We start from the raw sequence: 57671 nt of genomic DNA on the forward strand, positions 1-57671 counted from the left end.
TTTTCGGGCCGAGATCGCCACGCTGCCCGGGAATTTCTTTGCATAAACCTCGACCAGCTCATCGTTCTCGAGCAGGTCGATTTTGTTAAAGACCATGAGCGTTTGTTTTCCGAAAGCGCCCAGCTCCTTGATCACGGTGTCCACCGCTTCGATATGCTCGTCGACGCGCGGGTGGCTGAGATCGACCACGTGGATCAGCAGGTCGGCCTCGCTCACTTCTTCGAGAGTCGCCTTGAAAGACTCGATCAGGGTGTGGGGCAGTTTGCGCAAAAAACCGACCGTATCGGTGAGCAGGAGGCGTTGCCGGTTCGGCAGCGTCAGGTTGCGGGTCGTGGGATCGAGCGTGGCAAACAGTTTGTCCTCGGCGACGACATCGGCGCCCGTGAGCAGGTTTAACAAAGTCGATTTTCCGGCGTTCGTATACCCGACCACGGCCGCGACGGGCCATTGATGGCGTTTCCGCCCCTGGCGCTGGACCAGGCGGACTCTGCGAACACCTTCCAGCTCGCGCTCCAAACGCGCGATCCGTTCCTGGACGCGGCGTCGATCAACTTCGAGCTGAGTCTCACCCGGCCCGCGGGTTCCGATCCCGCCCGTTTGCCGCGAAAGGTGCGTCCACATCCGCGTCAAGCGCGGCAGAAGATATTGCAATTGCGCCAGCTCGATCTGGAGGCGGCCTTCCCGGCTGCGGGCGCGTTGCGCGAAGATGTCGAGAATGAGCTGGGTGCGATCGAGCACTTTTCGCGACAGAAGATTCTCGAGGTTGCGCCCCTGGGCCGGTGAAAGCTCGTCGTCGAATATCACCGAGGTGACGGACTGGTCCTTGAACGACTCCTTGATCAGTTCTGCTTTGCCTTTGCCGATATAATAGGGTGCGGTCGGCTTTTGGAGTTTTTGCGTCACCGTGTCGACCACTTCCGCGCCGGCGGAATTCGCCAGCTCGGCGAGTTCTTCCATCGAATCGCGGAGATCCCATTTCGAGATCCCTTCCTGCTCGAGACCGATCAGGAGCGCGCGCTCCTGTTTCTTTTTCGGACTAACGTCAATCATCCAGAGGTGAGAACACGCGACACACTTTGCGAGATGAACTCGACGGCTTCAGCAGAATCGTGCGCGGAAAGGTTCAGCGACGGAAAATTAGTTTGCCCGCGAAACCAGGTCAACTGCCTTTTGGCGTAGCGGCGCGTGGCCTGCTGAATTTCCGCGATGCATTCCGCCTGCGAGATCTCGCCGGCAATAAGGGAACGGATCTCGCGCAGGCCCAGCGTTTGGGCGGCGGTCGGGCCGACATTTTTCACATCACGCACTTCTTCTAAAACACCGGCTGCGAACATTTGTTCCACTCGGCGATCTATGCGCGCGGATAACTCAGCCCGGTCGCGTTCGAGCCGAACGCCGTTCGCGGAAGCCGAGTCCTTCCATTCGCCTCGCTGCGCGGAAAAACGCCGGCCCGTCAGCAAGCAAACTTCCACGGCGCGAACCAGGCGCCGCCGATTATGCCGGTCGATCTTTTCGGCCGTCACCGGATCCAGGGCGACGAGGCTCCGCAATAATTCTTCGTTCGTGGCGCCTTCGAGCCTTTGGCGCAGTGGCTGATCGGCGGCTGGCAGCGAGGCCAGTCCGTGGGTGAGCGCTTTGATATAGAGACCCGTTCCACCAACGACGATCACCGGCTTGCCGCGTCCAATAATCTCACTCGCGGCGTCGCGAAACTTTTCCGCGTTCATTTCCTCGCTCAGCGGCACGGCGCCAATCAAGTGATGGGGCGCCTTCGCCAATGTCTCGCGGTCCGGTTTCGCCGTTAAGATGTCGAGCCCGCAATAAATCTGGAAGGCGTCGGCGCTGAGAACCTCGGCCCCAAGCCGATGCGCGACCTCGGCCGCGATTTCGGACTTTCCGACTGCAGTCGGGCCGACGATGTAGAAAACGCGTTTCATCGATCTACTTCGTAATCGTGCTCGTGCTCATGCTCGTGCTCGATCTGCTTCCCCCGAGCACGAGCACGATTGAGAAACAAAAAACCGGGAGACCGGTTTTCACCGTGTCTCCCGGTTTCGCAATTCAAGAGCTCGTCAGGCAGCGGAGTGATGCTCGCTCGATTTCGCCCCGCTCACGACCAGCTTCCGGCCCAGAAATTCCTTGTCGTGCAATTCCTCAACGGCGCGCTTGGCTTCGTCGACAGTTTGCATCTGGACAAAGGCGAACCCTTTCGAACGCTGATTATGTTTATAGGTCACGACTTCGGCGTTCTGGACTGCGCCGACCCCGTTGAAGAGCTCGAACAAGTCGCTCTCCGTCGCATCAAACGACAGGTTCCCGACGTAAAGCCGGGGCGTAGTCACTTCGACTGCTTCCGGCTTGCGCGAGGGGCGTGACGGTTCCGAACCGTTGCTGCGGGGTGACTGCATCGGCCGAGCCGCCGGTTTTCCGCCGCCGGTGAAAAAAGCCGTGATTTTCTGCCAGAACGATTTCTTCGCTGGTGTGCGCGAGGGCGCACTCTGGTAGCGCGGGCGATTGTCGCCCCTTCTGCGGGAGCCGCCGCGTGGTCGCCGGCCGTTCCTCCCTGATGAATGAGATGCCATATTGATCCTCAGATATTACCCAATTGTTATTTGGGCGGAGCGCATCAGTTGATGCACAGTCCGTGGCGCGCGAACCCGAAACGCTCCCAAAAAGGAGCCAGTAAGCAATCTGCAGCGCCGGTGGAAACTCCGCCTCGTGGAGCCGGGGGTTCGTTCGTAAAAAACGGCGGTCCGCACCAGTCAACCAACGAAACAGCCCCAAAGCGAAAGGACGCGTCTGGATTTGGCAAACACTGAGTCGTCGTGAAAAGCGAACGTCCGGGTTAACGAAGAACATTCCCGACATCTGCGGGAATTATGGCTTGTACAAGGCCGATTGCAAGGGCGGCCTGAACCGCCGCCGAGCTGGCAGGGGAAAACGTCCAACGTCCAACGTCCAACGCTCAACATCCAACGTCGAATTCCAGAGCAAGCAGCTTGCTCCCCTCTCCTATTTCGACGTTGGACGTTGGACGTTGGACGTTGGACGTTTGTTTTTCTCCTTTTGCTTTGCCCGGAACCAATCCACGAACTTCGGCAGCCCCGCGCTCAACGGCGTCGTCGGGTTGTACCCCAACAGCCTCCTCGCCTTCGAAATATCCGCGCAGGTCAGCGGGACGTCACCGGCCTGTTCCGGCAGCTGATTAATCGTCGCTTTCTTTCCGACCGTCTTTTCAATCGCGGCAATCAGGTCTTTCAACTGGATCGTCTCGCTCTCGCCCAGATTGAACAAATCGTAGAGCGGCCCGTTGTAATCGAACGCGGCCATCACTCCCTGGATGATGTCGTCGATGTAGGTGTAGTCGCGCCGCGTGGTTCCGTCACCGAATTGGTTGATCGGTTCGCCGGCCAGAATTTTCCGCGTGAACTGATGGATCGCCAGGTCGGGCCGTTGTCGCGCGCCATAGACGGTAAAAAACCGGAGCGCCACAATCCGCATTTGGTAAAGATGCGAGTAAGTGGAGCAGAGAAACTCTCCCGCGACTTTCGTGGCCGCATACGGACTGATTGTTTGGGTGAGACGGAACTCTTCCGAAAATGGAACTTCCTTGCAGATCCCGTAGACCGATGAGCTCGACGCGAAGATGAACCGGCCTACGCCCGTCTGCCGGGCGGCGTCCAGAAGATTCAGGGTCCCGCCAACGTTCGTCTCGTAATAAAGCTGCGGTTGCTGGATCGACGGCCGCACCCCGGCTCGCGCGGCCAGGTGCGCGACCGTGTCAAATTTCTCGTTCTGAAAAAGCTGCGTCACCGCCGCGCCGTCGCGCAAATCGAGCCGATGAATCGGGACCTCAGCGGCGAAGGCTTCAACGTTGGCCCGCTTGATCTGGGGATCGTAAAAGTCATTGAAATCGTCGATGATCGAGACTTCGTGTCCGGCGGCGAGTAATTTCTCGACGAGGTGCGAGCCGATAAACCCTGCCCCGCCCGTGACCAGAATGCGCATCGCGCGAGCGTAAAGATGAAGCTAATTACGAGCAAGGGAAGAACGCGGCCCTAATCAGCCATGAAACGATTGTTGCACTTTCCGCGAGACTTCCTCCGGAGCGTTCGACGCGCCGGGCGCCGGCATTTTTTTCCGGTACTGTCCAGTGGTGACGGAAGCCTTAAGCTGCCGCCGGCGCTCATGCTCGATTCCGTCTGGCGCGCGTCACCCGGCGGACGGATGAAGCTCTTTCGCCGGTTGCTTCCCTATCTTTCCGCAGGGGCTCCCGCTTCATCCAGCGAAGTGTGTGAGATCAATTCATTGGCCGAGTTTGAAACCGGTTACGCTCGCCTCGCCGCCATGCTGGGACGGGCGGGCAAGATTCCGCCGCCGGGCGAGGCCGAATTTCTTCGGACGATGGTAAATCAACCGATGCAGCATCCGGGAACCATTGAAGCGAGCGATTACTTTTTCCTGACCGCTTTCGTCAGCATTCTCGCCCCGCAACGGGTCATTGAAATTGGAACGCTGACCGGTTTTTCGGCGGCAATTATCGCCGCGGCGCTCCGTCGCCAGGCCGGGGAGGACCGATCGAGATGGGTCGACACGATCGACCACGCCCGAAACTGCTTCATCGATCAGACACGCCTGACGGGATTTGAGATCGCCGAAGCGTTTCCTGAACTGGCATCGATGATTCGCCTGCACGTTCCCCACGATTCGACACACGTCGGCAAGCTCGCCAAACCGGGTGAGCTTGAAATCGGCTTCATCGATGCAGATCACCAGCATCCCTTCCCGTTGCTGGATCTCCTGCGGCTTGCTCCCTACCTGAGACGCGGCGGATGGATCCTGTTGCACGACATTCAACTGGGTACAAAGGCCCGGAAGGCGAAAGGCGCCGATCCGACCTTGCGCTGGGGAGCGGCGGAAGGGGCGGAGTGGCTCTTTGAATCATGGCCGTTCCGAAAAATCAGCGGCGGGAATATCGGGGCCGTCCAGCTTCCGGACGAACGAAGCGCGCTCATTCCCTTTGCTTTGCGGCTGATGTCGCGGCCGTATGAAATCAAAGGGGGCAGCGCCCTCACCGCGGACCGCGCCCTGCGTCTAAGCTTCAACGCCTTGGTTTGATGGACCGCCCTGCCAGGCTAAAAGCGCCCGCGATGGGCAAGCAGATAAACCCAATTCACAACGATCAGCGCGACCACGCCGATGCGTACGGCGGTTTTTTCCCTGGCTGTCCAATCGACCAACCGCGCTCGCGGTAACCCACCGAGCAACACGATCGCCGCATAAAGATCGTACAAGGCCAGGCCGCAAAGCGTAACGAATGCCAGCGGATTCCATAGCCATGCGGCGCTAAAGCTACCGTGGAGAAGCGCCATCGAGCACCGCGTGGCGCCACAGGTCAGGCACGGATAACCCGTGATTGCGAGGAAGGGGCAATGCGGCATCGGCAACCCAAGCCTTAGCCAGATCGCACCACCAACCGCCGCCGCCACGGAGACCGCAAGCCAGACCAGCTCGTAATTGAATTCGCCGGGCGCGAGTTTTCGCCAGACCAAGCGCATCGATTCGAAGGCGCGGCGAAATCGCGCTCAGTGTTTGTTCAGAAGTTGGCTGAGCCCGCCGAACCCGCCCAGGATCACGCCGAGGAGAAGGCTGAGGCCGCAGCAAACAATCAGCGGCAGGAAAATCGCCATGAGCGCCTTGCCGGTGGTGGTCGGGTGCGCGCGGGAGAGGCCGATGCAGTTGAGGACGATCTGGTAAACAGCGGCGATGAGCCCGCCGCACATCGGAATCATGGAAAACAGGTTCGCGGCGCCGCCCGCGAAGCAAACTACGCGAAACGTCGTCTCGAACGAGCGATTCGCGCCGCCGACAAGCATTAGGCAGACATGCAAAATGGCGCCGCCGATAAACAGTCCCATCACCACCAGCAACGGGGAAATCACCGCGTAAATGATGATGAACGCCCAGTGGCCCAGTCCAAAAAAATGAGACAGATCATTGCCGCTGTTGAAGCCGGGGATCGACTGCATCAGGCCTTGGAACAAAATCGAGACAACCGAACCCGCGCATCCGCCGATTAAGCCAAACAGAAGTGGGTCCATCAATCCGCCCTCGGGTCGCATCATTGCGAACGCGTCGCCCGGCTTCGCGATCAGGAGACTCACCGTGTCGAGCCACGCCTTCACGAGCCCGATTTGCTCACGATTCTCCCAGGGCAAACCGGAGCCCGGCGCTGCCGCAGGCGCGACCGCCAGCGGGGCGGCGCCCGGCGCGGCAGCCGCTGTTGAAGCAACAAACTCGCTCAGCGGGCGCCAGTCACTCATACCGTTCTGCCAGCCGAGATCGGTGGGACGAAACTGGCCCGTGCTCAGTCCCTGCTGAATTTGTTCGAGGGTAAATTCGCCCAGCTTGGCGCCATCGCGCGCGACATGAATCATCGGCATGGGCCTGTTCTAACGAACAGCCATCGCCAAGTCAATTGCCGCGCATGCTCTTGAAGCTACAACTTCAGTCGAAGCGGCTTTTTGTCGGCGACGCGCCCGGAGCGTCGAGCGCGCGCCAGAAATACCACGCCGCGACCGACCGATAAGGCCGCCATTTCTCGCCGATTTTCGCGAACTGTTTCGGGGTCGGCAATTTTCTGCGGCCGAACGTCTTGGCGAAGCCTTTCTGGACTCCGTAATCGGCCAGGGGCCAGACATCGAGCCGGCCCAGCTCGAACAGGAGCAGCATCTCCACGGTCCATCGCCCGATCCCGAGCACTTTGGTCAGGCGCTCGATGATTTCCTCGTCGGTCATTCGCACAAGTTCGCGGCGACCTGGGACCGTGCCGTCCAGCGTTTTCGCGGCGAGATCCTTGAGCGCGGCGGTCTTGCTGCCGGAAAGGCCACAAGCGCGGAGAGTTTCGTCCGGCGTCTTCAGGACGGCCGCCGGATCGAGCCATTTGCGTTTGCCGTAAAGCGCGCGCACGCGTCCCCAGATCGTGGCGGCCGCCTTTCCGCTAAGCTGCTGATAGGCGATCGATTCCGCCAAGGCATCGAAAGGCCGCACCAGCTCGTTTGCCACCACGTCGAACCGGCGGGACCGCCCGATGAGGTCCGCGAAGCGGGGGTCCGACTGGGCGAGATGGTCGATGGCCTTCTTCACCCACCTTTTGAACAATAAATCGCGCCTCCAGACAAATCCGTTTTGTCCCGGGCCACGAATCAGCTACGATCCCGCCGATGAAGAAAGCCGCCTGCTGCCTTTTCCTGCTCTGCCTCGCCGCCACGCGGATGTGGGGATTGACGCTCCGTGGCGCGGTTGAATCGATCGGCGACGAGAAACCGGAGCCGGTCTCGCTCGACCTTATCGAGATCGAATCGAGCTATGTGACCGGAAGCGATCTGCATCGCAACGTCAGCTTTGGCGATCAGGACGCGATCCAGAACTCGTTTTCCTACGCGCATCGCATCCTCCTCCACGGCAATCTCTACCTCCGTCTCGGAATCGACTATGCCCGCTTCGATTTCAGCAGCACGTCCGCCCCAGTGCCGGATCATTTGCAAAGCGTGGCCGCGGTGGTGGGCGTCGACTACATGCACAACAACGACGTGGGCGCCTTCCTCCAGGTGAAGCCCGGTTTTTACACCGAGGATAACGTCGACAGCGCCTCGTTCGACGCCCCCATCACCCTGGGACGCATCTTTGTTTTGCAGACCGATCACCTCTATCTCTTCACAGGACTGAACGCGTCGTTCCTGCGGGGACGCTTCCCCGTGGTCCCGCTGGTCGGTCTGATCTGGATGCCGGACGACAAATGGAAAGTGCTCGGCCTGTTGCCGGAGCCGCGCGTCATCTATTCGCCTAACGACAAATGGGATTTCTGGCTGGGCGGCGAGCTGACCGGCGGCTCCTTCCGGACCGATCGGAAGGACACGATCTTCCCGTCGAAACTAAACGGCGCTGAAGTCGATTATACGGAATATCGCGCCGGCGGCGGATTCATTTACTCGCCCTGCAATAATGTTTCGATCGATCTCGGCGGCGGCTACGCGATCCGGCGCGAGTTTGATTTCCACCGGGCCGATATCCGCTACAAGGCCGACGGTGCGCCGTACCTGCGGGTCGAATTCAAAGCGAAGTTCTAACTCGGTTATTGCTCCACTCGCCGCAGCAAATAGATGGCGCCGAGAAAGGTGATCACCACGCCGGCGAACAGCATGACGAGGTCGAACGCGTAGAACCGCGGCGCCGCGCCGTAAAGGTTCACCAACCGGAAGGCGCGACAAAAATGGGTGAGCGGGAAGAGTTCCGAAATGTAACGAATGGCCTTGGGCAGTTGCTCCAACGGAGCGAACGCGCCGGAGAGGACGAACACCGGCAGGAGAAAGAAAACCGAGAACTGAATTGCCTGCGTCTGGGTGCGCGAGATGGCGGAGATGAGCAGGCCAAGCCCGAGCGAGCAGAGCAGGAATAGGAAACAAATCAGGGCGAGCGCGGCCGGGTTGTTGAACTGGACCTGAAAATGCCAGGCCGTCAGCAGAATGATTAAGACGATCAGGACGATCGAGATGGCCAGGTACGGGATCACCTTCCCAAGCACGATCTCGCGCCGCCGCAGAGCGGTGACCATCAGTTGAAACAGCGTGCCGGCTTCGCGCTCCCGCGCCAGCGTGCAGGCCATGAGCGTGACAGTGATGAGCTGCAGGATGAGCCCAATCACGCCTGGCACGACGTAGTCGATGAAGCGCGTCTTTGGGTTGTAGAGAATCTTATGCTCCGTCGTCCAGGGCTCCATCATGGAAGTGAATTGCTTTCGCACTTCGACCGGCAATTTCTTGGCGAGGTCGAACACGTCTTCCGGCAACGCATCGATCATCACCGTGCGCTCGCTCAGTTGAAAATCGGCCAGCGTTTTCTGGATGCTGCCTTCGAGCTGTTCGGCGGTGTTCGTGTCGCTGCCGTCGAGAAAAAGCTGCAACGGCGCCGGCGTGCCGGCCGCGATACTGTCGCTCCAGCCTTTCGGGACAATCAGGGCCGCCTGGACACCATGGCCGAGCAAATCCTCTTCGTTGGTGGCCGACGCGGCCGGGGTTTGCCACGCAAAAGTCTTATTTGCCCGGACAAGTTCCACGAACCTGTCCGCGCGCTCGCTTTGATCGCGGTTGATCAGGAGCGCGGGGACCTCCGTCATTTCGCCGGCTTCGAAGGCGTGCCCAAACACGAGTGTAAAAACGGGCGGCAAGATGAGGAGCAACAGCAGGACGCGCCGGTCGCGAAAGATGTGGAGGAACTCCTTGTAGGCGACGCTCAGGATGGCGCTGAAAGATCGGCGGTTCATGGCAGCAAATGGACCCGGCACGTCAGCAAATGGAGCCGGCACGTCAGCAAATGGAGCCGGCACGCCCTCGTGCCGGTGAGATTCAGCGTGACCCAGCTCCAACGGCCCGACGGCGGGCCGTCTCCAATGGCTCCGGCGTCGCCCATAGGGCGACGGCTACAGAAAGCGTCGACGAATAAGCGTGTCATGATCTCGGTTTCAAAAGAGCGTCGTAGCCCTGCGAGTAAGCCGTGAAGACGTCTTCCATGTCGGGTTCCACCCATCGGTGGCCGCGCCATTTCAGACCGTCGAACGGCCATTGCGTTTCCCATTCATGGATGAGCTTCTCGGGATCGGCGGCATAAAGGCGGAGCGCGCCGCTCCGGAGCGAAACGCCAAGAATGTCGGATTGTTCCCGCAGCCGGACTAGCGCCGGCATTACCGGCTCGACGTCGATTTCGAGCAGCTTCGTCCGGAAGCTTTCCTTGAGTTCGCGCGGCGGCGCTTTGGCCAGGAGCCGGCCTTCCTCGATGAAACCGACCTCCGTACAGCGTTCCGCCTCATCCATGTAATGGGTCGTGACGAAAATAGTGATCCCGTGGTTGCTCAGGTCGTAGAGCAAATCCCAGATCTGCTGGCGATGAACCGGGTCGAGGCCGGAAGTCGGTTCGTCCAAAAACAGGAGCGGCGGATCGTGGACCAGCGCGCAAGACATAGCCAGCATCTGGCGCATGCCGCCGGAAAGTTCGCCGGCCATGGCGCGCCGTTTCTTTTCCAGGTCGGTTAGTTTCAAAAGGCGCTCCAGCCGCTCGGGGATTTCGTGGCGCGGCACCCGGCTGGCGCCGGCAAAAAAGCGGATGTTCTCCTCGACGGTCAGATCGCGATAAAGACTGAACCGTTGCGCGACATAACCGAATCGGCTCCGCGCCAGGTGGCGTTCCTTCCAGACATCGATACCAGAGATGGCGGCCCTGCCACTGGTGGGATGAACCAGGCCGCAGAGCATGCGGATCGTGGTGGTTTTCCCTGCGCCATTCGCCCCGAGAAAGCCAAAAATGGTCCCGGGCAAAATCGACAACGAGAGATCCTGGACGGCCTTGGTGTCGCCGTAGGATTTGCTCAGGCGGTCGAGAAAAATGGCCGGTTCGCTCATGAAAGATTTTTAATGGAGCCGGCCCGCCCCCGGGCCGCTGGAGGTAGATCATCGCTGGTCCCTTCGGCGCGAGGGCGCGCCGGCTCCAACTGTTGCAACCGAACCACTATGGGATAGATGTGACTTCTTCAAAATGGAAAAGAAAACAGGTGAAGCAACGCGGTTCCGCCCCGTCCAAAAAATCATGCGAATTCTTTCTCTTCTTTGTCTCGTTGGCCTGGCTGTTTCCAGAGCCGGGGCGGCCGATCCGGTGGCGGAAATGGCGAGCTTCTCGGTTTTTGACAAGATCGACCTCAACGAGCTGGCTAAGGGCGAGCCGAAGGTGGCGCATGGCCCGCCGCTGGGAGGTCGCTACATTTCGGCCCAGAGCTGCTTTGTCGTAGCCGGTGTTCCGGCGCGGGTGAGCGAAGCGCTGCGGCAGTGGAATCCGACGCGGCATTCCGAGCTCAAGGTGATGATTCACTCCGATCTGCCTTCGTCTCCGAGCGCGGCAAATTTTTCCCGGCTCTCGAGCGCGCCTGATAACAGCGCCGTCCGTGCGCTGGTCAGCGCCACCCAAAAACTTTCACCCGATCTCCAGATCAGCAAAGAGGAAGAAAAGAAGTTCGCCGCGGTGGCCGGCGCCACGACAATGACGGGCCCTGTCGCTGCCGCCTGGGCCGATGTCTTGAGCGCGCGCGCCCGAGCCGGTCGATCGTCGCAGCCCTCCTACAGTCACACCGCCCAGAACGCGAAGCCATCCGAAGAGCTCAATGCTTTGCTTAGCGCAAATGACAAAGTTCGCGGCCGATTCTCCGGCGTCCTCGGAGGCGGCGGCGAGCAATTCTGGGAATTGCTGACGGCGGATGAGATTGCGGTGCTGACGTTGGGCGCCTCCTATCGCCGATCGGGAGGCAACGGCACCTACCAGGCCGCGGATGCTCTATACTATGCCAGCGGCGGTTATTACGCCGGGCTCACCCTTTACCAGTTGTGGCCGATCGAAGCCGGCGGGCGCCCCGCAACCCTCGTCTGGCGAGGCGATTTCATCTCCTCGGCCACCATTGCGGGCCTCCATGGAATCGAACGGGTCGCTTCCGAATCGGCCATGATGCGGGATATTTCGAAGGCCGTTTCATCATTTCGGCGTGACATCGGGCCGGTTCGGTAGGCAGTCTGGCCGAACACCCGATTCCGGACGCATGAAAATAGCCCTCAAGATTGCCGCATTTTGCCTTGTCCTCACCGCCGCGAGGGCCTTCGCGGTCAAGGTCGAAACCTTCAGCACTTCGTCCAAGAACGTGGCGCTGGTCGAGTCGCAATCTTCATTCCCATTCGAGTTCGACGTGGAAGGCGCTTACTTCGGCAACGGCGATGTGCAGCGCGGCGAAAACGGTCTGCGGCGGATTACGGATTTCGACGGGAGCCAGGCTCGGGTCCGCTTCGTCTGGACTCCGCTCACCAAGATCGGGATTTTGCGGTTAGGTCTGCAGACAGAACGTTATTCCTTCAGTTTTGGAGGGAACGCCGCGATTCCGGACAACCTTCACGCCACCGCCCTCATCATCGGCCTCGACACCGAACTGTCCGATTCTTTCCTCATCCGGCTCGAAGCGCAGCCGGGATTTTACGGAACCGATTTTGATGACTTCGGTCAGGACACCTTCAACGTGCCGGTGGTAATCGGCGGCACCTACATTTTCAATTCCGACTTTCAAATTGTGTTCGGTATCGGCATCGATGGCTTGCGCCAATATCCGGTCCTGCCGGGCGGCGGGGTTCGCTGGAAATTCGCGCCGCAGTGGACCCTCAACGCCGTCGCGCCAACCCCGCGCCTGGAATACGAGCCCACCAGCAACTTGCTGCTCTACACTGGCGTCGATCTCCGTTTGAACGCCTACCGGGTGGACAAACAATTTGGCACTCGCCAGGGCAACACCGCCCTGAACCACGCCGCGATCACTTACAATGAAGTCCGGGTGGGCGGCGGTTTGGATTGGAAGTTGACGACGGCGATCAAATTATCGCTGGAGGGCGGGTTCATCCCCTATCGCGCGTTCGATTTCCATCGGACGGACGTCCGCTATAAACAGGACGGCGCGGTCCCCTACGGCATGCTGGCGTTTCGGGCGGCGTTCTAATCAGGAACGCGCTTCTCCTTTGGCTCGTTTCTCGTAGAGCTCTTCACGTCGATCTTTAAACACCGGCATTCGATCCCGGACGGAACGGATCGTTTCCTCCGAGACCTCCGCCACCGCCAGCTCTTCGCGATCGGCCGAAGCGGCGGCGACAATCACGCCGTAAGGATCGATGATGGCAGAGCCTCCGCAGCTCGACCCGCCGTCATCTTTGCCGACGCGGTTCGAAAGAATCACGTAACTCTGGTTTTCGATCGCGCGCGCGAGGGCGAGAACGCGCAGGTGCTCGGCTCGCGGAAATGGCCAGGCCGACGAGATGATGAAGACGTCAGTCCGCTGCCCGCAGGCAAGAATGCGGTAGACTTCCGGGAACCGGAGATCGTAGCAGATCGTGAGTCCGAGGCGAAGCGGTCCCCAGGGGAGACTAACCAGCTCGTTCCCCGGCGAAAAACATTTGTGCTCCTCGACGGGCGCCGAACCGAAGAGATGGGTCTTCCGATATTTTCCAACGACCTGGCCGGTTGCGTCGATCGCGACCTGCGAGTTGTAAATCGTACCGCCTTCCCGTTCCGACACGCCGCTGATTATCCCAATCCCCAGCTTCTTTGCCGTCTCCTGAAGCTGGGGAACCGCTCCTTCTGCCCAAGTGGTCGCCCGTTCCTGAATGACCGCCATTGAATAACCGGTGTCCGCCATCTCCGGGAAGACAACCAGCCCGGCGCCGGCCGTTTTCGCGCGTTCCGCGAAGTCGCGCATCTTGGCCACATTGGCGTCGATGTCGCCCCGAGAGCAGGCAATTTGAGCAGCGGCGATTTTCATTTTGGCCCGCGAATAAACGCGAACTTACGCGAATGAATCCTGGAAGTCAGTAATTCGTGTCGATTGGCGTTCATTCGCGGGCCATCCATCAGCGGAGATTTTTGTCCAGCGCCCCGATCTTAAGAGTTTGGGGCCACTTCCAGCAAACGCCGAGCACCACCAGAATCGTCCCGAGCCCACCAGCCACAACCGATATCACCGGCCCGAACAGTGCCGCGGTCAATCCGGACTCCAGCGCGCCGAGCTCATTCGAAGTGCCAATGAAGATATTGTTCACCGCGGAAATTCGTCCTCGCATCGTGTCGGGTGTGACCAGTTGGAGCAACGTGTGGCGGACAACCACGCTCACGCTGTCGAAGACGCCCGTCATAAAAAGCATGGCGAGCGATAGCCAAAGATAACGCGACAACCCAAAAATAATCGTGGCCGCCCCAAACCCGGTGACGCACCAGAGAAGCGTTTTGCCCGCGTGTTTCATCGGCGGCAGATAAGCGATGAGCAGCGCCATGATGAAGGCGCCGATCCCGGGCGCAGCCCGCATCCAACCGAGACCGATCGGACCGCAATGCAGGATCTGGTCGGCAAAGATCGGCAGGAGCGCGGTCGCCCCGCCGAGAAAGACCGCAAACATATCGAGCGTGATCGTCGCAAGGACCACCTGTTTACTCAGGACAAACCGGATGCCTTCCTTGAGGCTGCGCCAGGCGTTGCGCTCGCTGCTGCTCCCCCGATCGCTGCTCCGAATCGGGAGAATCAGGAGGAAAAACGAAAACGCACAGAAAGCGTCGAGCGCATAAATGAACGGGAATCCGGCCCGCACTATGAGCAGACCTCCCAGCGCCGGACCGACCACCGACCCGATCTGAAAAACGCTGCTGTTCCAGGTGACGGCGTTTGCGAACACCTCGCGCGGAACAAGCTGAGGGAAATAGGAACTGCGCGCGGCCCAGCCAAAAGTGCGTCCCATCGCCGAGATCAGCAGGATCAAATAAATCAGCGGAATGGAAAGGTCGTCGAAATGGAAATAGGTGTGCCGTTCGAAAACCGTGGCGATGGAAAACAGAAAACGATTGCCCGCCCGGAGAAATCCCCAGTCAGGCATGTTGAGGTGGTTCCAGGAAACGAAGGCCAGGGCGAGCGAGCAGATGGCGCTCAGTGCCTGGGTCACCAGGACGATCCGTTTCCGCGGGAAGCGGTCGGCGATATGCCCGGCCGGCAGCGACAAGAACACGACCGGCAACGCGATCACCAATCCAACCAGACCGAGCGCCGTCGCCGAATGCGTCCGCGCGTACATCTCCCATTCGACGGCCACGATGAACATGAGCCGGCCGATGACGGAGATGAGGTTGCCGGAGGTGTAGAATGAAAATCCGGAATACCGGAAAGCGGCGTAGGGATCGTGCTTCGCGGGCCGGTCCAGGGTGCCTTCCGCCGTCGTCGCGCGTTCCGCCCGCGCAGCCTCGTAGGGCGGTGGCGTTTCGTGCGGCTTTGGGTCAGGCATCGGTGAACGCGTCTGCGTTCACATCCGCGCACGAGATTCTAGAAGCGTTCCTTCACGCCGCAACACCGCGAGATCTCATCGGAAGGCAAACAATGAATGACTTCCGTTCAAGATGCCCCGATAAACCGTCATGGTCATTTATCACGTTACGATCGCTCTTGAGGCGAGCATCGAGGCCGAATGGGTTGACTGGATGAAGCGGGTCCATGTTCCCGACGTGCTTCGAACCGGATGTTTCTCGGCCTGCCAAATCTGCAAGGTGATTGGGGCCGCGGGTGATGAGGTGACCTACGTTCTGCAATACGATTGCCGGTCGCTGGAGGAGTATCACCGTTACCGCGACAATTTTGCTCCGGCTCTTCAGAAGGAACACTCTGATCGGTTTGCCGGGCGCTTCCGCGGTTCCCGACAGATTCTCGAGGAGATCGCTGTAGTTAAGTTGGCCGAGTCCTAACGGCGGACCGCGATCCCTTGCGCTTCGAAATGTCCGCCGCGCAAGAGCGGGCCGGAGCCGATGAAAGCGCGGGCCGGAAAATCCTTCGTGAAATAAGTCCGATACACGTCGTTAAACTTTTCGTACAAGCTCAGGTCCGGACAAAAGATCTGGACGGAAACCAGGTCGTCCATCGTCATGTCAGCCGCGGCGAGAGTTGCCTTCACGCCATCGAGGAGAAACCGGATTTCCTTTTCGACTTCTTCCGGTGCCTTTCCGGTTTGCGGATCGACGCCGATCCGGCCCGCCAGGTAAAGGGTGTTACCCGACAGCACCGCGTCGCTGAAGGGCAATTGATCCTTGCGAGTGGGAAGGACGATATGCCGCAACGGCCCGATTACCGTCTTGGCTTCGGGGGAAGCCGCGTCGGCTTTTTCCCTCACGGCCAATCCGACCCCAACTGCTACCGCCATCGTGAGAACGGCCAGCGTTATCCGACCTCGTATCGTTGATTCAATCCATGTGCGCATAAACCGAGCATGCGAAACCAATAAGAACGAAGCAAGGTTCTCGTCGAATTCAGAGACCTTCTTGGAGCCGTCACCCTAATGGGTGAAGCCAAGTGGGGAGGGCCTTTGCGCGCCCCGAAAGGTCCCCATGGTCCGCTAGATTGGAATCCTAAGGACTGACCCGGCGTCCCAGCGTTCGACGTCCACTTCCGCCGCGCGATCACGGGTGCTGACGAACCGCGCGGCAACTTTCGTGCAGTCAGTCTCGGCGGCAGGCATCCAATCCCAAGCGATGCTATTTTGGGACGATCCATGAGCTTCCGCCAATACCGGTCAACAATTACGCAACGACACCGGGACCTCCTGGCGCTCTCCCAAGATCCCGCACGTTTCCGGGACTGCTTCAATCTTCAAAGAAACCTCCTCTCGCACATACTCAAGGTGGAGAGGCGAGCACGAAGGCACAGGGGCAGAGAGAAAGAGCTTCGACGATCTTTACACTCGCGGGGACATGTGTTAACGAGGCTAGGAGCAGACAGGTTACGGAAACAAATCGCAAGGTGCGTAAGCGAGCGGGGCGATTTTACGCATGTGTTGCACGCCCTTCGCGCCATTGGCGACGGCATCGCGTTTACCTACTTCGACCGTTTTGACCTCAAGCCGATGGCCCTAAAGCCTCCTGCAGGGTACCTGTCGGGAAAGGCTGGCCTCGCGCTTGAGCGCGCTGTCCTTCGGAAAGCATTCGACATGGGGGCCGTCGCCGTAATGAATGACCTGACGACGTGCCTTAGGCATGGCGACCTCACTTTCCTAACTCGATCAGGGCAGCCGGGGCTCATGGAACTCAAGTCCGGTACTTCGGCGAGAGCCAGAGATAGGCGGCAGGCTCAACGGCTCACTGAGCTATGTGACTATCTGACAAGCGATGTAACCAGGGTGATATTTGGTAACGACAGGGAAGTTCGCCGCGTTGCGGCCTGGGGAAAAGTCACAGACCACACCGAGGCGATCACCGGTCTCCTACAAAGGCGAACCAACGGCACGGTGCGGATCATTGCTGAGCCTGGGCTGGCCTATGTCGTTGCTCACACCGAGACTGATCCCGCTGAGGTATTTGGAGCAATGACCGATGGCCTGGCAGAAAAGCCACTGGTATTCTTTCTGAACGACATGAAGTGGGAGCCAGCGGGGTACTTTCCCTTTACGCTCACGATGCGTGATCCAGAAGGTCTGTTCGCGTTCTACTGCGGCGACATAGTCGTCTTCGTCATATTGGATCTAGGCGTCTTCAAGGCACGAATGGGCGAGGCCGGTTTGAGCGCCACCTTCGAAGACGAAGCCGAATACGTGGTAAGCCTGAAACGCGTGGGGGCCAACGTACCGACTGCGAAGCTGTCAAGGCATCTATTTACTCGGTTGGCCTCGGAATTCATAACATTGGATTGGCTGGTAAGAGAGTGTGCTTGGGCTTATCAGCGAGCTGAGGAGGCGTTCGTCTCCAAAGCGACACATCAACCTGCGCCTAAGGATTCTGGAGATTGAAAACGTCGAAGAGGCCGATGCCGCTCGCACCATTTCGATCTTGAATGATCGCAGTGTAAGGGCCCGAGGGGAGCGTGGTGATGATGGCGGATTCGAGATCGTTTAACGGCGCCAGATTCGATTCCTGGATCTCGACTGCGGGGCCTTCCCGCCAGTTGTCGTTCTCGGCGATCAGGAAGCCGTTGCCGTCGCGCAACTGAAGGACCGGATCGGGCATCGGGTTGGGTACTCCCGCCGCGGCCAGGGATGGCGCGACGCCCCGAACCAGGACCCGGGTGTTGCCGGTGGTTCCGTTGATAATGAAGCCGCCGATCAGGACGTCGCTCTGCGGACCGACCGAGCCGCGCGTGCTAATGTTGCCCAGGGTGGAATTGGAGGCGGGGCTGAGATCGTAGACTTCAACCAGAGCGGTCCCGGTGCCGCCATTTTTTCCGGCGATCACCGCGGTATAAGCGCCGGGCGCGAGGGTTCGGATCAGCGCCGCTTCCAATTCGTTGCCGGGGGCAAGGCCGGTGGATTCGATCTCGGCTTGTTGGGAGTCGCTCCAGTTATCGTTGGCCGCGACGAGCGCACCGGCGCCGTTCCGCAGTTCCAGAGTCGGATCCCCGAGCGCCAGGGGAACTCCAAAATCTCCCAGCGACGGACCCATCGCCCGGACAATCACTTTTTTCGGCGCGGTCCCGCTGATGATGAAGCCGCCTATGAGCCGATTGTCATCCGTCCCCGCGCTCACCCGGGTCGAGATGTTGGCCAGCGCTTCCGCCGGGACCACGAACAGAGGCGGGCCGATGTCGGGATCGGCGCCGTCCGGATCGCGTGGGAATTTGGCGTAGGGCAGACGCGCCCCCAGATAGGCGAATTGGTCGGCGCGAATGGGAAATGGCGCCAGGAAATCGTGCGTGCCGGAAGCGCCCACGATGTCATCCTGATCGACGCCATCGCCGCTGATCCCGATCGCGCCAATAAGCTGGCCATTGCGATAGAGCGGAAATCCACCGGGAAAAATCGTTATGCCGTTCGGAAAGCGGGGGTCCATCCCGGAGGAATCGAGAACGAAATTTGGAAGCGCGGCGCGGTTGAAGCCGGAGAATTGTTCCTGGAGCCCGTAGTACGGACCGGGATCCTGGACGTCGAGGCCGGGAGGATATTTTGTCTGGGCGAGGAACCCAACGGTGCGGGTCGAAAGCGCGAGCGAATTGCTTGAAAACCCGAGCGCGGTGCGTCCTTTCTGGACCGCGACATCCCAGCTGAACAGCGTTGCTTCCCCGGTGCGAAACGCGCCGAGCACAGTCGGATTCACGGCGGGATTGTTCGGGTTGTTCACGACCGTGATGAAGACCTGCATCTGGGTTCCGATGGGCAGCCGAATGCCGGCCCGCGTGGTCCGGGCCCGGTCGGCTGCGAAGTTAATGATGCTGGTGACCTCTGCCGCGGTGAGGCGCGCCTGGCCGTTGATAGGGGTCGAGATCGGGTCGCTGGTGATGGGCTGGCGGATTTCGCCCTGCACCCCGCCGAAAGTGGCGACCGGATACGGGAAGGGCGGTGGCGCGCCCATGACGGGGAATCCAGGCGCGGCGGCCCCCTGCAGCGTTTGGCCCGAAGTCGGCGACGGCGACAACACGTAGGGGAGCGCGATCCCGTTGATATAAACGTTGTTCGCCGTGATTGAGCTGGACGGGCGATAACCGGTCTGGCCCGCGAGCGCGACTTCCTCGTCCACATCGTAATCGGGAATGAACGTGAACGGATTCTGGGAACGAAAGACAACCGGGCCCGGGATCGTGTCGCCGGTAACGCCGATCCCGCCGACCAGGACGCCGTTCTGGTAAAGTGGAACGCCACCCGGCGATCCATCGAGCGAGGTGCCGAAGACCGGAACGATGGTCAGGCCCGGAGTGCTGCTGAAACTGATGACGCTGCCCGGCGCGCGGAATTTGTTGATGTCGGAGAAAAACAAATTCGAAAGGCCGACGCCGACGAGCGGGCCGGGCGGCGTGTTACGGACGCCAGGCGGAAAATGCTGTTGGATGATGAAACCGGCCGTGCGCGAGGTGAAGGCGTTCTGGTTGCTGCTGAGATAAGAGGCGGTGCCGGCCTTGGAAACGCAGCTGGAGATCTCCAACGCGGTCGGCGCGACCCCGCTGACGCTCCAAACCGCGAGGACGTTGCCTTCGCGATCGGTGACGGCGATGATGCTGTTCGGCGAAATCTGAAGGGCGCGGGTGGTTGCCTGGTTGATGATGGTCTGGACATCCACGGCGGTGAGCTGCGCCCGGGCGACGCTGGACCCGAGGAGAACGGCGGCGGCGAGCAGGGATGAAAGGCGGAATCTCACGGGGTTTGGTTTCATACTAAATTCGCGTGGGTTGGGGAATGAAATTCCCCGGAGCTTCGACGCGATGACCCTACGGCCTGTGGGCAGGCCGTCTCCAGCTCGCGCTGTCGTGCCTTGGAGCCGGCACGCCATCGTGCCGGAGAGAGCGACGCAAGATCAGGAGCAAGATTCTAGAGCGAAATCCACCTTTTTCCGCCCACCCCTTAAGCTTGCTTATGCGAGGGACTTTCCGGCATTCTTCGCACCCCTATGCCCTTGTCTCGCCCAATGGCCGGAGCACGAAGCAGACGCCTGCTTTTTGCGGTCATTCTATTGGCCGCGGCGGGGATCAATCGGCCGCTCGCCGGCGATGAAAGCCCGGCAGAAAATGATGAGGCACGGGTGGAAATAAATGGCGGACCGAGCAAGGCGGACCGTGTCGCGGCGGCTCCAGCGCGCAGGAAAACAGGGCGCGTCGACATCGACCTGGGCGACAGCAAGGATGTCGCCGTGGAGTTGAAGTCAGCGCGACGCAAAGCCGGTCTCGTCGAAATCGACCTGGGCGATAGCAAAGATGCCACGGTGGAGATCGTCCGCGATCGCAAGGGAGCCGCGATCGAGATCAACGGTTTCCGGGTTCATCCCCATTTCAAAGCGGGCCGGCGCTATCTCTTCGGACAAGAAGAGGCCCAGCTCGATCCGCCGCTGCCGCCCTCGCAATTCAACCCGGACCCGGGCGGCGGCAATCTCCTCGAACCGGAAGAGCCGCCGGATTTGTATCCGCCCATTCTGCCTCAGCCCCCGGATTACACAGAGGAACCGGTGCCGCGTTCGCTCGGATTGCCGCGCCGCGGGGTGCGTGAAATGACGCCGGAACGACGCAAGCTCGATTACGACTCTTATCCCGACTCTGAGGCCGGCCGCGGCCTTCTCCCCGGCTCCGAACCCGTGCCCAATCGCTGGTTCGTCGGCTTTGGCCAATGGCAGCGTTACGCCGATCCGCGCACCGAGACGCCCTATCAGACCGGCCGGCTCCGTTTCTGGCACCCCTATTTGCAGAGCACGCTGAAAGGCGACTCGCCCATCATCGGCCAGGACATCTTTCTTAACCTGACGCTGAACGATTTTTTCCAATTCGAGGGACGCAAGCTTCCGACCCCCAGCGGCGTCAGCGCCGCGCGCCCGAATAGCTCGGAATTTTTCGGGCGAAGCGAACAGCTCTTTTTCTCGAACGACTTCTCGATCGGCGTCGACCTGTTTAAAGGCGAGACCGCATTCAAACCGGTGGTCTGGGCGCTCCGGCTCCTTTTCGTCGCAAACCACAACTACATCACGGTCCGGGAGAACAACGCGCTCGATCCCGATCCGCGCGGCCCCGGCTTTACCGGGCCCCGGCCCCCGCAAGTGTTCCCCAATCCCGGGGACCCGTTTGCCGGACTCGGCCCCGGCCTGAGGCCGTTACCGCAGGACCTGGCCGACACGCGCTACACCACCCGGCAAAAGGACTTTTACGCGCTCCAGGAAGCGTTCGGCGAAATCCATATCCGCGACCTGACGAACAATTACGATTTCCTCTCGTCGCGCTTCGGGATTCAGCCGTTCGTGAGCGATTTCCGCGGCTTCATCTTTAACGATTCGAATCTCGGAATCCGAATCTTCGGCAACTACGAAAACAATCTCTGGCAATACAATGCCGTCGTGTTCGATATGCGCGAGAAGGACACTTACTCGGACCTGAACAAGTTCGACGACCGCGATCAACGCGTCTTTATCGCGAACGTTTTCCGCCAGGATTTCTTCGCGAAAGGCTACACGGCCCAGCTCAGCTTCCACGCGAACCTGGACGAACGTTCGCGTCACTACGACCAAAACGATTTCATCACCCGGCCGGCGCCGATCGGGGCGGTGCGCGATCATTATGTCCACGCCTATTATCTCGGCTGGACGGGTGACGGGCACATCGGAAGGTTGAACATCAGTCACGCGCTTTACCAGGCGCTGGGCATCGACGAGTTCAACGGCATCGCGCAGCAGCGGGTCGACATCAACGCCCAGATGGCAGCGCTGGAATTGTCGATCGACAAAGATTGGCTTCGCTTCAAGCTCTCCGGCTTTTACGCGAGCGGCGATCACGATCCGCGAAATTCGACCGCCACCGGTTTCGACACGATTTTTGACAAGCCATTCTTCGTCGGCGGACCGTTCTCGTTTTTCGTTCACCAGGGGTTCAACCTCGGCGGCACGTCGGTGAACTTTAAACAGCGCGACAGCCTGGTGATCGATTTGCGGACGAGCAAAAGCGAAGGGCAATCGAATTTCGTAAATCCGGGCACGATCATTCTCGGCTATGGCAACGACGCCGACATCACGCCGAAGCTGAAGGCGTTTCTGAACGTGAATTACATCTGGATGGAGGACACGGCCACGATCCGGCAGGTCTTGTTCACGAACCACACCAGCAACGAGATCGGTCTCGATTGCAGCCTGGGATTTCAATACCGGCCCCTGCTGACCAACAACATCATCATCACCGCGGGCCTTGGCTTTCTCGTTCCGGGCGCGGGTTACAAAGATATCTACCGGGCGAATACGAATCCGGTTTTCGGATATCCGGGCCCGTCGCCAGGGAAGGTGGATGATTTTCTCTATAGCGGGATTTTTACGATCACGCTGACCTACTGATGAAAAGGCGAAACGGGCGCGTTAAGGAAGAGCCGGGCGTGGAGTACGGCGAGAGGGGGAAAGGCAGAACGTCCAACGTTCAACGTCCAACGTCCAACGTCCAACGAAGAGAGGGTGGCGCGACGAGTGCGGGCGAAAGGCGGTTTGATCTGGAGGAGCGACTGCTTGAGTACGCGGTTCGAATCATTCGGCTGGTTGATGCATTGCCGGCTAGTCGAGCGGGAAGGCACGTGGCCGATCAGCTCTTGCGTTGTGGCACGTCGCCTCTCGCAAACCACGGTGAACTTCAAGGCGCGGAATCGCGAAAGGATTTCGTTCACAAACTTCGGTTTTGCTTAAAGGAGATCCGAGAAGCACGACGATGGCTGCGCTTGGTCCACCGCGTTCCCCTTCTTCCTCCCGCAAAAGTCGAGCCGCTCCTCAACGAAACTGAGTCCCTCGTTAAGATCTTCGCCGCCAGCATCCGGACCGCGGAAAGGAACAAAGGGTGAACGCGCCGTTACGGCCTCTTGCGTTGGACGTTGGACGTTGGACGTTGAACGTTGGGCGTTTTCTTTTTCCCCTTCTCTTCATCGCTGCCCCGACCTTCGCCCAGGAAGAGTCCGGCTACGGTCCGCCAACTTCTCTCCCCTCGAACTTTTCCATCACCCCGCCCTCGGCCCGCCCTCGCCAAAATTGGATCGATCAATCCCAGGCGGCGGCTGACGCGAAAAGCTCGGGTTGCAATCAGTGCCACCAGGGCGTCGAGCCGATGCACCAGGCCTCGCATGTCGTCCTTGGTTGCACAGATTGCCATGGCGGTAATCCGGCCCGAGGCCTGAAGAAAGAGCAGGCGCACGTTCTGCCGCGGAATAAGGAGTTCTGGAAAACCTCGGCCAATCCACCGAACTCGAACGTTTGGCTCAACCACGAATCGGCTGAGTTCATTCGCTTCATTAATCCCGGCGACCTGCGCGTGGCGAAACAGGCCTGCGGCCTTTGCCACGACGAGATCATTCGCAATGTCGATCACAGCATGATGAATCACGGCGCGATGCTCTGGGGCGCGGCGCTTTACAACAACAGCGGTTTCTATCTGAAAAACTATCGCTTCGGCCAGGCCTATGGCGCCGACGGCGCGCCTCTTCGTCTGATCAACTACACGCCCGTCACGCCTGAGGACACCAAGTTCCGCGGCATCCTTCCCTTCCTCGATCCGCTTCCGCGATTCAACCTGAGTAATCCGGGAAATATCCTGCGCATTTTCGAGAAGGGCGGCGAAAAGCAATTGCAGCTCGGAATTCCAACCACCGAAGAACCACCCGGTAAACCGCTCCGGCGGTTGTCCGAGCGTGGACTCGGCACGCTGAACCGGACCGATCCCGTTTTTCTGGGTCTGCAAAAAACGCGGCTGCACGATCCGCTTCTCGGCTTTCTCGGTTCGAACGATCACGCGGGCGATTATCGATCGAGCGGCTGTTCGGCGTGCCACGTCGTTTACGCGAACGATCGTTCGCCGACCAACTCCGGCCGGTGGAGCAAATACGGCCACCAGGGGCTGAGTTTCACCGCGGACAGAACGATTCCAAAGAACGAGCGGGGGCATCCGGTCCTGCACCAGTTCTCGCGCTCGATCCCGTCGAGCCAATGCATGAACTGCCATATGCATCAGGGCAATCTCTTCGTGAATCCCTATCTCGGTTACACCTGGTGGGACCAGGAAACGGATGGCGAGCTGATGTATCCCAAACAGCAGCGCAACCCGACGCCTGATGACCTGGTGATCGAGACCCAAAGCAATCCCGAGGCGGCCGCGGCGAGAGGGCTCTGGGGTGACCGGGAATTTCTCGACAAAGTTTCGGAGCTAAACCCGCAGCTCAAGCACACCCAGTTCGCCGATTACCACGGCCACGGCTGGGTTTTCCGCGCGATCTTCAAGCACGATCGAAAAGGCAACCTGCTCGACCTTCGCGATAACAAGATCCCGCACGACGATCCGCAGAAATTCGCCAAGGCCGTTCATCTCAAGGACGTCCATCTCGCGCACGGAATGCAATGCACGGACTGTCATTTCGAAAAAGACGTGCACGGCAATGGAATGCTCTACGGCGAACCGCGCAATGCGACGACGATTAATTGCATCGATTGCCACGGCACCGTCAATCAGCGGCCGACCTTGGTGACGACGGGGAACGCTGGCGCGTTCGATCTGCTAAATGGGAGCAACACGCCGTGGGGACCACGCTTCGTTTGGGAAGGGACGAGACTTTATCAGCAGTCGGTCATGGCCCCTGATGTTCGCTGGGAAATTCCGCAAACGATCGACACGGTTGATCCCCTCTCCTCGCACTACAATCCGAAATCGGCCTATGCGAAAACGCTCCGGCGCGACGGCAAAACCTGGGGCGGGGCCGTAGCCGAAATCGCCGATCCCGGTCAGCAAACAACCGGCGACAGCAAGGCGGGCTACAGCCGAATCCACCTGGCGCACGACAACAGCGCGATGGATTGCCAAATCTGCCACACCTCATGGGCAACGAGTTGTTTCGGCTGCCACCTGCCGATGAAAGCGAACCAGCGGGTCCCGCTCAATAAATTCGAAGGCGTCACCGACCGGAACTATACGACCTACAACCCGCAGGTGGTGCGCGACGACGTCTTCATGCTCGGGATCGATGGGACGGTAAAAAAGAACCGGATGGCCGTGATCCGTTCTTCAAGCGCGGTGGTGGTCAGCTCGCAAAACGCGAATCGCGAGTGGGTTTACTCGCAGGCGCAGACCTTTTCGGCCGAAGGCTATAGCGGCCAGGCGTTCAATCCGCATTTCCCGCACACCACCAGCGGCGTCGGGACGACCAAGAATTGCACCGACTGCCATCTCTCGAAAAACAACGACAACAACGCCTGGATGACGCAGCTCCTCGGGTTCGGCACCGGCACGGTAAATTTCTTCGGGCGCTACTCATACGTGGCTGAAGGCAGGCACGGGTTCCATGCGGTGGTCTGGACGGAGCCAGACGAGCCGCAGGCGGTGATCGGCAGCCATCTCCATCAAATCGCCTACCCGGACAATTATCGGAAACATCTTGAAGCCGGTGCGGTGCTCAAAGAGGCGCACGAACACAGCGGACACGACGTTCAGGATATCGTGCTGCGGGGCGAATATCTCTACACCGCGAACGGCCCCGGCGGCTTCGAAGTTTTTGATGTCGCGAACATTGACCAGAAAGGTTTCTCGGAACGCATTGTCAGCGCGCCGGTTTCGCCGCTAGGGCAACGGACCCGGGTGAACACGAAATACGCGACCTCGGTGGTGATCCCCAGCACCCTTGCGCTCGATCCCGCGCGGGTCCGCCTGCCGGAGAATGAGGAGCAGCCAATCGATCTGTTTTACGCCTTTGTTTATGTCACAGATCGGGAAGAGGGCATCGTCGGTTCAAACGTCGCCACCCTCGTTGATGGAAATCCCGACAACAATTTCCTCAAGCGCGATGTGACCTTCAATCCCGACGGCGCGCTCACCGGCGCCAGCTTTGCGACTGCCGCCGGACATCGTCTCTATGTCACCACCCCGCGCGGATTGTTCGTGGTCGATTGCACCGACCCGATGCATCCGCAGCTGGGCGGTCAATACACCGGCAATTTCCTGCGCAACCCGCATTGCGTCGCCATCCAGTTCCGTTATGCCTTCGTCACGGATGATGACGGCCTGAAAGTCCTTGAGATCACCAATCCGTACCGGCCGGTGCCGGTTTCGGGGGCGACGGTGCAGCTTCGAAATCCGGGCCGTCTGTACGTAGCGCGCACCTACGCCTATGTCGCGAACGGTCCGGAAGGCCTTGCCATCATCGACGTCGAAAATCCGGAACGGCCGCATCTCGACCAAATGTTCAACGCCGGAGGATTGCTCAACGACACCCGGGCCGTTCAGATCGGGAGCGTGAGCGCCTCCCAGTTCGCTCTGGTTGCTGATGGCCGGAGCGGACTGCGCGTCGTGCAGCTCATCTCGCCCGACACGGTCCCCGGCGCGCAAGGATTCAGCCCGCGGCCCAATCCGAAATTAATCGCCACCTATCCCACCCCGGGCGAAGCGATCGCGGTTTCGCGCGGCCTCGAACGCGACCGCGTCGTGGACGAAACCGGCGGGCAAACGGTCGTCTTTGGCCGGCGCGGCTCACGCCCGTTTCACCTCGATGAGATGGAAAAATTCTATCTCCGTTCCGATACGGCCGATTCGAAGGACGGCCAGCGGTGGGGAAGTTTGTATTACGTGGAAGACGTGATGGCCAGGAACGGAAAGTTAATGACGAAAAGCGGCGTTCTCTTGAATCCACTTCCAACTCCCACGCCCTCCGCCGCGGAAAGCCCCACTCCACCGCTGGACTACCTGCCAGACATCGAGCCGAGTCCCATCGAAGGCCCCACTCCGCCGCAACGGTAGGGTCGCTGCGCTGCGGCGACCGCTTTCGACAATGCACGCGCAAGAGGACGGCGCAGCGCGCCGTCCCTACCACGAGAAAAGGAATTGCCCACGCCCACGCTTTTCGGCTAAAAAGTTCGAATGGCCGATAAAGCAAACAAACTTCCTGAAAACGTTCCCGGCGCCTGGTACGTGGATAACACCTGCACCCCCTGCCGCGTCTGTCTGGATGAGGCTCCAAATCTTTTGAAATACAACGACGACGAAACCTACGTCTATTTTTACAAGCAGCCGGAAAACGACGAAGAGACGGCTGCCGCCCAGCGCGCCCTGGACGTTTGTCCGACCCTCGCAATCGGCAACGACGGCGAATAATTTTTCTGTAGCTGCGGTCGCTGACCGCCGAATCGCCGCGTAAACCCAAATCCCGGCGGTGCTAAACCACCGCTCTAAAATATGGCAAACGAAACTCCAGCCGCGCCGGCCAAACCCGCGTCGCAATACACCCGCGCGAATCCCTTTCCCGGAAAGCTGACCGTCAATCGCAGCCTCTGCGGCGAAGGGACGGACAAAGACACCCGGCATTTCGAGATCGATCTCACTGGCTGGGGACTGAATTACGAAGTCGGCGATTCGATGACGGTTTGGCCGACGAACGAGCCGGCGCTGGTAGATGAAATTCTGAAGATGATTGGCGCCAAGGGCGACGAGCCTGTGAAAGGCCCCAAGGGAGAAACAACGCTCCGCGAAGCGCTCCTTCGCGACTGCCGGATCACCCAAACGACGCCGAAGTTTTTGAAGATGATCACCGAACGCGCCAACGCCGCGCCGTTGCTGACCGAACTTCTCGACCCGGAACGCAAAGAGGACCTCGACCGTTATCTCTGGGGCATGGAGGTGATCGATTTCCTGATCGAGCACCCCTCCATCAAAATCACGCCACAGGAATTCGTGGATGTCCTGGCGAAGCTGCAGCCGCGTTTGTATTCAATTGCGTCCAGCCTCAAGGCCCATCCGGACCAGGTCCATTTCACCATCGATGTCGTTCGTTATGTGAGCCACGGCCGGAAGCGTGGGGGCGTTTGTTCCACGTTTCTCGCGGACCGCGCAGGCGATGTCCCGATCCCGGTTTTCCCCAATGCGTCGAAGTTCCGTCTTCCGGATGATTCGAACACGCCCATTATCATGGTGGGCCCGGGAACGGGCGTGGCGCCTTTTCGGGCCTATTTGCAGGAGCGCCAGGTGACCGGGGCGAAAGGGAAAAACTGGCTCTTTTTCGGCTCGCAGAAGGCGGCTTGTAATTATTTTTACCGGGAAGAATTCGAGAAGCTCCAGGGCGACGGCGTCTTGACCCGGCTCGACCTGGCGTGGTCGCGCGACCAGGAAAAAAAGGTTTACGTTCAGGATCGGATGCTCGAGAACGCAGCCGAGATCTGGAAGTGGATGGATGCCGAAGGCGCCCATTTTTTTGTTTGCGGGGACGCGCGCCGGATGGCGAAAGATGTCGACGCCGCGCTCCGCAAAATCGTGGAAGAACAGGGCGGCAAAAGCGTGGACGACGCAAATCAGTACGTCGAAAAACTGAAGAGCGACAAGCGTTACAAGCGCGACGTTTACTAGGCGGGGCGGCTCCGCATGACGGAGAGAAGGGATGCACCGAGGAACGCGGCGAAGCTCGCCGCGGCGATCGTTCCACCCCAAATAAGCCACCAGGGGCGATAGACCAGGATGAGCCGCCCATTCGCCCCGGCCGGCACTTCAATCACCGGCATCAGGCCGCGATAGGAAGAGACGCCGATCAACTGGTCGCCGAGTTTCGCGCGATAACCGTTGAAGAACGGACGAGAAATGGTGAGCAGCGCCGGCGGGCCCCCAGCCGGGACCGTTATATCAGCCTCCAGCCGGTTGCGCCCATCGACGATGCGAGATATCGCCGCCGAGGAAAATTGCTCACCGGGCCGCGAATCGAGTGAGTTCACGGATCGGACTCGCCCCAGCAATTGTGTCCGATGAAAGACCCGGCCTTCCGCCGTTGTTGCCGCCAATTCCCATTCGTTCCCAGGCTCTGGATTCTGCGGCACGTCCTTGGCAATCACGATTCCATCCACACCGAGCCGAGCCAAAATCCCTTCCACTCCGCTCTCGTGTTCAAGCAAAGCCGCGGCCTTGTCGGGATCGATCTCCCCATGAATAGCGCCGTCGAATTCACGAGCGACTCCCGCCGGCCGGATCGGGCTGTAGCCGTTCACGAACCGGACGCCGGCCCACATCGAGGTGCTGCCGGGACGCAAAGTTGTTCCGAATGGTTCCGGGCATTTCTCGACTCGATAGGCATTTTCGGGCGCGGGATAAATGCTGAGATAGAGGCGCTGCGGATCAAGAGGCGCCGCCTGGGTCAGTTCTTGCGCGAGGTTGTATTTCGGGACTCCGCAATTGGGCGGGATCCAAAGGTAAGTCCCCAGCAAAGTGGCGAAGGCCACCGTCGCCGGCAGCCAGCTTCGGGCGAAACGCCAGCCTGATTGAGCAAACATCCGGAGCGACTCTGCCGCGCAAAGTGCGAGGACAAGGTGGACCAAAGGAAGCCAGCGAAAGCTCCAACGGAAAACGCCAGCGGTCGGCAACATGCAAAGAACAAGCGCCACCGCTAGAAGGCCGAGTTCCCAGCCCAGACGGCGAAACAAGGGGCGACGAAGAAAAACCAGCCCGGCAATCAGCGCGACGGGCGGAACAAAGCCGGAGGCCAGTTCCGTGGCGGTGTGCGGCATGAGACGCGAAGAAAAATCCACCCAGTTGACGGTCCAGTTCGGGAAAATGAATCCAGGCAACGCCGTGAACGGGACCCGCCATTGAAAATGCTCGGCGCTGTCCTGAACGGCCCGGGCGGAGCCATGAATATAATCGAGGAGCGCGAGCCACGCCGGCGCGGAAAGACCCAGCCCAAGAACGATCCCTCCGAGCAATGGGAAGATCGAGGAAAAGTTTCGGGTTCGGCCTAACGATCTTACAACCAGCCACGCCGCGACTAACGCCATCATCAGGACCGTGTAGGGAAACCCGCCAGTCACGACGAGGTAGACGAAGGGCGCCGGCCAAAGAAACCGCCATTGGCTCCGGCGCGAATCGAGCGCTCTCTCCATCCCCCACCAGGCCCAGGGCACCCAGGCAAACGCGCCGAGCGCGCCAAACCAATCGGTCGCACCCCAGCAAATGATCCAGCCGTTGAGCGCGGCCACGAGCCCAACGAGGAGCGACAGCGGCGGCGCCAGTTCGCGCCCGCGAGCCAGCAGGTAACCACCCATCGCGAGAACGAACAGGTGCGCGATCGAGAGAGCGGCGGCCTGTTGCGGAAAAGTCAGCGGAAACTTCCAGATCAAGACGACCGCGGCATTAACGAAAACGGAAAACGTTCCGTACTGAAATTCGCCGGCGAGATTGCCACAGACCCACGAATATGGACTCAGCAGCGGCCATTCGCCGTGCGACCAACTCCGCGCCACATCAGCAAAGACGGGAAGGATCGAAAGCTCGTAATCGTCGTTCCAGAAAACAAGCGGATCGTGCCAGAGGAGAAGGAGACAGAAGGCCGTAGCAAGCGCGCCGGCGGCGAACGCGCCAACGGCATCGCGCGCTGGTGAATGGTGACCGGTGATCAGTGAATGGTCAGGCACAATTCACCAGTCACTAGTCACCATTCCCGCTCCGTTTACAGAACAACCGGGGCGCCTTCGGTCAGCAACAGCACTTTGTCGTCGATGCCTTGCGTGCGGGCGGCGGTGAGGAGACGCGCCGGCGGTTCGTCGAGGGGCTCGTAGCCCAGTCGGAAACTTCCGTAGTGCATCGGCACCAGGGTTTTCGCCTCCAGCTCAATGAACGCCTGGACGGCCTGCTCCGGATTCATGTGGACCTCGCGGCCCGTCGGCGCGTCGTATCCGCCGATCGGCAGCAAAGCGATCTCAATAGGATGCCGCTCCCCAATTTCCTTGAAGCCTTCGAAATAAGCGCTGTCGCCGCAGTGAAAAATCGTGCGCCCACCCATCTTGACCACAAACCCGCCGAACCCGCGGTGAAGATCGGCCAAAAATCGGGCCCCCCAATGCGCGCAGGGCGTCAGCGAAATTTCGATCGGGCCGAGCTTCACTGTCTGCCAGTAATCGAGCTCGTGGACGATATTGAAACCGAGGTCATGCACCAGATTGCCCACGCCGATCGGAACGACGATCGGCTGATCGGCCGCGACCTTCGCCAGTGTCCTCCGGTCGAGATGATCGAAATGCGCGTGGGTAACGAGAACAAAATCGATGGAAGGTAAATGATGGATCTCGAAGCCCGGCTTCTTGAGGCGCTTGATCACTTTCAACCACTTGGACCAGATCGGATCGATCAAAACATTGATCTCGGGTGTCTGGAGCAGAAACGAAGCGTGTCCGATCCAGGTAATGCAGATCTCGCCCTTCCGGATTTTCGGAAAATGAGGCTGCCTCCGATCGCCGGCGCGCTTGGTGAAGAGCGACGGGATCAGGACTTCCGTGAGGAAATTGCGCTTGTGCCAGTCCGCGCTCGGGATCAGCCGGACGCGAGTCGAGCGTTTGATTTCAGCGCCGTTCTCCGCCGCCTGGCGCACGACGTTCCTCCGGCTTTTTTTCGAAAAAGGAATCGGCACTGTTGCGCAAGCATATAAGCTGGCCGGGGTGAAGCAACCTTTCGCCACGATGAAGCCCCTCTAAAACCGCAAATCCCCCCGAACAGTGAAGCTGCCAAATGCATGGCCGCGCCAGCCGTTTATCGGCGTGGCGATCGCGGCGAGCGCCGGAATTCTGGTGGCCGACTTTCTGCCTCGGTCTGATTCTGCGGTTGGGATTGCCGTCGCGCTGCTTGCACTGGCCAGCTTCTTCTTCCGCAACTCGCCGGCAGTTTATCTGTTTGTCGCGTCGGGCTTCTTCTTTCTTCACAGTCTGCGAATAAGCGATACCCCGGGATTACAACTGGCCCGCGAAATGGGAGAAGAACCGCGTCCCGCAACCATTCGAGGCGCGGTCATAAGCGAGCCGAAGTCTTCCGCGAACGCCTTCGTCTCATTTCTGTTGCAGTCCGAGTCGATCGAGATCGATGGTGAGACGCGACCTTGTCACGCGAAGCTTTTCGGACGCTGGCGTCACCCGGTCGAATTTGGCGACGAGCTCAAACTCTTTGGCACGGTCGAGAAGGTCGGAGTGCCCCGAAACCCGGGTGAATTCGACATGGCCTCCTATCTTGCCCGGCAGGATGTGCACCGGGCCCTGATCGTTCGCTATCCCGAGAATGGCACTGTGCTCCACCACTCGGGCGGCAACCCCATCCTTCGCGCCGCCCAGAAATCTCGGGGTTGGATGCAACGCGTCCTCTGCCGCGGTCTGGAAGACTCACCCGATGTTACCGGGTCGATTAGCGGCATGGTGCTCGGTTTGCGTCATCAAACACCCGAAGATATCGAGGAGCCGTTTCAACAGACCGGCACGCTGCATTTGTTCGCTGTGGCCGGTCTCCATGTCGGCATCGTCGCCCGGCTTCTCTGGATTCTGGCCACGGTCCTTCGTCTGCCGAAGAAATGGGCGACGCTGCTTATTGTTCCAGCACTGCTGTTTTATGCGGCGGTCACGGGTCTGCACACTTCGAGCGTTCGCGCGGCATTGATGAGCGCTGTGCTTCTCGGCGGATTTCTCGTGGAACGAAAAGCGTTTGCCCTCAATGGCCTGGCCGCCGCCGCCGTTCTGATCCTTGGCTGGGACACCAATGAACTTTTCTCGATTGGCTTCCAGTTATCTTTCTCCGTCGTGGCTGCGATCATAATCCTGGCCGAGCCCGCCTTTCAGCTGCTTCATCGCCGCCTTGAACCGGATCCGTTCCTGCCGCGAAGTTTGTTCACGGCACGCCAACGAGCGCTCAACCATTCGCTCTCCTGGCTCGCCCGCGCGGTTTCGGTCTCCTTCGCGGCCTGGCTCGGGTCGATGCCACTCATGCTTTGGGATTATCATTTGGTCACGTTGAGCTCCGTGGTGGCCAACCTCGTCGTAGTTCCGATCGCCTTTCTAGTGCTCGCTGGCGGCTTGCTCTCGATGGTCGTCGCGCCGGCGTCTGCCTCGCTTTCCGTCGTTTTCAACAACGCGAACTGGGCCCTGACGAAAATAATTCTCGGCGCCGTCCATCTCTTCGCGCAGATCCCGGCAGGACACTTCTATCTCGAGCATCCGGGGTGGCCCAGCGGCGCGAAGCTCGAAATCAACGTCCTTGATTTGAGATCGGGCGCGGCCGTGCATGTCCGATCGGGAAATCGGGATTGGCTCTTCGATGCGGGAGCGACGCGCGATTACGATCGGACGCTGCAGCCGTATCTTCGCTCCCGCGGCGTGGATCGCCTCGATGGTCTCGTCTTAACCCACGGGGATGCCAGTCATGTGGGCGGCGCGCCGGGCGTGCTGCTTGATTTTCGCCCGCGCCAGTTCTTCGACACCAGGGCGCTAGATCGTTCGTCGATTCATCGCAAACTCCTGGCGTTGGCAGCCATCGACAAAAACACGCCGAAACCTTGCCAGGCTGGCGCCGAGATAGATCTTTCTCGCGAGGTCAAAGCCCGAATTCTCTTTCCGCCGGCCGGTTTCGAAACGGAGAGCGCCGATGATCAGGCGCTCGTTATCCAACTGATTTATCTCGGAAAGCCCTGGACGCTTCTCATGTCAGACAGCGGCACCGCGACGGAAAATTTCTTGCTGCAAAAATACTCGGATCTGCGAAGCGCTATTCTTGTGAAAGGCCAGCACCACTCTGGTAACTCCGGGTCAGACGCTTTTCTCGATCGCGTTCAGCCCCAGGCGATCATCGCCACCGCGCGTGATTTTCCGGAGAGCCAGCGAATGAAACCGGAATGGGCCGAAAAGACGCAGGCCCAGGGCATCAAATTGTTCCGCCAGGATGAAACCGGCGCGGTGCGGATCCGGATTTTCGATGACTATTGGGAAGCAACGAACTATCTCACCTCCGAAACCTTTCGCAGGACGAGGCGATGAATCTCGGCGTTCTCGCCGCGGAATCGCTTTTCAAACGTGCTGACGGCGGCCGATGTCGAGTGGTCTGGAATTGTTTCAAACTCCAACGACGCCGACACCAGCTGCTCAATTTGTCTGAAATATTCAAGCTGATCGGTCGCAATCTTTACGGTGCCACCCGGGGCCAGTCCACGATAGAGGGAGCTCAGAAACCCTGCGGTCACTATTCGGCGAGAAGCATGACGACGCTTCGGCCATGGATCGGGAAACAATAAATGAAACGCAGTGACCGAGTCCGGAGCGATGAGGTGTTGAACCGCGTAGGCGAGTTCACACCGCAAGACGCGCGCGTTGGTGACACCGCTCGTGGCGATCTTGTGGCAGGCACTTCGCACCCGGCCAACCAAACGCTCAACGCCAAGAAAATTTCTCTCTGGATTGGCCGCGGCAGTTTCCAGCAAGAACGTGCCGTCACCACAGCCAAGATCGACTTCGAGGGATGCGGAACGGCCGTAAATCGCGCTGAAGTCGAGCGGCGCAAAAAAGTTTGCCGGCACAATCTCGGCCTGGGGTTCTATGGTGATTGGTTCGGCGGACTTGAGCATCTGCATTGGGAATAAATGACGGGCGCCACACTCTCAACCCGATGACAAAACATTTCACTGCTTTGATTTTGGCCGCGCTCGTTCTGACCGCTGGAAATATCAGCCGCGCGGAGGAAGCTCCCCCGGCGAAAACGAAAACGGCAGTTTTCGCTGCGGGCTGTTTCTGGTGCATCCAAACGCCCTACGACAAGGCAAAAGGAGTCGTCAAAACCATCGTCGGCTATACCGGTGGCAGCGCCGAGGATGCGACCTACGAAAAAGTTTCATCGCATCGCACGAAGCATCGGGAAGCAATCGAAATAACCTACGATCCGGCGCAGATTTCCTATGACCAATTGCTGGACATCTTCTGGCGCAACATTGACCCGACCCAGGCGGACGGACAGTTTTACGACATCGGTCCCAATTATAAGGCGGCCGTTTACTACGCGAACGACGACGAGAAAAAAGCCGCCGAAGCGTCGAAGGAAAAACTGAGCAAATCAGGAAAATTCACGAAGCCGATCGTAACCGACATCCTGCCCGCCACGACATTTTATCCCGCGGAAGATTATCACCAAAAATATTACCTGAAGAGCCCCGCGGACTACGAGCGGTATCACGACGGTTCGGGGCGCGAACGATTTTTCGACAAGACCTGGAAGGACGAAAAGAAGAAGTGATTCAACGGCGGCGGGTCCGCAGTTTTTCGACCCATGCACGGAGGCTCGCGAGAGCCATGAAATTCAGAATGCGGCCGGCCGGGATTCGGGCCTTGAGCGCGGCCGCCAGGCCAAGTTCGATAAATGCCAATTGGTCAGCATGATGCGCGTCGGTGCCTAGCGAGATTCTGGCTCCTTCTTTTCGCGCGATCTTAAGCAACGCAACATTGAGATCCTGCCGGTCCGGGTAGCAATCGATTTCCATCGCCTTGTCCAGCTTTGCCGCTTCGGCAAAGACCCGAGGCCAATCGGCCTTGAGCCCGAGACGAAAATTGTAAATCCGGCCCCGAGGATGACCCAGGATTTGGATTTCGGGATTGCGGAGCGCGGCGAGATATCGATCGGTCTGGTCCTCTTTCGTCCGCAGCGACGAATGAAAGGCGCCCAGCACGAGATCAAGATGCTGGAGAGATTTTGGATCCATGTCGCCTTCGCCCCGCGGATTTAGGTTCATCTCGATCGACCGCAGGACCGTCAGGCCGCAGGCGCGTAAGGCGCGGTTTGCTTTCGCGATTTCGGCGCCCTGCCGAGCGAGATCTTTTTCATCGATGCCGCCGGCGATTTTCAGCCCTTTGGAGTGATCGGTGATCGCGATGTAATCATAGTTTCGCTCCTTCGCGGCCTGCGCCATCTCCAGCACAGTGGCCGAACCGTCGCTCCAAACGGTGTGCATTTGGAGGTCACCGCGAAGCAGAGCGGTCCATTTCGGGTCCGCGGCAAGAATAACGCGGGCATCGGCCGTCGTAAGAAAGTCGCGCCGGATCGCGGGAGCGCGTCTGTCCCCCGCGGACGGTTTTTCGATCCATTCCCTCAATTGCCGGGCAAGGAAGGGACCGACTCCGTGCAGCTCGGTAAGCTCACGCCCTGTCGCGAGCAGCGCTGCAGCCTGCTCTCGCCAAAGAAAAGCGCTCCGGGCCGCCCGCTTGAAAGCACGGACGAGGATGCCCGAGCTTGTTTCGGCCTGGCGAGCTAGCAGTTCCGCGAGCTCGGAGTTCGATGGTCTCATCAAGAATAATCGGACGAAACGCCCTCGCGGGACTTTGCGGACCTGCCCAGCCGAACTTCGACAGGCTCCCAACGCGGACGGTCTGCCCGGCGCGCAGACGGCGCGAAGCCGTCAGGAACGCGATGGCACGGCCGTTGCTTTAGTGATCCGCGCGAGCCAGGAAGTCACTCACTAAAATCTAAAGTAACGTAACGTTCCTTTGGCCTTCGCAGCGCGATCCTAAACGGTCGCGCTTTTTTTTTGTTAATCCGAGCGGGGCGTCAGGGTTGCGTGAGCGGCGAAATCTGGACGAAAAGCGCCATTGGAGTCGAGGGCTTGGCGTTCTCAAGCACACTATACGAATACAATTCCGCTTCGCTGGAATTGACGAATTCGGCGTGGCTGACCGCCATGGGCTCTTTCAGGATTCGGGACAATTCCTGCGCCAGAACAATGGCGATTGACCGTGGATCCCGCGTGTAAACAGGGATCGGAAACGAACCGGAGTTGCGGTCGTAACCGTAAATATTGCCTTCCGTTTCCCAAACACAGTAAGCGTGACCAGCCGGATGGTTCTCAAACCGGACCAGAAGAATCTTGGCCCAGAAATTCTGATCCAGGTTGTGCTGGGTTTTGACCACCGCGAGATAATTACAGGCGGAAATCACGCAACCGTTAAGCACCACCAAGTCGTCCTCGCCTGGGGAAAGGATGACGCGTTGTCGGCAACCGGTGGAAAACAAGAGGAGCGCGGCCAGACCGAGACTAGCGAGTACGTGGAACGATTTATTTTTCATTTAGAGGCAACCAATCGAGGGACGATTTACGAAGAATTATGGCGATTGCTGTTTTTATAGCATCAAACCTGCTTTTTAGGGAAGCTTTATCTTTGGATGGGCTGCAAATAGCAAGCTGCACCAACGGCCAGCGGGCCGGCCCGGCTATTGAATCCGCAGATATCGGCGGTGGCTTCCGTCCGCGGCCTCGATCAGAAAAGCGTCTTTTCCGATGGTAATCAGCTCGTCCCGATCCTTCGCTCCCGCCGGAATCCGCCCCAGGGCGTCGCCTAAATACGTGTAAAGCAGAGCATCGCCTTTCACCTCCCATCGCCCCTTAAATTTCGAGACGAGCTTTCTCCGTTGGATTACCTCCCCGGTAAAGGTTCCGTCCGCTTTGAATGCGTAATGGCAGCTTTGGATCCGGTCGGCATAACGCCACTCGCCCACGAGCAAATTACGGTTGCTCGTCTCCAGGCCGGCACAGGACGCGATCAAACAACAGGTTAGAATAAGCGCCCATTTCATTCGATTTGGCAGAGGATCCGCGCCAACAGTTCACCGCCCCTGCTGCAAGCGCAATCGCAGGCAGGGGTGGCCGTGGTATTCGAAGACGGTCGAAACCCGTCTGGCCATGAGGGTGGCGCCCCGGAAAACAGGCGAGAGCGGTCATCCATGACCGCTCCCGCATCAACTCCCCTTCAGTTAATTTTGGGCGACGAGCGTCGACGCTGCGCGGAATTTCTTACTTCCCGCGTAGGCAAAAAGAGGCTGATAATTTTTCTTCCCGACCTTGGCCGTTGGGCATGCCGCCCAGTTGAAAGTTGGATCCAGAACGTAGCTGCCATTCTCGGTGTCCCAGGCGAGCCAGGCATGAGTTTGCCGGCTCATCGCGGTCCGCTTGCCGATCACGAGCCGGACATTCGTCGCGCCGTTCGCCTGCATTTTCTCGTAGAGGGCGACTGCCTTGGCCTTGCAATCAGCCGGGGCGCCCGACTGGGCTTCGGCAGGGGTCTTCCAAAAACTCGTGAAGCCATAGGGGATTGAACGCAGATCGCTCATCCACTGATTTACGATCGTCATGTTTACGTTGTTGGAGGCAGCGTGGCTGGAGGCGGTCAAAACCGGGCGGATCCGGGCCATTTGGTGATCATAAGGGGTGGCGGCGACCGTAAAAAGGAGGGCGTCGGCGAAGGAGGAAGAAGCGGTGAGAGCGAGGAGAAGGGTAACGAGGAGAGAGGCTTTTTTCATGGTGGCAGGTTTTATAGAATTCATTCTGACTATAATTTCTATAAGCACCGGGCGTGCCACTCTTGAGCACGTGAGATAATCAGGTAAATTTGCACCCTCCCCTGCGTAGCGAGGGACGGGCCAACGCCCCTCCAGAACGGAGAAAGGCTCTCCCGCGGCCAATGCGCTTGGCGGTAACAAAAAAAAGGCTGGGCCACAATCGTCCCTGACAGATCGCAAACCGCTGTCGCTCTCGATTTTACCTGATCGGAGCCGCGGTCAGCGGACGAAATGGAGGCGAGGGGAGTTGAACCCCTGTCCTCGAAGCTATCAACGCAAGCTTCTACATGCTTATCCGGCGATAAAGTTTAAGGGGCCAAACGTTGCACCGGCGCACTGCCGGCCCCCGAGCATCCACGAAATTCCTTCACCGCCGGACGCGGTCGCTCCGCCCGACGATTAGCCTGCTGTCCATGTTTCCGGCCGTAGCAGGCGTCCCACCGGAAACATCGCGGTCAATTAAGCCGCGAGAGCGAGATCTTGGTGATCTGCGTTTATTTTTTTTGGTCCGGATTTTAACGAGGCCAACGAACCATCCTCGACATGCCGCCTGCGCTTCAAACAACGAGTCGAAGCCAGTGCGCCCCCTTTTGGGAGAAGAGAATTATGGCGTAACGAGGCCTAAATAGCAACCGACCCAAGCCCCATCAGCGCTGCATCCCCGCAGAAATCGCTTGCGGAGGAGCGCCGCCTGCCGCACGACTTTCTCCATGCCGGAGCTGAAAGATTTTGCCAGCTCCGTGGCGGTTGTGGTTTCGAGCTGCGATGCATTCTTCGACGTGTGGCGCCCGTTCGTTTTTTTCTTCCGCAAATATTGGGGCGACTGCCCTTTTTCTCGCTTCCTCATCGTCAACCGGCTGCGCGTCCGCTCGCGATTCATCGAGGCGATTGCGGTGGGGCCGGACCGGGATTGGGCCACCAATATGGAGATGGCGCTCCAGCGGATCCCGCATCCCTACATTCTCTATTTTCAGGAGGACTATTTTCTCAAGGGCCCCGTGAACCGGGAGCAGTTAGCCGGCGACTTCGCCTATGCTTTCGAACAAGACGTTGCTTCGCTTTGCTTCCATCCCCGGTCTGCAACGGAGCGCGGTTTTGCGCCGCTGAACGATCGCTTCGGCGTTGTTCCCCGGGAATCCGATGGCCGCACCAGGCTCCAGGTAACTTTGTGGAAAAAAGAGGCGCTCCAATCCATCCTCCGGCCGGGGGAATCGGCCTGGAACATGGAGGCCCGCGCCAGCGATCGGACACGCGACCTCCACATTCTTTCCTATTTCGCCCGCGACAAAGTCCCAATTCCCTACTTGATGTCGGCGATTTCCCGGCGGCTATGGACGCCCGAAGCGATTGCTCTCTGTCGGCAGGAAGGCTTCCGCATCCAACCGCATTTCCGGCTCGAGCATGCAGACGCCAGCTGGCGCCGCCGCTTCCACCGCGCCCTGGGACGCGTTAACCTCAGCCTTGCCCTGGCACGCCAACGAAATCGCGAGGTCGATCTCGATGCTCCAACCGTCTCACAAGATTAGAGAGATGGCCTTCGGAACCGATGCCGAAAGCAAGAGACGGTCGAAGCGCCGATTCGCTTCGATGCTATTCTAGGCCTGCGACCTGATGGAACCGACGCCAAATGTGAAAACTCTCGGAGGGGACGCCCAAGCCTCGCTTGAGGAACTTGCCCGGGGGGCCGAAGCGAGCGAGCGCCTGGCCGCGATCATCGAGTCCTCCGATGACGCGATTGTGAGCAAAGATCTCAACGGCATCATCACCAGTTGGAACGCCGGAGCGCAGCAGCTTTTTGGTTACTCGGCGGACGAAATTGTGGGCAAATCGATTCTCACCCTCATTCCACCGGAGCGACAACACGAAGAGCCCGGCATCCTGGCCCGGATTCGCCGCGGCGAACGGATCGACCATTACGAAACGGTTCGCCGCAAGAAAGACGGCACGTTGTTCGACATTTCGGTCACGGTGTCGCCGCTGAAAGACAAGACGGGCAAGATCATCGGCGCGTCGAAGATCGCGCGCGACATTTCGGACCGCATCCGAAACGAGCGATGGCGCACGGCCCAATATTCGGTGGCGAGCCTGCTGGCTGGTTCGTCGTCGATTTCCGAGGCGGGCCCGCGCATCATCGAGGCCACCGCGGCGGTAGGCGACTGGGTGGCCGGTTCGATCTGGCTGCGCCAGGAGGAGCCGGAAGCCCTTGAGTGCAAAACCACCTGGCACCAGGAGTTGCCCGGCCTTTCGGATTTTGCCGCGACCACAAAAGCGACCCGCCTCAAGACCGACGAAGGCCTGCCGGGTCGGGTGTTGACCGCCCGAAAAACCCTTTGGTTCGACGACCTGGCCCACGACCCAAACTTTCCCCGCGCCCCCGCCGCCGCCGCCGCGCACCTCGGCGGGGCGTTCGCGTTTCCGCTGATGGCCGAAGGAGAAGTGAACGGCGTGCTCGAATTGTTTAGTCCAAAAGCAATCAAGCCGGACCGCGATCTTTTGGCTCTGATGGAGCTGCTCGGCAGCCAGATCGGGCTTTTCATTCACCGGCGAAAACTCGACGCGGAATTGAAGCGGCAAAAGGAAGCGGCTGAATCAGCCAACGCCGCCAAAGATCGTTTTCTCGCGACGCTCAGCCATGAATTACGCACCCCGCTGACGCCGATTCTCATTTGGGCTGGCGGGATGGTAAAAGACCCATCGCTTTCGCCGGAGGTCGCGGAAGGGCTCGAGATGGTTTGCCGGAATGTCGAGCTGGAGGCCCGGCTCATCGATGATCTTCTCGATTTGACCCGGATCGCCCGCGGAAAATTGAATCTCCATCTTCGCAAATCCGACGCTCACGAGCTCTTGAACCACACCACCGAGATCGTGCGGGACGAAATTTCCTCGCGAAAGCTCAAGCTGTCGCTGGAACTCACTGCCACGAATCACATGGTAATGGCCGACGAATCGCGGTTACAACAGGTGTTCTGGAACCTGCTCAAGAATGCCTCGAAATTTACGCCGCGAGAGGGGCACGTCACCGTCCGCACTTCCAATCCGCAACCGCACGCTCTGCACGTCGAGATTCGCGATACGGGGATTGGCATCGAGACGGACAATCTCGAGAAAATCTTCGAGGCGTTTGAACAAGGCAGCACCCGGCGAGAAGGCCTGGGCCTCGGCCTCGCAATCAGCAAAGCCATTGTGGAAATGCATCGCGGCTCGATCCGCGCGTTCAGCGAAGGGCCCGGCAAAGGCGCGCGGTTCCTGATCGATTTGCAGACCGCGGCCTGAAGACCGTCACTTGATCGGCCGCGCCACCAGAATCCCGGAATGGGTGCTGAAGTGGTAGAGGTAGCTCGACAGGGTCGAATCAATCACCACTCGCCCATAATTGTGCGGCGCTGAGGCGTGCATGAAATGAAGCGACCCATCTGGTTGGCGGAGCGCCAGACCGACATGCGAAGTGGAAAACAAATGCCGGCCATCCCGCGAGATGATTCCGATCACGTCGCCGCTCTGGAGCTTCCCTTCGATCGACGCCACCCGGCTTTTCGGAATCTGGTAGAGCGGCCGGCTCGACACCCGGGCTTCCATTTGGCCTAATGGTCCCAATAACGATCGATTTGCCGCCAGGTAGCGGTAATGCCGCCAGCCTACCGTCATTTCGCGGGCCGAGTGCGGAACACTCACGCCCCCCAGGCTCCGCGTCAGGTCGTTGACCAGGCCGCGCCGATCATTGTCCGCGAGCCAATCCTCCAGGTAGTGAAGCCGCGACAAATATTCCCCGGTGCAAGTTCCGCCCCGATACCGATCGAGCTCGACGTAATGAAGAAGTCGTTCCGGCGTCCAGTTCTCGGAAGGTTCCGCCATCATTCGCGACATCCCCAGCGCGGTTTCGAAGAACGTCCAGCAATCTAATCCGAGAAAGTTCACCGAGGGCGCCTCGATCCGGTTATCAATCTCCAGGGTGTAATTCTTGTAGCGCGTCCCCACCATTTCCTTGCCTATGGTCACGGTCCGCTCGCCCAGCGGCAGCGCAGCCCAGTTTCCTGCCTTCGCCCTGGCCACGATCGCGTCGAATTTGTCGCGTCCCTTGAACACGGTGGAAAACGGCAGCGAATCCGCGGTCGCCCAGGCCAGCCCCATGAAAAAGAATGAGATACCCAAAACCGTCTTTCGCATGGCCGCGAATATAAGGTGCGCAACGATTTACGCTCCGTATTTTTTCCGATGTGCAGGATTTGTTTCATGCTGCCGAAGAAGAAAAGAGCGAAGGAGTTAGCGCCTCCGCTCCCCTCGCCGCCCGCATGCGCCCGCGCACGCTCGAGGAGTTCGTCGGGCAGGAACATATCCTCGGGCCGGGAAAACTTTTGCGGCGCGCGATCGAGGCAGATCGCTTGCCGTCGGTAATCCTGTCGGGACCGCCCGGCACCGGAAAAACCACCCTCGCTCATGTCATCGCCGACATGACTCATGCGAAGTTCGAGCGTTTGAGTGGCGTTGAAAGCAATGTTGCCGAAATGCGGAAAGTAGTCGCGTCCGCCCAGAACCGGCTCCGATCCGCGGACCGAAAGACGATTCTGTTCGTCGACGAGATCCATCATTTCAATAAGGCCCAGCAGGACATCCTTCTGCCCGACGTCGAGAGTGGAAACCTCCGGTTGATCGGCGCTACGACTTACAACCCGTTTTTCTACGTCAACAGTGCGCTGGTCTCGCGCTCCCAGGTTTTTCAACTGGAGCCGCTCAAGGTCGAACAACTCGAGCAGCTCATCGATCGCGCCCTCGCGGACAAGGAACGCGGCCTCGGCAATTACAACGTCAGGATCGACGCCGACGCGCGCACCCATCTCGCCAAGCTGAGCGATGGCGACGCTCGGAAATGCCTCAACGCTCTCGAGGTCGGCGTGCTAACCACGCCGCCCGACAAGAAAGGCGTCATTCATTTTACCCTCGCCGTCGCCGAAGACAGCATCCAGCAAAAGGCGGTTGTCTACGACAAGAAGGGCGACGCGCACTACGACACAATCAGCGCTTTCATCAAGAGCATGCGTGCTTCCGATGAAAAGAGCGCGATCTACTGGCTCGCCAAGATGCTCCATGCCGGCGAGGACTACCGCTTCATCGCGCGGCGGATCGTGATTTTCGCCAGCGAGGATGTAGGACTGGGCGACCCGGAAGCGCTGCCCTTGGCGATCGCCGCGCAGCACGCCGTCGAATTCGTTGGAATGCCGGAGGCGCGCATTCCCCTCGCCCACGCCACGTCCTACATGTGCCGCGCGAAAAAGAGCCGCGAAGCCTACGAAGCGCTCGGCGCCGCGACCGAGGAAATCGAGAACGAACGCACTCAGCGCGTTCCTGAAAACCTGAAAAACAAACACTTCCCCGTGAACCCCGAACGGTGAGTTTCCTCCGATAACAGCCCGGGCATCCACCGAACGATAAGGCAGTGAAGCCCTACGTCCAAGCGGAGTCCGGCGCCGCCGGACCTTCGGCGACACCGCCCTCTTTGCTACGCTCCCCACTGAGCACGCGAATCTCCGCCAATTGTAGGGCAGGCGCACCGCCTGATCTCCCCTCTTCCTCCTACGTTGCAGCCGCCCGCTCGCGTCGTGCAAAAACAGTGACGTCTGCACGCGATACATGGTATCACCAAATGCTCCCATGCCCAGATCCAAGGGTCCCCAATACGATGTCGCTCTGTCTTTTGCGGGAGAAGACCGACGGCACGCCAAACGTCTGGCCGAGCTTCTCAACGCCGTCGGATGCCGAACTTTCTATGACAAGCATGAACAGGCAAACCTCGTTGGTAAGGACCTTTATCAGCATTTGTCACAGATCTACAGCCAAATGGCTCAGTTCTGCGTCATTTTCATGTCCAAGCACTATGTCAAAAAACTTTGGACCAGACACGAATTGCGCGCAGCGCAAGAGCGAGCCTTTAAGGAACGCCGCGAGTATATTCTTCCAATTCGACTAGATGATACGCCCGTCCCCGGCGTCTTGAAGACGGTTTCCTATGTAAACTTTCGCCAGACTGGCCCTGAAGAAGCGGCGTTAATAATCCTCCAAAAACTCGCGGCTCTCAGTAAGGTTGTTCCATTGCCAGCGGTCGGGGATGTTTTTCATGATCCTGGAAAGTTAACGTCGTTTGTCCAGTATTGCGACCTTCTTAAAGAGCTAATCAAATCGGCGAGACGTTTGCTCATCACGTATGTTGCCATTGGCGGGAGCGAAGACCTCTTCTTTTTGAAACCATCTATAAGCTGGTTCGCACTGCAACGTGATCTGATTCAGCGATCGTGTCTCGAGGTAGAACGCGTCCTATTCGTGGATGCGCACGCCTTCAGGCACGATTGGAACTATCGATGGAAACTTCAGCGAATCTACGCGTCTCTCTCCGCGTTTACGCGTCCCACCCTACGCGTTACCGCAATCGATTTGGCCACAGGCAGGCATCCGGTGGACTTGCAGATCATTCAATCCAAACGTAAGCCGACGATTTTGATTGTTCCGGAAACACAATCTACTTGGACGATGCACTCGCATATTCAATGGCATGTATTTCGGGCAAGCAAAGATCGCACCGTCATCAAGAAAGCCCACGATCTATTCGAGCATTACCTTCGGTTGCCGGATCACTCCAAATATCTGGCAACGCCTGCACCAAGGACGCTTTCGCCCAAAGCTGTGATTCTCCCCGCGCGCTGGTGTAAGCTATAATCATGGTCGGGTTCCAAATTGATTGAAAGTTTCGGGGATTGCTTGCAGTGGCGGCGGTCAATTTCCACGACGATCATCGAATACTGAATGTAAAGGAGGCTCCTTTGCCGGAGCGGTCACCGGAAATCGGCAACCCTGTTTTCCCGCTTAACGCTTTCCGCCAGGTGTGAATCCCTGGGGTGAAGGGCAAGTTGGTCCGCCGGCGGTGCTACGGTGCTCTAGCCCAAGAGACCTGGGAGGGCGAGGCTTCGGCAGGTGAATCCTTCCGTTATCCCGGCGCCGATCCGAATTTGATGCGAGCACGTTGGGATTAGACGCCGGCCGGCAGCGAGTGACGAAGGGGCGAGGACGCGCAAATGAGATGAACTGACCAGGCGGAGGATAGAGGACGACCTGGGTGGGCTCAGAGTAGGTGACAGGCTGTGGTGGCGGCTCATAGGTTTGAGCTGCCGCCGGTTCTTGAGCCACCTCCGTATAGTTTTGGGCAACGGCGGTGGCATTACGTCGCGGAGCGATTTGCTCGTAATATAGCTTCGCCAGGATAGCCCTGGACTTCTCCACTGCTTCTGGGGAATACTCGCTCGGCAAAGGGTAAGCCGATTGTTCGGCGAGCCTCTCGTCCCGCTCCAGTTCGTCGCGAGAATCCACCGTCGCACTTTCGTCGTCGGCCTGAGACTTCATCGTCGGCAGTTCTCGCCTTTCCGACGTGGTGCGCGGTCTCGCGTTTTCGAAGTGTAAGAACACCAGGCAGGCCGCAATCCCGATTAAGATCCCGAATTGGACCGTAACAAGATGTGCAATTCTTAGATTCATCTTCCTAAGCCCCTCCAGGCGATAATCCGGATGACGGAATCAAGAGCTTTCCTTCAATCCTGCGAAATCGTCTCCGAAACCGTCCGATACGACAATCTCAAAATCTCTGAGGCGCTCGCTTGATGGTGTGCGCTGCATCCCCGTGCGTCTTCGTCAGCGAACCGCGGAAAACTTCGAGCCGAGGCGGCGTTGCCGGAACAAGGTGGGCCTCCACTTTGTGCTGGTTAACAAGCCAGAGCTGGTGTTTTCTCAGTCCGGCCCTTCCTCACCCCACCGATGAGCACAACGATCGCAACCATTGCGGACAGCAACACCGGGCTCAGTGTTGATGTAATCCAGGCCGACGACGGCAGCGTTACCTTTGTCGCTGGTGCGACCCTCGATGGGGATGGCGCGAGCGGGCAGGCAGGACATTCGCCCTGTTACGCTCCCGCTGGTTACAATGGACCGACTCTCGATGTGATCGGCAACGCCGGTGTACCCGGCAATTGGTGGGGAATCGCCACGGACAACGGCCAGCCAAACGGAACGCCGGTCGTACAGGGCGGAAACGATCCGGCGCCTGGCGCCTATGTTTCAACGACAGCGCTGAACTTGGTGGGCGCGGATGGCCAGGAGTTGCCGGATCAATCACCTTTCAAATACGTGGATTCGGCCACGGTTCCCTACCTCTCCCTGCCCGGGATCGTGATTCAACGGGCCAGCGGCGTCGTCATCGGCTGTCGTTGTGTCGTCACCAACTCGGAAAATGGCTCTTCAGTCGAGGGAGTGGTTGCCGACAGCGGAGGCGACGATCACATCGGCGAGATCAGCGTCGCGTGCGCGAAGGCGCTCGGATTGCGCACCGGCAGTCCGCACGAGGCGGACGGAGGCGGCACCAGCCGGCCAGTGATCCGCTACCAATTCTTTCCCGGCACGGCAGCGATGGTGAACGGTGTCACGTATCCGCTGCAGCCCAGTTGACGAGAGAGCCGCGTTTGGAGACGAAATCTACTTCGCGCAGGAGCGTTTTTGCTTCCGTCACTTCCAACCGTGAGATTGCCGCATGCGTCTCCCAGCGGCAGGAACTGAGAAAAAATTAGCACGCCGTTTGCATCCGCGTCTCTGGGAGTGGTTCCGGGGGACCTATCGTAACTTAACCCACGCACAGCTTCTGGCTGTGCCTGCGGTTCTGGATCGTCAATCTATTCTGCTCACCTCTCCCACCGGCAGCGGCAAAACGCTCGCAGCGTTCCTCGGCATCTTCGACGCGTTGCTGAGGAAACTGGACGCGGCCGCACTCAGTTCGAGCGTGCAATGCATTTACGTTTCACCGCTTCGCGCGCTGGCTTACGACATCGGGAAGAACATCCGCGCTCCGATCGTTGGAATGGAGCTGGAGAAAAAGCTCCGTATCCATTTGCGCACCGGCGACACGCCATCGAGCGAGCGAGTGAAGTTTCGGGACCGCTCGGCCCAAATTCTCGTGACGACGCCGGAGAGCCTGGCGGTAATGCTGGCCCAGGAAAGCTACGCGGCGCATCTGGCCGAATGCGAATTTGTCGTTGTCGATGAACTCCATTCCTTCGCCGGAAATAAGCGCGGCGCCGATCTGACGATTTCCTTGGAGCGCCTTGAGCGCCTCCGCTCGCTCCAAAATCCCGAGGTTCCTCCGGTTTGTCGCATCGGGCTTTCTGCCACGGCGGCACCGCTCGATTTGCTCGCCCGCTTTCTTGTGGGAGAAGGCCGGGATTGTCGTATTGCGGAAGCGCAGAGCGAAAAGCGATCGCTCGTGGAAGTTTTCTCGCCGATCCGCCGCAAACCGTATCCGCCGTCCGGCTACACCGGCGTGCGCCTTTACGCCGAACTCGCGGAGCTGATCCGCCGACGTGAATCGGTCCTCGTCTTCACCAATGTGCGTTCGGCCGCGGAGCAGGTGGGTTTGCGCTTGAAGGAATTGCTCCCGGATCTGGCGCCGCAGATCGAAATCCACCATGCGTCGCTCGATCGCAGTGTCCGGCTCGAAGTGGAAGACCGGCTCAAGAACGGCGAGCTCCGGGCGGTCGTTTGCTCGACCAGCCTCGAGATGGGGATCGACATTGGCGCGGTCGATCTCGTGGTCATGGTGGCAACACCCAAAGGCGTCTCGCGCGCCATTCAGCGGATTGGTCGATCCGGTCATTCGCTGGACCGCAGCAGCCACGGCGTCCTGGTCGCCACAAACATCAACGACCTGGTCGAAGCGACGGTTACCGCGAAGCTGGTCCGCGAGCGTGTTCTCGATCCGATCAAGATTCAGCAAAAACCCTACGACGTCGTCGCACAGCACATCGTGGGACTTGCGGCCGCGGGCCCGCCGATCGCAATCGATGAAGTTTTCGCGCTGATTCGCCGCGCCCATCCTTTTCGCGATCTGACGCGGGCGGAATTCGACCGCATTCTTGATTACCTCGAAGGCGGCGGCGCCGCGCTGGAAAAACAATATGCTGGCGTATTCGGCAAGATCCTAATCGAGGACAACGCGATTTCTCTCGCCCATCCGCGAATTGGCCGCGAGTTCCTGGTCAATATCGGCACCATTCACTCGGAAGGTTTTATCGACGTTCTATTGCGCCATCGGCGGCTCGGTTCGGTTGAGGAAAATTTTATCAAACAACTCCAGATCGGCGACCTGTTCGTGCTCGGCGGCCGGATTGTGCGCCTGGTGGAGACCGGCGTGCAGGAGGCCCATGTCGAACGCGCCGACGGCCAATTGCCCACGGTGCCGCGCTGGAACGCGGCGAAGATGCCGCTGACCTCCGGGCTGGCGCGCGCCGTCCGACAACTGCGAACAGAACTGGATGCTCAGGTCCGTCGGACAAACAACGATGCGACGGTCACGGACTGGCTCGTCGAGCGTTACGACATCTCGGCGGCGAATGCGCAGGCCATCGTAGAGTTGTTCCGCGCCCAGCTTGGCATTTCCGATGTTCCCGTCGGCCAAAAAATGCTGATCGAGCTATATCGCGACGGCACTCACGCCCACTACTTTTTTCATTCGCTCATCGGCCGGAGCGCAAACGACGCGCTCTCGCGGATTGTGGCGTTACGGGTCAGAAACCAAATCGGCGGGAACGCGCTCGCGACCATCGACGATTATGGCTTTCTTCTCACGCTGCGTCGCTTTCAGGAATTGCCTCTCGCCGTCTGGCGAGATTGCTTTTCACGCGCGGAGGCGGAGCGCGATCTCAGTGCCGCCTTGCGCGGCTCGGAGCTGGTGAAATGGCAGTTCCGCGGCGTGGCCCAGACCGGATTGATGGTGCCGCGCAACTTGCCGGGAAAAAAGCGCAGGCAAAAGCAGCTGAGTTGGAGCGCCGAAGTGCTGTTTCGTGTTCTCGAGCGACACGAGCCCAACCATCCGCTCCTGGTGGAAGCGTATCGGCAGGCCACGCATACCTTTCTTGACGCGGAAGGCGCGTATCGATTTCTCGACGAGGTCCAGGAGTTCGAGTGGCAGCTGCTCGAGTTGCCGGCGGTCTCGCCGTTCTCGTTCGCAATCTACGCCAGCGTGATCAAAGAAAACATGATGCTGGAGGACCCAACCGCCGCGATCGAGCGGATCTACCGCGAGATGTACGCGAAGGTCGAGAGCGTCACCGGCGCCACAAAATCGCCGTGAGATTCATAAAACGCGAAAGGAGTGGGACCTTGCGATCCCACTCCTCCCACACATGAGCGAGGCTTCTCCTTAGCTTTTGCTCTGCGAAACTACTTCGTTCAGCTTGAAGATCGGCAGGAACATCGCGATTACGATGCCGCCGACGATGACTCCGAGGAACACGATCAAAAGGGGTTCGATGAGTGAGGTGAGGGCGTCGAGCATGGCCTCGATTTCTTCGTCCCAGAAGTCGGCCATCTTTTCCAGCATGGTGTCGATTTTGCCGGTGGCCTCACCAGCCGCCACCATGCGCAACATCATGGGCGGGAAAATCGGCTTCTTGGAAAGCGCGACGGACAGATTGTCGCCTTTTTCCACGTCGTCGCTTACCCCTTTGATGCTGCTTTCAATAACGTGATTGCCGGAAGCGCCGCCCACAATGTCGAGCACTTCCAGGATGGGCACGCCGCTACGGATGAGCTGGGCAAACGTGCGGGAAAAACGCGACATGCAGATCTTGTGAATGAGCGGCCCAAAGATCGGCAACTTCAGCTTCCAGCGATCGGCAAATTTCTTCCCGCCCGATGAGCGCAGGAAAAAACGCAGGCCGAAAAAGATGCCGCCGGCGCCAAGGAGCAGATAGTACCATTCGCCCCGCATGAAATCGCTGACGTCGATAAGGAACTGCGTGGGGGCGGGCAGCTTCGAACCGAAATCCTTGAAAATTTCGCCGAAGATGGGGACGACTTTCACGATCAGGAATGTGGTAATGGCAAACGCGATACAAATAACGATGACAGGATAAGTCATCGCGGATTTCACCTTCTTGCGGAGGCGGGCGCTTGCTTCAAGGAATCCGGCCAGACGATCGAGAATTTCCGCCAGCAAACCGCCATGCTCGCCCGCCTTCACCATGCTGACGAAAAGGCGATCAAACACTCGTGGGTGTTTCGCGATCGATTCGTTGAGCGTCTCGCCACCCTGGACGCGCGTCGTCACGTCGCTGATAATATGGCGCAGGTTCCGCTGGCGTTTGGGATCGCATTGGTCGTAAAGCGCGGTCAACGCTTGGACGAGCGAAATACCGGCCTCGATCATCGTCGAAAGCTGGCGGGTGAACAGAACGAGGTCGGTTTCTTTGACCGTCCAGGTTTTCTTGCGGGTCTTGCTGGCGATGGCCTTCTGCTGGAGAGAGAGGACCATCAGTCCCCGGCTCATCAGGCTGGTTACAGCATTGTCCTCATTGAGGGCGTCTTGTATGCCGGAAACGATCTTTCCAGACATATCACGGGCTTGGTAGGAGAATGTGATCATGTTATGGTAATTATATTCCGTATAGCATCTATGGTGCCACTACTTCGCTCCCCTCCCCAAACGGTTCTTGAGGGGGCGCTTCCCAAGAGGAATGCTCTCCCATGGTCTGCGCCGCCGAACTCGAGCCCGTCACCCCAGACATCTTCCTTTGGCGGGCCTACGATTCCTCCATAAAGACCGAGCTGTTTTCGACCGGTCTGGAAACCCCTTCCGGGACTTATCTGATTGACCCGATCCCCCTGGCCGCGGAGGCCATGGATTCGCTGACCAAAACAGCTGGCGTCATCGTTACGAACGAAAACCACCTCCGGTCAGCTAAAGCCTTCGCGGACCAGTTTCAGGTTCCCATTCACTCAGCTGCCAGTGCGGCGGCGTTCCCCCCGAATTTGACCGCCGTTCGCATCGAGGGTGCGGCGCCCGGGGAAATAGCGGTTCATTCAACGGCTGGTGGCGGCGTCATGGTTATCGGCGATGCCCTGATAAACTTCGATCCCTACGGGTTCACCTTTCTGCCCTCCAAGTATTGCTCGAACTCCAAACTCATGCGCAAATCCCTGGCCCAATTGCTGGATTATCCCTTTGAGCGGATGCTTTTCGCCCACGGCACTCCCCTTCAATCGCGTCCGCATGAAAGATTGAAAGCGCTGTTAAAGGGCGAGCACTGATAGCCGATGGAGCCGCCTACGGAAAGTTCGGTCGCGCGTTTCCTGCGCCTCATTCGGTTCTCGCACACCATTTTTGCGCTCCCCTTCGCTCTCGGCGCCCTGTTCGTGGCGGCAAATGGCCGCCCAAGCCTCCGGATCCTGGGCCTCGTTCTTCTCTGCATGGTCTTTGCCCGGACCGCGGCCATGCTCTTCAATCGCCTAAGTGACTGGGCGCTCGATCAGAAAAATCCGCGGACGGCTCAGCGTCATCTTCTGATAACCAAGCCGACGGCCTGGGCGCTCCTGGCGATCACTAGTGCCGGATTTCTCCTCGCGAGCGCCGCCATCAACCGCACGACGGCTTTACTTTCCCCCGTTGCGCTTGCCATCGTCCTCTTCTATTCGGTCACGAAACGTTTCACGGGCCTGACGCATTTCTTTCTTGGGCTCGCCCTTGCGGTTGCGCCGGCCGGCGCTTGGATCGCTCAGACCGGCACCCTGGCCCTGCCGCCGTTGGTCCTCGGTGCCGGCGTCGTCTGCTGGGTGGCGGGCTTCGATTTGATCTACGCCACCCAGGACGTCGACTTCGACCGGCGCGAAGGTCTGCGTTCTCTGGTTGTCCAGCTCGGCGTGGCCGCGAGCCTGCGCCTGGCGCAATGGCTCCATTTGTTGATGTTCGCCGCGCTCGTTGGCTTTGGTTTCGCGGCCAAACTCGGGATCATTTACTTCGCCGCCATGCCGCTCATCGCAGGCGCTCTCGTCTACGAACACCATAGTGCGCGAACGCTCAACCTGGCCGGAATAAACCGCGCCTTCTTCCAGAGCAACGCTTTCGTGAGCGTCGTCTTTGTGGCTGCGGTGGCAGCCGATCGCTGCCTCTGATTAGCCCTCGAGCTGGGCGATCCGCTGGGTGTGCCGGCCGCCTTCAAAATCGGTCGTCAGCCAGACCCGGACAATCGCCAGAGCCGTTTCCTCCGGAATGACGCGCTCCCCCATCGAGAGCACGTTCGCGTCGTTATGCTGGCGGGATAATTTTGCCGTCTGCTCGTTCCAGCAAAGCGCACAACGCACACCGCGCACTTTGTTCGCCGCCATCGCCTCGCCGTTGCCCGATCCTCCGAAAACGATCGCACGATCGCACTCCCCCTTCACCACCGACTCCGCGGCCGGCCGAATGAAGCGCGGGTAATCTACCGGCTCCTCGCTGAACGTCCCAAAATCCTTCACCTCGTGGCCGAGTTCCCCGAGCAACGCCTTCACTTTTTCTTTGTAATGGTAACCGGCGTGGTCCGTCCCGAGAGCAATCTTCATGGGCTGCGTTCTAATCCCGCGAGTGCGCGTCTGTCGAGTGAAAGCGTCCTAGCCGGCGTCGGGCAATTCCGCGAGCTGCTTCCAAATCTCGCGCTCACGGTCGCTCAACTTCTTTGGGACTTGAATCTGCGTTTCGACAAACAAGTCGCCGCGCGTTCCCGCCGCGGTCGGCATACCGTGGCCGCGCAAACGAAAACGCTGACCACTCTGCGTTCCCGCCGGAATTTTCAGGCGCACCTGACCCTCCAGGGTTGGCACCTGCAGTTCGCCGCCGAGCGCTGCCTGCCAGGCCGGTAATTTCACGTCGTGGATCAGGTCGTTTCCTTCGACAGCAAAATCCGGATGGCGCGCCAGGCGCACGCGCAAAAAAAGGTCGCCGCTCTTGCCGCCACCGGCGCCCGCTTCCCCCTGGCCGGCGAGACGGATCCGCTGACCTTCGTGCACACCCTTCGGAATCTTGACCTGGTAACTTTCGACCTTGCTGGAATTGCCCCGCCGCAGCGAGATCGGGCGCTTCGAACCATGAAGCGCTTCCTCGAGCGTGACCATGATATCCGCCTCTACGTCGCTCCCCCGTTCGGCTGCGCGCTGCCGCTGACCGAAGGGGTTGCCTCCGAATCCCGCCTGACGTCCGCCCCCACCGAAGAACGCTTCGAAGAAATCGCTGAACCCGGTGCCGCCGAATTCGAAATCGATCCCGCCGCCGTCGCCCGGCGAATAACGGCGGAATCCACCACCGGGTTGCGAGCCCCACCCCGGCGGCGGCTGGAACCCGCCCGGCTGGTTCCAGTTGGCGCCTAGTTCATCATATTTCTTCCGCTTCTCCGGATCGCCAAGGACCTCGTAGGCTTCGTTAATCTGTTTGAATTTCTCTTCCGCCGCCTTCTTGTCCTTGGCGACATCAGGATGATGCTGACGCGCCAGCTTTCGAAACGCTTTCTTGATTTCGTCTTCGCTTGCCGTCTTGGAAACGCCCAGGGTCTCGTAATAATCTCGGAATTGGACTGCCATTGCTTTCGGGAAAGTTCAGCGAGGCGTGCTTCTTATCAAGGAGCGTCCGTTTACCAACCGCCGTTTTTCCTTTGTAGCCGTCGGCGGTTTGTAAACCGCCGCTATTTGTTATCTTCCTTCATGCGTGAATTGGGCCGAATGCTGGCGATCTTTGGCGGCGTCATGATGCTCGTCGGCATCGCGCTTTGGGCGGGAGTTGGCGCGGGCTGGCTCGGACGTTTACCCGGTGACATCCGCATCGAACGCGGCCACACCGCTTTCTACTTCCCCATCGTCACCTGCATCATTATCAGCATCGTCGTGACCGTGCTGTTGGCGATCTTCCGCCGCTAATTCAATGCCCCGCGCGTCGCGCCAACAGCAAGCGCTCAACGCCCACGTCGCGCGATTGCGGCAATGCCGGCGCTGCCCACGCATGGTGCCGCCGCCCGTCTCTGGCGGGGCGGTTCTCAGCAAAGTCATGCTGATTGGTCAGGCGCCGGGCGTTAAAGAGCCGGTGCTCGGCAGACCGTTCGCGTGGACCGCCGGCCGCACGTTGTTCGGCTGGTTCCAGCAATTCTGCGGGATGAATGAAGAAGAAGTACGCCAGAAAATTTACTTCGCCGCGGTCTGTCGCTGTTTCCCCGGAAAAACGGCGGCAGGCGGCGACCGGGTTCCGGCGCCGGACGAAATCCGAAACTGTTCCACCTGGATGAACGACGAACTCGATCTCCTCCGGCCGCATCTCGTCATTCCCGTCGGCAAACTCGCGATCACGCAGTTCCTCCCCTTTGAAAGACTGGACGAGGTCGTCGGCCGCAGCTTTGCCATCCGCGACAAGCGCCGCGCCTTCGATCTAATTCCCTTACCGCATCCGTCTGGCGCTTCGCCCTGGCACCGCATCCCGCCCGGCCTTGGCCTCCTCGGCAAAGCCATGCGCCGGATCGCCCGTCATCCCTCGATGCAAAATCTCCGGCGATGATGCGGGCTCCCCAATTCGGCGTTGGACGTTGGGCGTTGGTCGTTGGACGTTTTCCCCTTTCATGACCGCCAAAGTCCTCACCCGCGCTGATCTGCCCGACTCCGACAAATGGGACCTCACCCATCTCTTCGTTAACGCCGACAAATGGGCGGAGGATTTCGCCTGGCTCCAGCGGACTTTTCCAAAGATCGCCGATTGGAAAGGCCGTCTTGGAAATTCGGCCAGCAGCCTTGCCCAATGCCTCGAGTTCGAGAAATCGCTCGACCTGAAAATCGAGCGCCTCTTCCATTACGCGTCGCTCCAGCTCTCCGAGGACAGCGCGAATCCCGATTACCTCGCGCGCATGGGGCAAATGCAAAATCTCCTGACCCAAATCGGTGAGGCCGCTTCGTTCCTGAGCCCGGAAATCCAGGCGATCCCCGATGACATGTTCGCGCAGTTCCTGGAGGATCCGGCGTTGGTCGAGTGGAAAATCGCGCTCAAGAAAATCCGTCGGATGAAGCCGCACGTTTTATCCGAACCTGAGGAGCGTTTGCTGGCGCTCGGGAGCGCCGCGCTCGATGGCTACGACGAAACCTTCTCCCAGCTGACGGACGTCGACATGAAGTTCGGCGTGCTGGTCGACGACAAGGGTGAAGAAAAACCGCTCACCCAAAGCTCGTTCAGTTCGTTTCTCGTCAAACGTGATCACGACCTGCGAAAGCGCGCGTTCCACCAGTTCTACGACGAATTCCAGGACCACCAGTTCACGCTCGCCGCCGCGCTGGCCTATTCCGTGAAAGCGGATGTCTTTCGCGCCCGCGCCCGGAATTATTCGTCAGCTCTCGAAGCATCGTTGTTCCGCGACGACATTCCGGCCGCGGTTTATGACGGCCTTATCTCGGCGGTCCGCGGCAACGTCGCGCCCCTCTTTCGCTACTATGAGCTGCGGCGGCGCGTCCTCGGGCTCAACGAGCTGCACCAGTACGACACCTACGTTCCCCTGGTCCCCGAAATCGAATCACGGATTTCTTTCGACGAAGCCACCGAAACGATCCTGCGCGCCTTCTCGCCCTTAGGCGGAGAATACACCGCCGTTTTGGCCGAAGGACTCCGCGGCCGCTGGTGCGATCGCTACGAAACAAAGGGTAAACGCAGCGGCGCTTTTTCTTCCGGCAGCTTCGGTGCGCCGCCCTACATTCTGATGAATTACAAAAGCGACGTCTTCTCCGACGTCTACACGCTGGCTCACGAGGCCGGGCATTCCATGCACACCTGGTTCTCGCAGCGATCGCAGCGGTATCAGGATTACAATTACCCGATCTTCCTCGCCGAAGTCGCCTCGACCTTTAACGAAGAGCTTCTCACCCATCACCTCCTGGAGGAGACGCAGGACAAGAAGATGCGGGCCTATATCATCAACCGCCAGATCGACGACATCCGCGGTACCCTGTTCCGCCAGACCATGTTCGCCGAGTTCGAGAAAATCATTCACGCCCTCGAAGAACGGGGCGACGCCCTCACCCTCGACGTTTTCAAACACGAGTACCACGCCTTGCTCCGGGCCTACTTCGGCTCCGGAGTCGTCCTCGACCCGCAGCTCGACCTCGAATGCCTGCGGATCCCGCACTTCTACCACGCATTTTATGTTTACAAATACGCCACCGGAATTTCCGCTGCCGTCGCGCTTTCCGAGCGTGTCCTGACGAAACAACCGGGCGCGGTCGACGCTTATCTGAATTTCCTGAAATCTGGCGGCTCGAAGTTCCCGCTCGAGACATTGCGCGACGCCGGCGTCGATATGGCGACCCCGGGACCGATTGAGAGCACGCTTCGCCTCTTCGAGCGGCGACTGGCCGAACTGGAAACGCTTCTGTAGCAGCGTTCTACGACCGCAGACGTCCCTCGTTCCGCTTGCGGCCGTTCATCGAAGGCCGTTACGACCGAAACCCCCTCTGGCAAGCGATTTGCTAAATAGGGAACCGTGCAGTTCGAATGGCAGTTGCAGGCCGCCTGCGGCTACGCAGAGCTGGGCATGACACGCGAGTCGCTTGCCGAACTCGATGCGATCGACCGGCGTTTTCAAAATCGCCCTGAAGTCCTCCAGCTGCGGCTTCATCACCTGATGCGGCGGAAAAAATGGGCCCTGGCCCTTCGCGTCAGCCAGAAACTTTGCCGCGCCGCGCCCGACGCCGGGGCGGGATTCCTCCATGCCGGCTTTTGTCTCCATCAGCTGGGCAAAACGGCTGAAGCGAAGAATCTCCTGATCAGAGGTCCGGTGGCGCTGCTCAAGGAGCCGATCTATTACTACAACATGGGGTGCTACGAAGCCCTCCTCGGCAACGTGCGCGACGCCGAGGCGAATCTGCAGATTAGTTTCAAGATGGACAGCTCCTTCCGGGACCTCGCGAAAAAGGATCCCGACCTGAAATCCCTTCACGCGGTGATCTGAAACAAGGAGGGGCGCTTTCCAAACCGCCCTCTTTTCGGCGGTTTGAAACCGCCGCTCTTCAAAGCGTCATGCGATTCTGCGCGCCACTTCGCTTTCCCAAAGGATAAATTCGTTCGATCTTAGATTCGCTCTTTTGGGATTCCGCCGGATGTACCGGACGCAGTTCGCGAAATGCTTTTCATCGCGAACCAAACGATCGAAGTAATCGCGTTGCCAGAAAGCCCCAGATCGGCCGAGGAGTTTGTTCACCTCACGCGCCGTAAACCCTTTCCAACTCCGAATCAGCTTTTCGAGGGGCCACTCAGAATTCTGAACGAACAAAGCATGCGCGTGGTTCGGCATGACCGCGAATGAAACCATGACAACGCGCTCGCCTTCAAAATGCCGCAACGTCTCGGCAACGATTTCTGCACAGTCATTACGTCGCAATAGACAGGCGCCGTGGCCTTCATCGAGCCATCGCTCAAGCGCGCCGGAAAAACGGCGGTGATGTTCCAGTTCTGTTTCAGCACTCCACGGCACAGGATGGAGACGAAGCCATGCTTCACGTTCATCCTGCCATTGACCGAGAACGTTTGAAGGAATCGAATCTGCCAGGCGGAAGGTGACGAAATAGGTCGCACCACTCTGCTGCCAATGCGGCAACCGACTTTCCGTGTGCCGGATGTCCGCGTGGGGATTAAAGAAGCGCAGTTCGTTCATCTGGGGGGAAGAAC

At 59.3% G+C, this 57671-nt stretch carries 49 protein-coding genes and 1 other RNA gene (1 of these 50 running past the window's edge); 25 read left to right on the forward strand and 25 right to left on the reverse strand.

The window, feature by feature from the left end; translation table 11 throughout:
- The 4 genes from hflX to VJU77_18510 all read right to left on the reverse strand — a co-directional run.
- Positions 1-1050: the 5' portion of a GTPase HflX gene (gene hflX / locus VJU77_18495; protein HKP05345.1), read on the reverse strand. Its footprint begins 219 nt before the window's first position; only the first 1050 of its 1269 coding nucleotides appear in the window; the start codon lies at positions 1048-1050; its stop codon lies beyond the left edge, outside the window.
- The gene (gene miaA / locus VJU77_18500) at positions 1047-1937 is read right to left on the reverse strand and encodes a tRNA (adenosine(37)-N6)-dimethylallyltransferase MiaA (GenBank protein HKP05346.1); all 891 of its coding nucleotides are present in this window, start codon (positions 1935-1937) and stop codon (positions 1047-1049) included. The genes hflX and miaA overlap by 4 nt, the downstream gene beginning before the upstream one ends.
- Positions 1938-2072: 135 nt before the next feature.
- A complete protein-coding gene (locus tag VJU77_18505) occupies positions 2073-2408 on the reverse strand; it encodes an RNA-binding protein (GenBank protein HKP05347.1) in 336 nt (111 codons plus the stop codon).
- 604 nt (positions 2409-3012) lie between these two features.
- Positions 3013-4008, reverse strand: a complete 996-nt coding sequence (locus VJU77_18510) for a GDP-mannose 4,6-dehydratase (protein HKP05348.1) — start codon at positions 4006-4008, stop codon at positions 3013-3015.
- Between the two features lie 60 nt (positions 4009-4068).
- Between VJU77_18510 and VJU77_18515 the strand changes: the two genes are divergently transcribed.
- Positions 4069-5118, forward strand: a complete 1050-nt coding sequence (locus VJU77_18515; protein ID HKP05349.1) for a class I SAM-dependent methyltransferase — start codon at positions 4069-4071, stop codon at positions 5116-5118.
- Between the two features lie 17 nt (positions 5119-5135).
- Here the strand turns inward: VJU77_18515 and VJU77_18520 are convergent, their stop codons facing one another.
- From VJU77_18520 to VJU77_18530, 3 genes are all read right to left on the reverse strand, one after another.
- Positions 5136-5558, reverse strand: coding sequence for a DUF2752 domain-containing protein (locus VJU77_18520; GenBank protein HKP05350.1), 423 nt, complete (start codon positions 5556-5558; stop codon positions 5136-5138).
- A 27-nt stretch (positions 5559-5585) separates the two neighbouring features.
- On the reverse strand, positions 5586-6443 hold the full coding sequence (locus VJU77_18525) for a YIP1 family protein (GenBank protein HKP05351.1): 858 nt from the start codon (positions 6441-6443) through the stop codon (positions 5586-5588).
- Between the two features lie 64 nt (positions 6444-6507).
- A complete protein-coding gene (locus tag VJU77_18530) occupies positions 6508-7146 on the reverse strand; it encodes a DNA-3-methyladenine glycosylase 2 family protein (protein ID HKP05352.1) in 639 nt (212 codons plus the stop codon).
- A 77-nt stretch (positions 7147-7223) separates the two neighbouring features.
- On the opposite strand from VJU77_18530, the gene VJU77_18535 reads away from it, so the two are divergent.
- Positions 7224-8129: a hypothetical protein gene (locus tag VJU77_18535; protein ID HKP05353.1), complete on the forward strand. Its 906-nt coding sequence runs from the start codon at positions 7224-7226 to the stop codon at positions 8127-8129.
- Between the two features lie 5 nt (positions 8130-8134).
- Here the strand turns inward: VJU77_18535 and VJU77_18540 are convergent, their stop codons facing one another.
- Both VJU77_18540 and VJU77_18545 read right to left on the reverse strand, forming a co-directional pair.
- Complete coding sequence (locus tag VJU77_18540) at positions 8135-9322, reverse strand: ABC transporter permease (protein HKP05354.1); 1188 nt, start codon at positions 9320-9322, stop codon at positions 8135-8137.
- 184 nt (positions 9323-9506) lie between these two features.
- Positions 9507-10454, reverse strand: a complete 948-nt coding sequence (locus VJU77_18545) for an ABC transporter ATP-binding protein (protein HKP05355.1) — start codon at positions 10452-10454, stop codon at positions 9507-9509.
- Positions 10455-10638: 184 nt separating this feature from the next.
- On the opposite strand from VJU77_18545, the gene VJU77_18550 reads away from it, so the two are divergent.
- A complete protein-coding gene (locus VJU77_18550) occupies positions 10639-11604 on the forward strand; it encodes a hypothetical protein (GenBank protein HKP05356.1) in 966 nt (321 codons plus the stop codon).
- A 31-nt stretch (positions 11605-11635) separates the two neighbouring features.
- Positions 11636-12574, forward strand: a complete 939-nt coding sequence (locus VJU77_18555; protein ID HKP05357.1) for a DUF6268 family outer membrane beta-barrel protein — start codon at positions 11636-11638, stop codon at positions 12572-12574.
- On the opposite strand, the gene VJU77_18560 is transcribed toward VJU77_18555, so the two are convergent.
- The gene (locus VJU77_18560) at positions 12575-13390 is read right to left on the reverse strand and encodes a nitrilase-related carbon-nitrogen hydrolase (protein ID HKP05358.1); all 816 of its coding nucleotides are present in this window, start codon (positions 13388-13390) and stop codon (positions 12575-12577) included.
- Between the two features lie 88 nt (positions 13391-13478).
- Positions 13479-14894, reverse strand: coding sequence for an MFS transporter (locus VJU77_18565; GenBank protein HKP05359.1), 1416 nt, complete (start codon positions 14892-14894; stop codon positions 13479-13481).
- A 130-nt stretch (positions 14895-15024) separates the two neighbouring features.
- Here VJU77_18565 and VJU77_18570 point away from each other — a divergent pair, with 130 nt between their 5' ends.
- The gene (locus VJU77_18570; GenBank protein HKP05360.1) at positions 15025-15348 is read left to right on the forward strand and encodes a DUF4286 family protein; all 324 of its coding nucleotides are present in this window, start codon (positions 15025-15027) and stop codon (positions 15346-15348) included.
- On the opposite strand, the gene VJU77_18575 is transcribed toward VJU77_18570, so the two are convergent.
- The gene (locus VJU77_18575; GenBank protein HKP05361.1) at positions 15345-15800 is read right to left on the reverse strand and encodes a Rid family hydrolase; all 456 of its coding nucleotides are present in this window, start codon (positions 15798-15800) and stop codon (positions 15345-15347) included. The genes VJU77_18570 and VJU77_18575 overlap by 4 nt on opposite strands.
- A gap of 627 nt (positions 15801-16427) precedes the next feature.
- On the opposite strand from VJU77_18575, the gene VJU77_18580 reads away from it, so the two are divergent.
- On the forward strand, positions 16428-17378 hold the full coding sequence (locus VJU77_18580) for a hypothetical protein (protein ID HKP05362.1): 951 nt from the start codon (positions 16428-16430) through the stop codon (positions 17376-17378).
- Here VJU77_18580 and VJU77_18585 read toward each other — a convergent pair.
- Positions 17359-19728 (reverse strand): heme-binding protein, encoded by a 2370-nt coding sequence (locus VJU77_18585; GenBank protein ID HKP05363.1) that lies wholly within the window; start codon positions 19726-19728, stop codon positions 17359-17361. The two genes, VJU77_18580 and VJU77_18585, sit on opposite strands and share 20 nt — an antisense overlap.
- Positions 19729-19968: 240 nt before the next feature.
- Between VJU77_18585 and VJU77_18590 the strand changes: the two genes are divergently transcribed.
- The 4 genes from VJU77_18590 (at position 19969) to VJU77_18605 (ending at position 28393) form a co-directional block, all read left to right on the forward strand.
- The gene (locus VJU77_18590) at positions 19969-22374 is read left to right on the forward strand and encodes a hypothetical protein (GenBank protein ID HKP05364.1); all 2406 of its coding nucleotides are present in this window, start codon (positions 19969-19971) and stop codon (positions 22372-22374) included.
- A gap of 487 nt (positions 22375-22861) precedes the next feature.
- On the forward strand, positions 22862-26794 hold the full coding sequence (locus VJU77_18595; protein HKP05365.1) for a hypothetical protein: 3933 nt from the start codon (positions 22862-22864) through the stop codon (positions 26792-26794).
- Between the two features lie 120 nt (positions 26795-26914).
- Positions 26915-27148: a ferredoxin gene (locus VJU77_18600; protein HKP05366.1), complete on the forward strand. Its 234-nt coding sequence runs from the start codon at positions 26915-26917 to the stop codon at positions 27146-27148.
- An 81-nt stretch (positions 27149-27229) separates the two neighbouring features.
- Entirely contained in the window at positions 27230-28393 is a 1164-nt protein-coding gene (locus tag VJU77_18605; GenBank protein ID HKP05367.1) for a sulfite reductase subunit alpha, read from the forward strand.
- On the opposite strand, the gene VJU77_18610 is transcribed toward VJU77_18605, so the two are convergent.
- Together VJU77_18610 and VJU77_18615 are read right to left on the reverse strand one after the other, a co-directional pair.
- Positions 28390-30441: a hypothetical protein gene (locus VJU77_18610; GenBank protein ID HKP05368.1), complete on the reverse strand. Its 2052-nt coding sequence runs from the start codon at positions 30439-30441 to the stop codon at positions 28390-28392. The two genes, VJU77_18605 and VJU77_18610, sit on opposite strands and share 4 nt — an antisense overlap.
- Positions 30442-30476: 35 nt before the next feature.
- A complete protein-coding gene (locus VJU77_18615; GenBank protein HKP05369.1) occupies positions 30477-31394 on the reverse strand; it encodes an MBL fold metallo-hydrolase in 918 nt (305 codons plus the stop codon).
- A 124-nt stretch (positions 31395-31518) separates the two neighbouring features.
- On the opposite strand from VJU77_18615, the gene VJU77_18620 reads away from it, so the two are divergent.
- From VJU77_18620 to msrA, 3 genes are all read left to right on the forward strand, one after another.
- A complete protein-coding gene (locus tag VJU77_18620) occupies positions 31519-33813 on the forward strand; it encodes a ComEC/Rec2 family competence protein (GenBank protein HKP05370.1) in 2295 nt (764 codons plus the stop codon).
- Between the two features lie 254 nt (positions 33814-34067).
- The gene (locus VJU77_18625; GenBank protein ID HKP05371.1) at positions 34068-34412 is read left to right on the forward strand and encodes a hypothetical protein; all 345 of its coding nucleotides are present in this window, start codon (positions 34068-34070) and stop codon (positions 34410-34412) included.
- A 26-nt stretch (positions 34413-34438) separates the two neighbouring features.
- Positions 34439-35059: a peptide-methionine (S)-S-oxide reductase MsrA gene (gene msrA / locus VJU77_18630; protein ID HKP05372.1), complete on the forward strand. Its 621-nt coding sequence runs from the start codon at positions 34439-34441 to the stop codon at positions 35057-35059.
- 1 nt (position 35060) lies between these two features.
- Here msrA and VJU77_18635 read toward each other — a convergent pair whose 3' ends face one another.
- The 5 genes from VJU77_18635 to ssrA all read right to left on the reverse strand — a co-directional run bounded on the left by VJU77_18635 (position 35061) and on the right by ssrA (position 38737).
- Positions 35061-36104, reverse strand: coding sequence for a PHP domain-containing protein (locus VJU77_18635; GenBank protein HKP05373.1), 1044 nt, complete (start codon positions 36102-36104; stop codon positions 35061-35063).
- Positions 36105-36364: 260 nt separating this feature from the next.
- The gene (locus tag VJU77_18640) at positions 36365-36880 is read right to left on the reverse strand and encodes a hypothetical protein (protein HKP05374.1); all 516 of its coding nucleotides are present in this window, start codon (positions 36878-36880) and stop codon (positions 36365-36367) included.
- Positions 36881-37024: 144 nt separating this feature from the next.
- Entirely contained in the window at positions 37025-37387 is a 363-nt protein-coding gene (locus VJU77_18645) for a hypothetical protein (protein ID HKP05375.1), read from the reverse strand.
- A gap of 177 nt (positions 37388-37564) precedes the next feature.
- Complete coding sequence (locus VJU77_18650) at positions 37565-38110, reverse strand: hypothetical protein (GenBank protein HKP05376.1); 546 nt, start codon at positions 38108-38110, stop codon at positions 37565-37567.
- A gap of 268 nt (positions 38111-38378) precedes the next feature.
- Positions 38379-38737: a transfer-messenger RNA gene (gene ssrA, locus VJU77_18655) on the reverse strand.
- A gap of 122 nt (positions 38738-38859) precedes the next feature.
- Here ssrA and VJU77_18660 point away from each other — a divergent pair.
- Both VJU77_18660 and VJU77_18665 read left to right on the forward strand, forming a co-directional pair.
- Complete coding sequence (locus VJU77_18660; GenBank protein ID HKP05377.1) at positions 38860-39675, forward strand: hypothetical protein; 816 nt, start codon at positions 38860-38862, stop codon at positions 39673-39675.
- Positions 39676-39760: 85 nt separating this feature from the next.
- Positions 39761-41422, forward strand: a complete 1662-nt coding sequence (locus VJU77_18665) for a PAS domain S-box protein (protein HKP05378.1) — start codon at positions 39761-39763, stop codon at positions 41420-41422.
- A 6-nt stretch (positions 41423-41428) separates the two neighbouring features.
- Here the strand turns inward: VJU77_18665 and VJU77_18670 are convergent, their stop codons facing one another.
- Positions 41429-42313 carry an N-acetylmuramoyl-L-alanine amidase-like domain-containing protein gene (locus VJU77_18670; GenBank protein ID HKP05379.1) on the reverse strand — a complete coding sequence of 295 codons (885 nt, stop codon included), beginning with the start codon at positions 42311-42313 and terminating at the stop codon, positions 41429-41431.
- A 50-nt stretch (positions 42314-42363) separates the two neighbouring features.
- Between VJU77_18670 and VJU77_18675 the strand changes: the two genes are divergently transcribed.
- The 4 genes from VJU77_18675 (at position 42364) to VJU77_18690 (ending at position 49304) form a co-directional block, all read left to right on the forward strand.
- A complete protein-coding gene (locus tag VJU77_18675; protein ID HKP05380.1) occupies positions 42364-43536 on the forward strand; it encodes a replication-associated recombination protein A in 1173 nt (390 codons plus the stop codon).
- 259 nt (positions 43537-43795) lie between these two features.
- Complete coding sequence (locus VJU77_18680) at positions 43796-44854, forward strand: TIR domain-containing protein (protein HKP05381.1); 1059 nt, start codon at positions 43796-43798, stop codon at positions 44852-44854.
- Between the two features lie 1089 nt (positions 44855-45943).
- Positions 45944-46630: a hypothetical protein gene (locus tag VJU77_18685; protein ID HKP05382.1), complete on the forward strand. Its 687-nt coding sequence runs from the start codon at positions 45944-45946 to the stop codon at positions 46628-46630.
- Positions 46631-46712: 82 nt separating this feature from the next.
- Positions 46713-49304: a DEAD/DEAH box helicase gene (locus VJU77_18690; GenBank protein ID HKP05383.1), complete on the forward strand. Its 2592-nt coding sequence runs from the start codon at positions 46713-46715 to the stop codon at positions 49302-49304.
- Positions 49305-49373: 69 nt separating this feature from the next.
- Here VJU77_18690 and VJU77_18695 read toward each other — a convergent pair whose 3' ends face one another.
- A complete protein-coding gene (locus VJU77_18695) occupies positions 49374-50567 on the reverse strand; it encodes a type II secretion system F family protein (protein ID HKP05384.1) in 1194 nt (397 codons plus the stop codon).
- A 131-nt stretch (positions 50568-50698) separates the two neighbouring features.
- Between VJU77_18695 and VJU77_18700 the strand changes: the two genes are divergently transcribed.
- Together VJU77_18700 and VJU77_18705 are read left to right on the forward strand one after the other, a co-directional pair.
- Positions 50699-51262 carry a hypothetical protein gene (locus VJU77_18700; protein HKP05385.1) on the forward strand — a complete coding sequence of 188 codons (564 nt, stop codon included), beginning with the start codon at positions 50699-50701 and terminating at the stop codon, positions 51260-51262.
- Positions 51263-51268: 6 nt separating this feature from the next.
- Entirely contained in the window at positions 51269-52123 is an 855-nt protein-coding gene (locus VJU77_18705) for a UbiA-like polyprenyltransferase (GenBank protein HKP05386.1), read from the forward strand.
- On the opposite strand, the gene rpiB is transcribed toward VJU77_18705, so the two are convergent.
- The gene (gene rpiB / locus VJU77_18710) at positions 52124-52552 is read right to left on the reverse strand and encodes a ribose 5-phosphate isomerase B (GenBank protein ID HKP05387.1); all 429 of its coding nucleotides are present in this window, start codon (positions 52550-52552) and stop codon (positions 52124-52126) included.
- Between the two features lie 48 nt (positions 52553-52600).
- On the reverse strand, positions 52601-53563 hold the full coding sequence (locus tag VJU77_18715; protein HKP05388.1) for a J domain-containing protein: 963 nt from the start codon (positions 53561-53563) through the stop codon (positions 52601-52603).
- Between the two features lie 120 nt (positions 53564-53683).
- On the opposite strand from VJU77_18715, the gene VJU77_18720 reads away from it, so the two are divergent.
- The 4 genes from VJU77_18720 to VJU77_18735 all read left to right on the forward strand — a co-directional run bounded on the left by VJU77_18720 (position 53684) and on the right by VJU77_18735 (position 56955).
- Positions 53684-53896, forward strand: coding sequence for a DUF2905 domain-containing protein (locus VJU77_18720; GenBank protein HKP05389.1), 213 nt, complete (start codon positions 53684-53686; stop codon positions 53894-53896).
- A gap of 4 nt (positions 53897-53900) precedes the next feature.
- Positions 53901-54524, forward strand: a complete 624-nt coding sequence (locus VJU77_18725; protein ID HKP05390.1) for a uracil-DNA glycosylase family protein — start codon at positions 53901-53903, stop codon at positions 54522-54524.
- A 61-nt stretch (positions 54525-54585) separates the two neighbouring features.
- Positions 54586-56382: an oligoendopeptidase F gene (pepF, locus tag VJU77_18730; GenBank protein HKP05391.1), complete on the forward strand. Its 1797-nt coding sequence runs from the start codon at positions 54586-54588 to the stop codon at positions 56380-56382.
- Positions 56383-56487: 105 nt separating this feature from the next.
- Positions 56488-56955 (forward strand): hypothetical protein, encoded by a 468-nt coding sequence (locus VJU77_18735; GenBank protein ID HKP05392.1) that lies wholly within the window; start codon positions 56488-56490, stop codon positions 56953-56955.
- A 66-nt stretch (positions 56956-57021) separates the two neighbouring features.
- Here the strand turns inward: VJU77_18735 and VJU77_18740 are convergent, their stop codons facing one another.
- Complete coding sequence (locus VJU77_18740; protein HKP05393.1) at positions 57022-57657, reverse strand: transposase; 636 nt, start codon at positions 57655-57657, stop codon at positions 57022-57024.
- Between the last annotated feature and the right edge of the window lie 14 nt (positions 57658-57671).

The sequence above is a fragment of the Chthoniobacterales bacterium genome, assembly GCA_035274845.1.
GTDB lineage: Bacteria > Verrucomicrobiota > Verrucomicrobiia > Chthoniobacterales > UBA10450 > AV80.

Bases quoted from the DNA above. Each gene is read 5' to 3' on its own strand.
- miaA (HKP05346.1), bottom strand. From the start codon at position 1,937: ATGAAACGCGTTTTCTACATCGTCGGCCCGACTGCAGTCGGAAAGTCC.
- VJU77_18505 (HKP05347.1), bottom strand. From the start codon at position 2,408: ATGCAGTCACCCCGCAGCAACGGTTCGGAACCGTCACGCCCCTCGCGC.
- VJU77_18510 (HKP05348.1), bottom strand. From the start codon at position 4,008: ATGCGCATTCTGGTCACGGGCGGGGCAGGGTTTATCGGCTCGCACCTC.
- VJU77_18515 (HKP05349.1), top strand. From the start codon at position 4,069: ATGAAACGATTGTTGCACTTTCCGCGAGACTTCCTCCGGAGCGTTCGA.
- VJU77_18520 (HKP05350.1), bottom strand. From the start codon at position 5,558: ATGCGCTTGGTCTGGCGAAAACTCGCGCCCGGCGAATTCAATTACGAG.
- VJU77_18525 (HKP05351.1), bottom strand. From the start codon at position 6,443: ATGCCGATGATTCATGTCGCGCGCGATGGCGCCAAGCTGGGCGAATTT.
- VJU77_18535 (HKP05353.1), top strand. From the start codon at position 7,224: ATGAAGAAAGCCGCCTGCTGCCTTTTCCTGCTCTGCCTCGCCGCCACG.
- VJU77_18540 (HKP05354.1), bottom strand. From the start codon at position 9,322: ATGAACCGCCGATCTTTCAGCGCCATCCTGAGCGTCGCCTACAAGGAG.
- VJU77_18545 (HKP05355.1), bottom strand. From the start codon at position 10,454: ATGAGCGAACCGGCCATTTTTCTCGACCGCCTGAGCAAATCCTACGGC.
- VJU77_18550 (HKP05356.1), top strand. From the start codon at position 10,639: ATGCGAATTCTTTCTCTTCTTTGTCTCGTTGGCCTGGCTGTTTCCAGA.
- VJU77_18555 (HKP05357.1), top strand. From the start codon at position 11,636: ATGAAAATAGCCCTCAAGATTGCCGCATTTTGCCTTGTCCTCACCGCC.
- VJU77_18560 (HKP05358.1), bottom strand. From the start codon at position 13,390: ATGAAAATCGCCGCTGCTCAAATTGCCTGCTCTCGGGGCGACATCGAC.
- VJU77_18565 (HKP05359.1), bottom strand. From the start codon at position 14,894: ATGCCTGACCCAAAGCCGCACGAAACGCCACCGCCCTACGAGGCTGCG.
- VJU77_18570 (HKP05360.1), top strand. From the start codon at position 15,025: ATGGTCATTTATCACGTTACGATCGCTCTTGAGGCGAGCATCGAGGCC.
- VJU77_18575 (HKP05361.1), bottom strand. From the start codon at position 15,800: ATGGCGGTAGCAGTTGGGGTCGGATTGGCCGTGAGGGAAAAAGCCGAC.
- VJU77_18585 (HKP05363.1), bottom strand. From the start codon at position 19,728: ATGAAACCAAACCCCGTGAGATTCCGCCTTTCATCCCTGCTCGCCGCC.
- VJU77_18600 (HKP05366.1), top strand. From the start codon at position 26,915: ATGGCCGATAAAGCAAACAAACTTCCTGAAAACGTTCCCGGCGCCTGG.
- VJU77_18605 (HKP05367.1), top strand. From the start codon at position 27,230: ATGGCAAACGAAACTCCAGCCGCGCCGGCCAAACCCGCGTCGCAATAC.
- VJU77_18625 (HKP05371.1), top strand. From the start codon at position 34,068: ATGAAACGCAGTGACCGAGTCCGGAGCGATGAGGTGTTGAACCGCGTA.
- msrA (HKP05372.1), top strand. From the start codon at position 34,439: ATGACAAAACATTTCACTGCTTTGATTTTGGCCGCGCTCGTTCTGACC.
- VJU77_18635 (HKP05373.1), bottom strand. From the start codon at position 36,104: ATGAGACCATCGAACTCCGAGCTCGCGGAACTGCTAGCTCGCCAGGCC.
- VJU77_18640 (HKP05374.1), bottom strand. From the start codon at position 36,880: ATGAAAAATAAATCGTTCCACGTACTCGCTAGTCTCGGTCTGGCCGCG.
- VJU77_18645 (HKP05375.1), bottom strand. From the start codon at position 37,387: ATGAAATGGGCGCTTATTCTAACCTGTTGTTTGATCGCGTCCTGTGCC.
- VJU77_18650 (HKP05376.1), bottom strand. From the start codon at position 38,110: ATGAAAAAAGCCTCTCTCCTCGTTACCCTTCTCCTCGCTCTCACCGCT.
- VJU77_18660 (HKP05377.1), top strand. From the start codon at position 38,860: ATGCCGGAGCTGAAAGATTTTGCCAGCTCCGTGGCGGTTGTGGTTTCG.
- VJU77_18665 (HKP05378.1), top strand. From the start codon at position 39,761: ATGGAACCGACGCCAAATGTGAAAACTCTCGGAGGGGACGCCCAAGCC.
- VJU77_18670 (HKP05379.1), bottom strand. From the start codon at position 42,313: ATGCGAAAGACGGTTTTGGGTATCTCATTCTTTTTCATGGGGCTGGCC.
- VJU77_18680 (HKP05381.1), top strand. From the start codon at position 43,796: ATGCCCAGATCCAAGGGTCCCCAATACGATGTCGCTCTGTCTTTTGCG.
- VJU77_18685 (HKP05382.1), top strand. From the start codon at position 45,944: ATGAGCACAACGATCGCAACCATTGCGGACAGCAACACCGGGCTCAGT.
- VJU77_18690 (HKP05383.1), top strand. From the start codon at position 46,713: ATGCGTCTCCCAGCGGCAGGAACTGAGAAAAAATTAGCACGCCGTTTG.
- VJU77_18695 (HKP05384.1), bottom strand. From the start codon at position 50,567: ATGTCTGGAAAGATCGTTTCCGGCATACAAGACGCCCTCAATGAGGAC.
- VJU77_18700 (HKP05385.1), top strand. From the start codon at position 50,699: ATGGTCTGCGCCGCCGAACTCGAGCCCGTCACCCCAGACATCTTCCTT.
- VJU77_18705 (HKP05386.1), top strand. From the start codon at position 51,269: ATGGAGCCGCCTACGGAAAGTTCGGTCGCGCGTTTCCTGCGCCTCATT.
- rpiB (HKP05387.1), bottom strand. From the start codon at position 52,552: ATGAAGATTGCTCTCGGGACGGACCACGCCGGTTACCATTACAAAGAA.
- VJU77_18715 (HKP05388.1), bottom strand. From the start codon at position 53,563: ATGGCAGTCCAATTCCGAGATTATTACGAGACCCTGGGCGTTTCCAAG.
- VJU77_18720 (HKP05389.1), top strand. From the start codon at position 53,684: ATGCGTGAATTGGGCCGAATGCTGGCGATCTTTGGCGGCGTCATGATG.
- VJU77_18725 (HKP05390.1), top strand. From the start codon at position 53,901: ATGCCCCGCGCGTCGCGCCAACAGCAAGCGCTCAACGCCCACGTCGCG.
- pepF (HKP05391.1), top strand. From the start codon at position 54,586: ATGACCGCCAAAGTCCTCACCCGCGCTGATCTGCCCGACTCCGACAAA.
- VJU77_18740 (HKP05393.1), bottom strand. From the start codon at position 57,657: ATGAACGAACTGCGCTTCTTTAATCCCCACGCGGACATCCGGCACACG.